At 67.8% G+C, this 55457-nt stretch carries 53 protein-coding genes and 1 other RNA gene (1 of these 54 only partly in view); 23 read left to right on the top strand and 31 right to left on the bottom strand.

Annotated features, from left to right (window positions below):
- Positions 1 to 164: 164 nt before the first annotated feature.
- The 9 genes from glnA to ABL844_RS09330 all read right to left on the bottom strand — a co-directional run bounded on the left by glnA (position 165) and on the right by ABL844_RS09330 (position 10590).
- On the bottom strand, positions 165 to 1580 hold the full coding sequence (glnA, locus tag ABL844_RS09370) for a type I glutamate--ammonia ligase (protein WP_126024534.1): 1416 nt from the start codon (positions 1578 to 1580) through the stop codon (positions 165 to 167).
- Positions 1581 to 1726: 146 nt separating this feature from the next.
- Positions 1727 to 2527: a competence/damage-inducible protein A gene (locus ABL844_RS09365; RefSeq protein WP_418131072.1), complete on the bottom strand. Its 801-nt coding sequence runs from the start codon at positions 2525 to 2527 to the stop codon at positions 1727 to 1729.
- On the bottom strand, positions 2524 to 3411 hold the full coding sequence (locus tag ABL844_RS09360) for an EI24 domain-containing protein (protein ID WP_126024532.1): 888 nt from the start codon (positions 3409 to 3411) through the stop codon (positions 2524 to 2526). The genes ABL844_RS09365 and ABL844_RS09360 overlap by 4 nt, the downstream gene beginning before the upstream one ends.
- A 50-nt stretch (positions 3412 to 3461) precedes the next feature.
- Positions 3462 to 4436, bottom strand: a complete 975-nt coding sequence (locus tag ABL844_RS09355; RefSeq protein ID WP_418119671.1) for a sterol desaturase family protein — start codon at positions 4434 to 4436, stop codon at positions 3462 to 3464.
- A gap of 27 nt (positions 4437 to 4463) precedes the next feature.
- Complete coding sequence (locus ABL844_RS09350) at positions 4464 to 5285, bottom strand: polysaccharide deacetylase family protein (protein WP_418125136.1); 822 nt, start codon at positions 5283 to 5285, stop codon at positions 4464 to 4466.
- On the bottom strand, positions 5269 to 6273 hold the full coding sequence (locus ABL844_RS09345) for a YncE family protein (RefSeq protein WP_126024529.1): 1005 nt from the start codon (positions 6271 to 6273) through the stop codon (positions 5269 to 5271). Before ABL844_RS09345 ends, ABL844_RS09350 begins: the two co-directional genes overlap by 17 nt.
- Before the next feature lie 112 nt (positions 6274 to 6385).
- Complete coding sequence (locus ABL844_RS09340; protein ID WP_126024528.1) at positions 6386 to 7135, bottom strand: pseudouridine synthase; 750 nt, start codon at positions 7133 to 7135, stop codon at positions 6386 to 6388.
- 60 nt (positions 7136 to 7195) lie between these two features.
- Entirely contained in the window at positions 7196 to 8932 is a 1737-nt protein-coding gene (ggt, locus tag ABL844_RS09335; protein WP_126024527.1) for a gamma-glutamyltransferase, read from the bottom strand.
- A gap of 62 nt (positions 8933 to 8994) precedes the next feature.
- Positions 8995 to 10590: a methyltransferase regulatory domain-containing protein gene (locus ABL844_RS09330; protein WP_418131071.1), complete on the bottom strand. Its 1596-nt coding sequence runs from the start codon at positions 10588 to 10590 to the stop codon at positions 8995 to 8997.
- 374 nt (positions 10591 to 10964) lie between these two features.
- Here ABL844_RS09330 and ABL844_RS09325 point away from each other — a divergent pair, with 374 nt between their 5' ends.
- The 3 genes from ABL844_RS09325 to ABL844_RS09315 all read left to right on the top strand — a co-directional run bounded on the left by ABL844_RS09325 (position 10965) and on the right by ABL844_RS09315 (position 11747).
- Positions 10965 to 11240, top strand: coding sequence for a hypothetical protein (locus tag ABL844_RS09325; RefSeq protein ID WP_184635858.1), 276 nt, complete (start codon positions 10965 to 10967; stop codon positions 11238 to 11240).
- Positions 11241 to 11321: 81 nt separating this feature from the next.
- On the top strand, positions 11322 to 11456 hold the full coding sequence (locus ABL844_RS09320) for a hypothetical protein (RefSeq protein WP_256228313.1): 135 nt from the start codon (positions 11322 to 11324) through the stop codon (positions 11454 to 11456).
- Between the two features lie 39 nt (positions 11457 to 11495).
- Complete coding sequence (locus ABL844_RS09315) at positions 11496 to 11747, top strand: hypothetical protein (protein ID WP_126024524.1); 252 nt, start codon at positions 11496 to 11498, stop codon at positions 11745 to 11747.
- 90 nt (positions 11748 to 11837) lie between these two features.
- Here the strand turns inward: ABL844_RS09315 and ABL844_RS09310 are convergent, their stop codons facing one another.
- Complete coding sequence (locus ABL844_RS09310; protein ID WP_418131070.1) at positions 11838 to 14231, bottom strand: DNA polymerase II; 2394 nt, start codon at positions 14229 to 14231, stop codon at positions 11838 to 11840.
- Positions 14232 to 14525: 294 nt separating this feature from the next.
- Between ABL844_RS09310 and ABL844_RS09305 the strand changes: the two genes are divergently transcribed.
- From ABL844_RS09305 to ABL844_RS09295, 3 genes are all read left to right on the top strand, one after another.
- Positions 14526 to 15047 (top strand): hypothetical protein, encoded by a 522-nt coding sequence (locus tag ABL844_RS09305; protein ID WP_418131069.1) that lies wholly within the window; start codon positions 14526 to 14528, stop codon positions 15045 to 15047.
- 102 nt (positions 15048 to 15149) lie between these two features.
- On the top strand, positions 15150 to 16193 hold the full coding sequence (locus tag ABL844_RS09300) for a response regulator transcription factor (protein WP_418131068.1): 1044 nt from the start codon (positions 15150 to 15152) through the stop codon (positions 16191 to 16193).
- A 110-nt stretch (positions 16194 to 16303) separates the two neighbouring features.
- Entirely contained in the window at positions 16304 to 17560 is a 1257-nt protein-coding gene (locus tag ABL844_RS09295; protein WP_418131067.1) for a serine hydrolase domain-containing protein, read from the top strand.
- A 39-nt stretch (positions 17561 to 17599) separates the two neighbouring features.
- Here the strand turns inward: ABL844_RS09295 and ABL844_RS09290 are convergent, their stop codons facing one another.
- From ABL844_RS09290 to ABL844_RS09270, 5 genes are read right to left on the bottom strand one after another with little or no spacing between them, the layout of a single operon-like run.
- Complete coding sequence (locus ABL844_RS09290; protein ID WP_418131066.1) at positions 17600 to 18415, bottom strand: SDR family NAD(P)-dependent oxidoreductase; 816 nt, start codon at positions 18413 to 18415, stop codon at positions 17600 to 17602.
- Between the two features lie 57 nt (positions 18416 to 18472).
- Entirely contained in the window at positions 18473 to 19294 is an 822-nt protein-coding gene (locus ABL844_RS09285; protein WP_418131065.1) for an enoyl-CoA hydratase/isomerase family protein, read from the bottom strand.
- Between the two features lie 27 nt (positions 19295 to 19321).
- Positions 19322 to 20476, bottom strand: coding sequence for a thiolase family protein (locus tag ABL844_RS09280; RefSeq protein WP_418131064.1), 1155 nt, complete (start codon positions 20474 to 20476; stop codon positions 19322 to 19324).
- A complete protein-coding gene (locus ABL844_RS09275) occupies positions 20473 to 20901 on the bottom strand; it encodes a Zn-ribbon domain-containing OB-fold protein (protein WP_418131063.1) in 429 nt (142 codons plus the stop codon). Before ABL844_RS09275 ends, ABL844_RS09280 begins: the two co-directional genes overlap by 4 nt.
- 58 nt (positions 20902 to 20959) lie before the next feature.
- The gene (locus ABL844_RS09270) at positions 20960 to 21946 is read right to left on the bottom strand and encodes a Bug family tripartite tricarboxylate transporter substrate binding protein (protein ID WP_184635847.1); all 987 of its coding nucleotides are present in this window, start codon (positions 21944 to 21946) and stop codon (positions 20960 to 20962) included.
- Positions 21947 to 22137: 191 nt separating this feature from the next.
- Between ABL844_RS09270 and ABL844_RS09265 the strand changes: the two genes are divergently transcribed.
- The 6 genes from ABL844_RS09265 to ABL844_RS09240 all read left to right on the top strand — a co-directional run bounded on the left by ABL844_RS09265 (position 22138) and on the right by ABL844_RS09240 (position 29393).
- Positions 22138 to 22998 (top strand): IclR family transcriptional regulator, encoded by an 861-nt coding sequence (locus ABL844_RS09265; RefSeq protein WP_126024515.1) that lies wholly within the window; start codon positions 22138 to 22140, stop codon positions 22996 to 22998.
- A 65-nt stretch (positions 22999 to 23063) separates the two neighbouring features.
- Positions 23064 to 24182 carry an acyl-CoA dehydrogenase family protein gene (locus ABL844_RS09260; RefSeq protein WP_418131893.1) on the top strand — a complete coding sequence of 373 codons (1119 nt, stop codon included), beginning with the start codon at positions 23064 to 23066 and terminating at the stop codon, positions 24180 to 24182.
- Between the two features lie 21 nt (positions 24183 to 24203).
- Positions 24204 to 26327, top strand: a complete 2124-nt coding sequence (locus tag ABL844_RS09255; RefSeq protein ID WP_418131062.1) for an acetate--CoA ligase family protein — start codon at positions 24204 to 24206, stop codon at positions 26325 to 26327.
- Positions 26324 to 27430: a CaiB/BaiF CoA transferase family protein gene (locus ABL844_RS09250; protein ID WP_418131061.1), complete on the top strand. Its 1107-nt coding sequence runs from the start codon at positions 26324 to 26326 to the stop codon at positions 27428 to 27430. Before ABL844_RS09255 ends, ABL844_RS09250 begins: the two co-directional genes overlap by 4 nt.
- Positions 27427 to 28431, top strand: coding sequence for an NAD(P)H-dependent flavin oxidoreductase (locus ABL844_RS09245; protein WP_418131060.1), 1005 nt, complete (start codon positions 27427 to 27429; stop codon positions 28429 to 28431). Before ABL844_RS09250 ends, ABL844_RS09245 begins: the two co-directional genes overlap by 4 nt.
- Positions 28428 to 29393 carry an NAD(P)H-dependent flavin oxidoreductase gene (locus ABL844_RS09240; protein ID WP_418131059.1) on the top strand — a complete coding sequence of 322 codons (966 nt, stop codon included), beginning with the start codon at positions 28428 to 28430 and terminating at the stop codon, positions 29391 to 29393. The genes ABL844_RS09245 and ABL844_RS09240 overlap by 4 nt, the downstream gene beginning before the upstream one ends.
- Here the strand turns inward: ABL844_RS09240 and ABL844_RS09235 are convergent.
- Positions 29348 to 30370, bottom strand: coding sequence for a LacI family DNA-binding transcriptional regulator (locus ABL844_RS09235; protein ID WP_418131058.1), 1023 nt, complete (start codon positions 30368 to 30370; stop codon positions 29348 to 29350). The two genes, ABL844_RS09240 and ABL844_RS09235, sit on opposite strands and share 46 nt — an antisense overlap.
- A 145-nt stretch (positions 30371 to 30515) precedes the next feature.
- Between ABL844_RS09235 and ABL844_RS09230 the strand changes: the two genes are divergently transcribed.
- The 7 genes from ABL844_RS09230 to ABL844_RS09200 all read left to right on the top strand — a co-directional run bounded on the left by ABL844_RS09230 (position 30516) and on the right by ABL844_RS09200 (position 36174).
- Positions 30516 to 31379, top strand: a complete 864-nt coding sequence (locus ABL844_RS09230) for an SDR family NAD(P)-dependent oxidoreductase (RefSeq protein ID WP_418131057.1) — start codon at positions 30516 to 30518, stop codon at positions 31377 to 31379.
- An 8-nt stretch (positions 31380 to 31387) separates the two neighbouring features.
- Positions 31388 to 32380: a Bug family tripartite tricarboxylate transporter substrate binding protein gene (locus ABL844_RS09225; RefSeq protein WP_418131056.1), complete on the top strand. Its 993-nt coding sequence runs from the start codon at positions 31388 to 31390 to the stop codon at positions 32378 to 32380.
- A gap of 8 nt (positions 32381 to 32388) precedes the next feature.
- Positions 32389 to 32961, top strand: coding sequence for a carboxymuconolactone decarboxylase family protein (locus ABL844_RS09220; RefSeq protein ID WP_418131055.1), 573 nt, complete (start codon positions 32389 to 32391; stop codon positions 32959 to 32961).
- Between the two features lie 14 nt (positions 32962 to 32975).
- The gene (locus ABL844_RS09215; protein WP_418131054.1) at positions 32976 to 33950 is read left to right on the top strand and encodes a Bug family tripartite tricarboxylate transporter substrate binding protein; all 975 of its coding nucleotides are present in this window, start codon (positions 32976 to 32978) and stop codon (positions 33948 to 33950) included.
- Positions 33947 to 34804, top strand: coding sequence for an SDR family NAD(P)-dependent oxidoreductase (locus ABL844_RS09210; protein WP_418131053.1), 858 nt, complete (start codon positions 33947 to 33949; stop codon positions 34802 to 34804). The genes ABL844_RS09215 and ABL844_RS09210 overlap by 4 nt, the downstream gene beginning before the upstream one ends.
- Positions 34805 to 34876: 72 nt before the next feature.
- A complete protein-coding gene (locus ABL844_RS09205; RefSeq protein ID WP_184635827.1) occupies positions 34877 to 35386 on the top strand; it encodes a nuclear transport factor 2 family protein in 510 nt (169 codons plus the stop codon).
- On the top strand, positions 35383 to 36174 hold the full coding sequence (locus ABL844_RS09200) for an SDR family NAD(P)-dependent oxidoreductase (protein WP_418131052.1): 792 nt from the start codon (positions 35383 to 35385) through the stop codon (positions 36172 to 36174). Before ABL844_RS09205 ends, ABL844_RS09200 begins: the two co-directional genes overlap by 4 nt.
- A 148-nt stretch (positions 36175 to 36322) precedes the next feature.
- Here ABL844_RS09200 and ABL844_RS09195 read toward each other — a convergent pair whose 3' ends face one another.
- The 5 genes from ABL844_RS09195 to ABL844_RS09175 all read right to left on the bottom strand — a co-directional run bounded on the left by ABL844_RS09195 (position 36323) and on the right by ABL844_RS09175 (position 40228).
- Entirely contained in the window at positions 36323 to 36853 is a 531-nt protein-coding gene (locus tag ABL844_RS09195; protein ID WP_418131051.1) for a hypothetical protein, read from the bottom strand.
- 136 nt (positions 36854 to 36989) lie between these two features.
- Positions 36990 to 37889: an amidohydrolase family protein gene (locus tag ABL844_RS09190; protein ID WP_418131050.1), complete on the bottom strand. Its 900-nt coding sequence runs from the start codon at positions 37887 to 37889 to the stop codon at positions 36990 to 36992.
- An 8-nt stretch (positions 37890 to 37897) separates the two neighbouring features.
- Complete coding sequence (locus tag ABL844_RS09185) at positions 37898 to 38437, bottom strand: carboxymuconolactone decarboxylase family protein (protein ID WP_184635819.1); 540 nt, start codon at positions 38435 to 38437, stop codon at positions 37898 to 37900.
- Positions 38437 to 39399 (bottom strand): Bug family tripartite tricarboxylate transporter substrate binding protein, encoded by a 963-nt coding sequence (locus ABL844_RS09180; protein ID WP_126024499.1) that lies wholly within the window; start codon positions 39397 to 39399, stop codon positions 38437 to 38439. The genes ABL844_RS09185 and ABL844_RS09180 overlap by 1 nt, the downstream gene beginning before the upstream one ends.
- 31 nt (positions 39400 to 39430) lie before the next feature.
- On the bottom strand, positions 39431 to 40228 hold the full coding sequence (locus ABL844_RS09175; RefSeq protein ID WP_418131049.1) for an SDR family NAD(P)-dependent oxidoreductase: 798 nt from the start codon (positions 40226 to 40228) through the stop codon (positions 39431 to 39433).
- A 102-nt stretch (positions 40229 to 40330) separates the two neighbouring features.
- On the opposite strand from ABL844_RS09175, the gene ABL844_RS09170 reads away from it, so the two are divergent.
- Positions 40331 to 41251 carry a LysR substrate-binding domain-containing protein gene (locus ABL844_RS09170; protein WP_126024497.1) on the top strand — a complete coding sequence of 307 codons (921 nt, stop codon included), beginning with the start codon at positions 40331 to 40333 and terminating at the stop codon, positions 41249 to 41251.
- Positions 41252 to 41254: 3 nt separating this feature from the next.
- Here ABL844_RS09170 and ABL844_RS09165 read toward each other — a convergent pair whose 3' ends face one another.
- From ABL844_RS09165 to ABL844_RS09140, 6 genes are all read right to left on the bottom strand, one after another.
- Positions 41255 to 42238: a Bug family tripartite tricarboxylate transporter substrate binding protein gene (locus ABL844_RS09165; RefSeq protein ID WP_418131048.1), complete on the bottom strand. Its 984-nt coding sequence runs from the start codon at positions 42236 to 42238 to the stop codon at positions 41255 to 41257.
- A gap of 67 nt (positions 42239 to 42305) precedes the next feature.
- Positions 42306 to 43175, bottom strand: a complete 870-nt coding sequence (locus ABL844_RS09160) for an alpha/beta fold hydrolase (RefSeq protein ID WP_369659036.1) — start codon at positions 43173 to 43175, stop codon at positions 42306 to 42308.
- Between the two features lie 243 nt (positions 43176 to 43418).
- Positions 43419 to 44756 carry an MmgE/PrpD family protein gene (locus ABL844_RS09155; RefSeq protein WP_418131047.1) on the bottom strand — a complete coding sequence of 446 codons (1338 nt, stop codon included), beginning with the start codon at positions 44754 to 44756 and terminating at the stop codon, positions 43419 to 43421.
- A gap of 64 nt (positions 44757 to 44820) precedes the next feature.
- The gene (locus ABL844_RS09150) at positions 44821 to 46929 is read right to left on the bottom strand and encodes an acetate--CoA ligase family protein (RefSeq protein ID WP_418131046.1); all 2109 of its coding nucleotides are present in this window, start codon (positions 46927 to 46929) and stop codon (positions 44821 to 44823) included.
- 4 nt (positions 46930 to 46933) lie between these two features.
- Entirely contained in the window at positions 46934 to 47725 is a 792-nt protein-coding gene (locus ABL844_RS09145) for an enoyl-CoA hydratase/isomerase family protein (RefSeq protein WP_418131045.1), read from the bottom strand.
- 35 nt (positions 47726 to 47760) lie between these two features.
- Positions 47761 to 48720, bottom strand: coding sequence for a tripartite tricarboxylate transporter substrate binding protein (locus ABL844_RS09140; protein ID WP_126024641.1), 960 nt, complete (start codon positions 48718 to 48720; stop codon positions 47761 to 47763).
- A gap of 194 nt (positions 48721 to 48914) precedes the next feature.
- Here ABL844_RS09140 and ABL844_RS09135 point away from each other — a divergent pair, with 194 nt between their 5' ends.
- Entirely contained in the window at positions 48915 to 49715 is an 801-nt protein-coding gene (locus ABL844_RS09135) for an IclR family transcriptional regulator (protein ID WP_418131044.1), read from the top strand.
- 207 nt (positions 49716 to 49922) lie between these two features.
- Here ABL844_RS09135 and ssrA read toward each other — a convergent pair.
- From ssrA to ompA, 4 genes are all read right to left on the bottom strand, one after another.
- Positions 49923 to 50307, bottom strand: a transfer-messenger RNA (tmRNA) gene (gene ssrA, locus ABL844_RS09130).
- Between the two features lie 14 nt (positions 50308 to 50321).
- A complete protein-coding gene (locus tag ABL844_RS09125) occupies positions 50322 to 50990 on the bottom strand; it encodes an HAD family hydrolase (RefSeq protein WP_184635799.1) in 669 nt (222 codons plus the stop codon).
- On the bottom strand, positions 50987 to 51706 hold the full coding sequence (gene ubiG / locus ABL844_RS09120) for a bifunctional 2-polyprenyl-6-hydroxyphenol methylase/3-demethylubiquinol 3-O-methyltransferase UbiG (RefSeq protein ID WP_126022923.1): 720 nt from the start codon (positions 51704 to 51706) through the stop codon (positions 50987 to 50989). The genes ABL844_RS09125 and ubiG overlap by 4 nt, the downstream gene beginning before the upstream one ends.
- Positions 51707 to 51834: 128 nt before the next feature.
- On the bottom strand, positions 51835 to 52485 hold the full coding sequence (ompA, locus tag ABL844_RS09115; RefSeq protein ID WP_126022922.1) for an outer membrane protein OmpA: 651 nt from the start codon (positions 52483 to 52485) through the stop codon (positions 51835 to 51837).
- Between the two features lie 224 nt (positions 52486 to 52709).
- Between ompA and gyrA the strand changes: the two genes are divergently transcribed.
- Together gyrA and ABL844_RS09105 are read left to right on the top strand one after the other, a co-directional pair.
- Entirely contained in the window at positions 52710 to 55355 is a 2646-nt protein-coding gene (gyrA, locus tag ABL844_RS09110; RefSeq protein ID WP_418131043.1) for a DNA gyrase subunit A, read from the top strand.
- Positions 55352 to 55457, top strand: partial view of a DUF2059 domain-containing protein gene (locus tag ABL844_RS09105; protein WP_126022920.1) — the 5' end (the start) only. The gene runs 476 nt beyond the window's last position; the window shows 106 of its 582 coding nt (coding positions 1-106); the start codon lies at positions 55352 to 55354; its stop codon lies off the right edge, out of view. Before gyrA ends, ABL844_RS09105 begins: the two co-directional genes overlap by 4 nt.

The following is a 55457-nucleotide window of genomic DNA, read 5'->3' as shown; positions in this document are numbered from 1 at the left end:
GTGTATCGGTGGAGAGCGGCGACAAAGGCGCATTTTCGTGCAATTCGACGGCAAAAGTGACCAGATGTTCCGCCCAAAAGAAAAAGGACGGCCGAGCCGTCCTTCATGACCCATCAGGCCTGCACCTCCCGTGAGGAAGGCGCATGCAGTCTGGGGGGAACCGATTACAGGGAGTAGTACATGTCGAACTCGACCGGATGGGTCGCCATGCGGAAGCGCGTGACTTCCTGCATCTTCAGGTCGATGTACGCGTCGATGTAGGCATCGGTGAACACGCCGCCCTTGGTCAGGAACGCACGGTCCTTGTCCAGGTTTTCCAGGGCCTGGTCGAGGCTGTGGCAGACGGTCGGGATCAGCGCGTCTTCTTCCGGCGGCAGGTGGTACAGGTCCTTGCTGGCGGCTTCGCCCGGATGGATCTTGTTTTCCACGCCGTCGAGGCCTGCCATCAGCAGGGCCGCGAAACCGAGGTACGGGTTCATCAGCGGATCGGGGAAGCGCGCTTCGACACGGCGGCCCTTCGGGTTGGCCACGAACGGAATGCGGATCGATGCCGAGCGGTTCTTGGCCGAGTAGGCCAGCTTCACCGGAGCCTCGAAGCCGGGGACCAGGCGCTTGTAGCTGTTGGTGCCGGGGTTCGTGATGGCGTTCAGGGCACGGGCGTGCTTGATGATGCCGCCGATGTAGTGCAGGGCGAAGTCCGAGAGGCCTGCATAGCCGTCGCCGGCGAACAGGTTCTTGCCGTCCTTCCAGACCGACTGGTGCACGTGCATGCCGGAGCCGTTGTCGCCGACGACGGGCTTGGGCATGAAGGTGGCGGTCTTGCCGTAGGCGTGGGCCACGTTGTGGATCACGTACTTCTGCAGCTGGACCCAGTCGGCGCGCTGCACCAGCGTGCTGAACTTGGTGCCGATCTCGAGCTGGCCGGCGTTGGCCACTTCATGGTGATGCACTTCGACCGGGATGCCCAGCGATTCGAGCACCAGGCACATTTCCGAGCGCATGTCCTGGAAGCTGTCGACCGGGGGAACCGGGAAGTAGCCGCCCTTGACCGCGGGACGGTGGCCGCTGTTGCCGTGCTCGAACTCCTTGTCGGTGTTCCACGAGGCTTCTTCGGATTCGATCTTCACGAAGCAGCCCGACATGTCGTTCTTCCAGCGCACGCCGTCGAAGACGAAGAATTCGGGTTCCGGACCGAAGTAGGCGGTGTCGCCCAGGCCCGATGCCTTCATGTACGCCTCGGCGCGCTTGGCAAGCGAGCGCGGATCGCGCTCGTAGGCCTTGCCGTCGGCGGGGTCGATCACGTCGCAGGTCAGGATCATCGTCGTCTCTTCGAAGAACGGATCGATGTTGGCGGTGTTCGGGTCGGGCATGAGCTGCATGTCCGAAGCTTCGATCCCCTTCCAGCCGGCGATGGACGAGCCGTCGAACGCGTGGCCCGAGGTGAATTTGTCTTCGTCGAAAGCCGAGACCGGCACGGTCACGTGCTGCTCTTTGCCGCGGGTATCGGTGAAGCGGAAGTCGACGAACTTGACCTCGTTTTCCTTGACGAGCTTGAGTACATCGGCGACGGTCTTTGCCATCAGTTTCTCCTGAGTTGGATGGTGGTTAGGAATACAGGGACGTGGGATGCAGTTTCTGTGCCATTGTCGCCTCGCCGGATGAGGCTTCGATGGCCGCCATGGAACCCAAATGAAGGCGGAAATTCACTATTTTGGTGCATTGATTTTTATCGCACCAATTCGGGGCCGAGCTTGGCGTCAAAAGTGTGCAGGCCTTCGATGAGCTGGGCATAGGCGGCGTCGAGCCGGCCCGCGTCGCCCTTGACGCCCAGTTCGATGTGGCGGCCGTAGGTCGGGTGGTCGACGCTGGGCAGGCTGAACACCTTGACGCCGGCATGGGTGGCCTCGATGGCTTCCATGAGGGGGGTCAGCGTGGCCTCCATGGCACCGAAAACGATCACGGACTTCTCGGCGACCGCGTTGCTGGCGAACAGGCTGGCGTAGCGCCCGTCGAGCACCGATTCGATCATCGGCCAGGCCATGACGGGAAAACCCGGCACGAAATGCACGTCGCCCACGCTGAAGCCCGGGATCTTGTTGTACGGGTTGTAGATGAGCGTCGCGCCCTGAGGGAACACGCCCATGTTGAGCCGGTGCACGTTGTCGGCCCGGTCGGGCTCGTAGGGAACGCCCTGCTCGCGCGCGGTGTCCTGCATGCGCTCGCGGATCAGCAGCTCGGCCTCCGGATGCAGCGCCAGCGGCACGCCCAGCGCCCTGGCCGCGCACTGGCGGGTGTGGTCGTCGGGCGTGGCGCCGATGCCGCCGGTCGAGAAGACAACGTCGCCCGAGGCGAAGGCGCGCTGCAGCGCCGCCGTGATGCGGGCGGGCTCGTCGCCCACGTATTCGGCCCAGTCCAGCTGCAGGCCGCGGGCGGCGAGCAGCTCGATGACCTTGGACATGTGCTTGTCGGCACGCTTGCCGGAGAGGATCTCGTCGCCGACGACGATGAGACCGAATGCGCGAGTCATGGAGAACCCCATTGGGAAAGAGCGGCCTTGCTGGCTTCATCGGCCTCGATGGCGGGCGTGCCGCCGGCCGCGGATGCTTCCGCCGCCGCGCGCCGGGCGCGCAGCTGCGCGAGCGCGTCGAGGCAGTAGTGGGCGAACCAGAGCGCCGAGAAGGCGAAAACCAGTGTGTAGATCCAGATGGCGATCGGCACAAGCACGAAGAAGGCGGCGGCGAACAGCAGGCCCGACGCCCAGACGATGCTGGGCGCGGCGCCCAGGTAGCCGCACAGCACGCCGATGCACAAGAGCGGCACCCGGTGCGCTCGGATGAGCGCGGCGCGCTCCTCGGGGCTGGCATGCTCGGCCAGCGCGTCGAAGCTCATCACGCGGTAGGTGAGCCAGCCCCAGATCAGCGGCGGCAATATCAGCACCAGCGGAGGAATGAGCCACAGCGGCATCGACACCACCAGCGCGATCACCGCCAGCACGGTGGCGGCCAGCGAGCGCGCCACGCTGCCGAGGAAGGAAGCGCCCTTCTTCTGCTCCAGCCCCGGAAAACGCCGTTCGCCGACCAGCTTCGTCAACGCGGGAGCCATGAAACCGGCCACGATCAGCAGGCAGACCACCACGATCACCGGCGTGGCGGCGAACACCACGACCAGCGATGCCAGCACGGAAGTGACATCGCCGGAGAAGAGACGGCCGAGCCACGACCAGAAGCTCGACAGCAGCGGCCAGGCGTCGAGCGCGCCGCGCGTCCAGACCACGGCCGCGTCCCAGTAGAAGTAGCCCAGCGCCGCGGCCAGCACGATCATGAGCCCCAGCGGCAGCAGCGACAGCACGATCACGCGCGGCAGCATGCAATAGGCGACCGCGCGCCAGAAGGAGTCGAGGAGCAGGCGCATGAGGCAGCGAGGATAACGCCTCGGGCGCGCGGTTCAGGGCCCGGAGCCCCTCAACCGCGACCGACCATTCGCTTCAGTCCCAGCCATTGCTGGGCCCAGAAGCCGCGGCCGTAGTCGCGCACGCGGCCGTCGGCACGGGGCTCCACCTGGTCGCGGATGCCGGTCGGGTCGTAGCGGTTATCGAAGTTGGCGGTGCGAAAGAGCATGTCCCACCAAGGCAGCAGCACGCCGAAGTTGTGGCCGCCGAGGGTGGTGGGGCCGTTCGATTCGTGGCCCAGCCCGATGCTGTGGTGCAGCCGGTGGAAGCGCGGGCTGATCCACAGCCGCTCGCCGATGGCGCCGAAGCTCAGCCGCAGGTTGGCGTGCTGCAGGCTCTCGCTGAGCTGGGTGAAGGCGACGAAGGCGATGAACTGCCCCGGCGCCACGCCGATGAGCTGCGCGACGATGACGATCAGCGCGTCGTGGATGATGTCGTCGAGCAGGTGATTGCGGTCGTCGCTCCACATCGTCATCTGGCGCTGCGAGTGATGCAGCGAATGCAGCCCCCACCACCAGTTGAACTGGTGCTGGCCCCGGTGGATCCAGTAGCCCACGAAATCGAGCACCACGAGGTAGATGGCGAAGGCAACCCAGGGAATGTCGGTGACGCCCGGCCACACCTCGTCGAGGTGGAAAGTGCCCCACCCCGCCGTGCGCAGCACGCCCATGGCGTCGTCGAAGAAAGGCTGCAGCGTGAAGAACATCGCCAGCCGGAACAGCCCCAGCCGGTGGATCAGCGTGTAGAGCACGTCGATGCGGATCGCGTGGCGGTCGACCACCGGCTCCGCCGAACGCCAGCGCTGCAGCGGCCCGATGATGGCCAGCAGCACCAGGATCTGGATCACGCCCACCAGCAGCCAGCCGGTGGCGTCGAAGGCGTCCTCCGTCCAGCCGCCCAGTCCCACGGCGTAGACCAGCGGTTGCACGGCGGTTTCGAAGAACCAGCCCTGCATGGCGGAAAAGGCGTCTGTCAGCCAGTCGATCACGGTCAGGAAAACTCGTCGTTCAGTCGTTCAGGGATGGGAGGCGATCCAGGCCTTGAAGTCCGGATGCTGGCGCAACGTGCGGAAGCAGAAACCCTTGGCCTTCAGGCCGACGATCAGCGGCTCGAGGTTGGCCGGAGCCCACGGGTCCTTGCGCGACCAGATGCCCAGGTGCGCCAGCAGGATGTCGCCGGGGCGGATGGTGTCCAGCGCCTGCGTGAGCAGCTTCGCGTTGCTGAATTTCTCGCTCGGCAGCTCGTCGCCGAGAAAGCCGGCGGGCGCCCAGCCCACGTACTTGTAGCCGCAGCCTTCGGCCGCAGCCAGCAGCGCGGGCGAGGTCTTGCCACCCGGCGCGCGGTACAGCGGCAGCGGCTTCTTGCCGGTGACCGCCGCCAGCCGGTCGGAAGCCTTTTTTATGTTGGCGCAGTACTCGGCCGCGCTCCAGGTCGATTCCTTGCCGTTCTGCGGGCCGGCCGAGGGCTTGATGCGGAAGGACGGCGGCGAACCCTTCACGTCGGCGCGCCAATAGGCGTGGTCGTATGTGTGGGAGCCGAATTCGTTGCCCTCGGCCGCCCTCGCCTTCCACCACGGCGCCCAGTGGTCGTCGAGGCTGTCGCCGTCGGTCTGGGTGCGCTCGGCGGCGGCGAAGAAGGTGACGCGAACGTCCTGCCGCTTGAGCACGTCGGCCACCAGCGGCGCGATGCCCATGTGGCCGGTGTCGAAGGTCAGGTAGACGGGCTTTTCGCAGGCGGGGGGCTCCTGCGCCGCCCAGGCGCCGGGAGACGGCACCGCCGCCAGCGCGACCATGGAAGCCGCGACGGCCAGGCCGGCGCGCCTAGATGCGCCTGGCATGGTCCAGCGTCCACACGCCGTGAGGCGAACGGCCGACGTTGACCTGGCGCACGACCTTGTTGCTGGCCAGGTCGACCACGCTGAGCTTCTTGGCCCAGCGCGACGTCACGTAGAGCGTCTTGCCGTCGGCCGACACGTCCATGCAGTCGGGACCGCCGGGCACCGGGTAGGTGGCGACCACCTTCAGCGTCGCCAGGTCGATGCGGCTGATGCTGTTGGCCACGCGGTTGCTCACGAACACGCTCTTGCCGTCGCCGGCCGAGCGGAAGGCGTGGGCGCCCTTGCCGGTGGGGATCTTGCCGACCAGTTTCGGCTCGGCGCCGGCCACGTCGAACACCTGCACGCCGTCGCTGCCGGTGAGGCCCACGAGCAGCGTCTTGTCGTTGTGCACGCCGAAGATGTCGGCCGGCATGGCGCCGGTGGCGGTGCGCCACTTGATGGTCTGGGTGGGCAGGTCGACGGCGATCATCTCGTCGCTGTCCTGCATCGTCACGTAGGCGATGGTGCTGGTGTTGTCGATCCAGATGTGGCTGGGCGTCTTGCCGCTGGCGATGCGCTTGGCCAGCTTCAGGTCCTTGCCGTCCCAGCGGTACACGTCGACGTGGTTCAGCCGGTTGCCGGCCGTGACGAACCACTTCATGTCGCGCGAGAACTGCAGCTGGTACGGATCGATGATGCCGTAGACCACGCGCTGCACTTCCGCCGTGCGGGGGTTCAGGAAGGTCAGCGAGTCGCCCGCCGAATTGGCCACGATGACCGACTTCTCGTCTGGCGTCATGTAGATGTGGTGCGGCTCCTTGCCGGTGGGAATGCGCTGCTTTTCCGTCCAGTCGACGGGATTGATCACGCTCACGTTCGCGTCCAGCGAGTTGAGCACGAAGATCGGAGGGGGTTCTGGCGCTGCGGCGGCGGTATGGGCCGCGAAGGCCGTCATGCAGGCAAGCAGGAAAGCCGCGAGGCGGCCATTCGGTCGGGCTGGGAGTCGCAAGGGAATGTTCCGGGAGAGAGTTCGGAATGTTAACGGCCGGCCCTTAAGACTGGCTGACCGGGACCGTGCCCTTTTCCCCTGTTTCTCAGCGTTTTCCTCGCGTTTTTCCCTTCTATTTCAACGCCTTGGCGGGTTTGGCCGGCGCACGCAGGCCCGCCACCTCGTCGGCGGTCAGCCAACGCCACTGCCCGGGCGCGAGTTCGGCAGGCAGCGCCAGCTCGCCGATGCGCGAGCGGTGCAGCCCCTCCACCCGGTTGCCGACCGCGGCCAGCATGCGCTTGACCTGGTGGTACTTGCCCTCGGTGAGGGTGAGCCGCAGGTGCAGCGGGCCGTCGGATTCGCAGGCGGCGGCGCGTACCGGCTTCGGATCGTCGTCGAGCACCACGCCGGCCAGCAGTTTCGCAATCTGCGCCTCGTCCACCGGATGCTTGGCCGTCACCTCGTAGACCTTGGGCACGTGGTGCTTGGGCGAGCCCATCTTGTGGATGAACTGGCCGTCGTCGGTCAGAAGCAACAGGCCGGTGGTGTCCTGGTCGAGCCGGCCGATGGCCTGCACACCCTGCACCGCGCCCTTGTTGGGCCGCAGCCGCAGCGGTGACGGCAGCAGCGTGTAGATGCTCGGATAGGTCGAGGGCTTCTGCGAGCACTCGGTGCCGGCGGGCTTGTGCAGCATCAGGTAGGCCTTCTCGTGGTACTCCCACGGGGTGCCCTGGACGATGTAGTGGAGTCCTTCGGGTTCCAGGTCGGCGAACGGGTCGTCCACCACTTCGCCGCCGATGCTCACGTGGCCTTGCTGGACCAGCCCCGCGCACACGCGGCGCGTGCCGAAGCCCTGGGTGTAGAGGATGTCTTGCAGATGCATGGGAAAAGAAAAAAGCGGCCGCGCCGCCAGGGCACGACCGCCTTCGAGTTTGCCGCAGGATCAGTACCCTGCCGCCAGGCCCGTGTTGCGGCGGGGGTCGTTGGCGCCGTAGAAGCGGTTGTTGCCCACCGGCTTGCCGCCCAGCGAAGGCGCGCCGACGATGATCGCCGCCAGGTGGTTGGCCGGCTGCGGCACGCCCAGGTTGTGGCCCATGTCGGTCAGGATCTTGCGCGTGTCGGGGCTCAGCGCGTAGGTCTCGACATTGGTGACGTCGGGCAGCCACTGCTGGTGGAAGCGCGGCGCGTCCACGGCCTCCTGCACGTTCATGCCGTAGTCGATGGCGTTGATCATGGTCAGCATCACCGCAGTGATGATGCGGCTGCCGCCCGGCGTGCCGACCACCATCACCGGCTTGCCGTCCTTGGACACGATGGTCGGGCTCATGGAGCTCAGCGGGCGCTTGCCCGGCTCGATCTTGTTGGCCTCGCCCTGCACCAGGCCGTAGAGGTTGGGCACGCCCACCTTCGAGGTGAAGTCGTCCATCTCGTCGTTCAGCAGCACGCCGGTCTTGGCGGCCGTGACCTTGGCGCCGAACCAGTCGTTCAGCGTGTAGGTCACCGAGACTGCGTTGCCCCACTTGTCGGCGATCGAGTAGTGGGTGGTGTTGCTGCCTTCGTGCGGCGCGACGCCGGGCTTGATGTCCTTGGAGACGCCGGCCTTCTTCGGATCGATGACGGCACGGATCTTCTCGGCGTAGCCCTTGTCGAGCAGGCGCTCGAGCGGGTTCTTCACGAAGTCGGGGTCGCCCAGGTAGCTGTTGCGGTCCACGTAGGCGTGGCGCATGGCTTCGATCTGGTAGTGCACGGCCTGTGCCGAGTGGTAGCCCAGGTCCTTGAGCGGATAGCCCTCGAGGATGTTGAGCATCTCGCAGATGATCACGCCGCCCGAACTCGGGGGGGGCGCCGACACCACGCGGTAGCCGCGGTAATCGCACTCCACGGGAGCCATTTCGCGCGTCTTGTACTGGTCGAGGTCGGCCTGCGTGATCAGGCCCTTGCCGGCCTGGCTGGAGGCCACGATGGCATTGCCGACCCAGCCCTTGTAGAAGCCGTCGGTGCCCTTGGCGCTGATCTCGCGCAGGGTCCTGGCCAGGTCCTTCTGCACCAGCTTGTCGCCCACCTTGTAGGGCTCGCCCTTGTTCAGGAAGATGGCGGCCGTGGCCGGGTCTTCCTTGAAGTCGGCCGTGGCGGTGGCGAGCAGGTCGATGTCGCCCTGCTGCAGCGCGAAGCCCTTGTCTGCCAGCTGGATCGACGGGGCGAGCAGGTCGCCGCGCTTCATGGTGCCGTACTTCTCGCGCGCGTATTCCATACCCGAGACGCTGCCCGGCACGCCCACGGCAAGGTGGCCCTTGGTGCTCAGGCCCTTGATGACGTTGCCGTCCTTGTCGAGGTACATGTTGGCCGTGGCGGCCAGAGGTGCCTTCTCGCGGAAGTCGAGGAAGGTCTTGCGGCCGTCGGCCAGTTGCACGGTCATGAAACCGCCGCCGCCGAGGTTGCCGGCCGCGGGGTAGACCACCGCCAGCGCATAGCCCACGGCCACCGCCGCATCGACCGCGTTGCCGCCGCGCTTGAGCACGTCGACGCCGACCTTGGTGGCCAGGTGCTGGGCACTCACGACCATGCCGTTCTCGGCCGCGACGGGCGCCACAGAAGCGGCGTTCGACGCGCCGGCCGCGGCCAGCGCGAGCACCGCCGCGACGGCGCCCCTCAGCCTGGGAGTCCAGTGGATTTGTTGCATGTTGAAGTCTCCTCTAGAGCGTGTTGAAGAATCTGATGTGTGTGTCTTGCCGATCGATAAGGTCAGGCCGTCAGCAGCGCCTTGCGGCGCAATGCGTCGAGCGCGATCGCGACCTGCTGGCGCGCGAACTCCCGGACGGCCGCCGGGTCGGTCAGCGGCTTGTCGTCCTTGACGAAGCGCAGCCGGTCGCTGCGCACCTCGGCTTCGAGATGCTCTGCCAGCGCCTCGTGCGAATGGGTGCCGTCGAGCAGCGGCAGCAGGCTGCGTTCGAGCAGCGACACCGTCACGTGCTCGTGCCACTGGTTGCAGGTGCTGGCCGTGACGCTGGCGCCCGCCACCAGGGCCACCGAGCCCCGCACCGCGGAAAGCGCCTGGGGCAGGCTGGAAATCGCATCGGCCGTGAGCACCGGCGAGCGCCTGAAGCGCAAGGCGCCGAGGATCAGCAGCTCCTCGACCATGGCCATCACGGCCGGCTCGACCGCCGCTACGGGCTGCCCCACCAGCCCGGCCACTGCCCCGATGAGGGCCCCGGCGGACATCGAGGCCGGATAGCGCGTGTCGAGCAGATGCGCCACCGCCTTGTGCACCGGCAGCCGCATCGTGACCTTGAGGCCGCGCTGCGCATTGCAGGGCTGCTCGCGCGCGTCGAGCGAGAGCGCGGTGCCGTCCTCGGTCTTGAACATGCCGGCGAGTTCGAGCTGGCGGATGCGCCCGGGCTGCAGCTTGTAGCGGATGTCCCTGGCATGCGACTGCCCCACCAGCAGCGTCTGCCGGAACGTGCGGTTGACCAGGAAGTCGAGGTACTGCTCCATGAGCACCTGGCTGCCGCCGCATTCGCGCAGCAGCGGATCGCGCACCTTCTCGCCGTAGTTCTGCACGAACATCGTCGACGGCTCGGCATCGCAAAGATAGGCAAGGCCACAGGCCTCCGCGCGCGCGACGAACTCCTTGAAATAGCACGGCGCGTTGCAGGGCTCGAGGAACTCGTGCAGCAGGTAGGAGCTGTTGGCGTTGCGCACGATGGGCATCGCCTCTTCGAGCGTCTTCTTGAGCACGCTGTCGGCGCGGGCCGACTGCTCGAGGAAGTCGAGCATGCCGCGGGCATAGGAGAGCTTTTCGTCGGGAGAGTCGCGGGGGCCGCCGCGCAGGATCATCGCGTCGCGCACGATCTCGCGGGCCTTCCAGCCGGGGTACACGTTGTAGCTGACGTAGGCAACGCCGTCCGGTGCGAGGTTCTCGGCGCAGATGCGCAGGATCGCCTCCTGCACCGGGCCCGGCACCCAGCTGTAGACGCCGTGGCAGACGATGTAGTCGAACTGGCCGAACGAGGCATCGATGTCCGCGAGATTGAAAGCCCTGAGCTCGATGTTCGAGAGCCCCGCACGCGCGATGGCCGCCATGCCCTGCGCCACCTGCACGGTCGACAGGTCGACGCCGACCGCGCGCGCCTTGGGATGGCGTGCCGCGAAGGGAATCAGGTTGCCGCCGGCGGCGCAGCCGAGTTCGAGCACGCGGGCCGTTGCGGGAGGGGGAACGTCGAGACCGAAGAGAAAGGCCAGCGCTTCCAGGTGCTCCATCGCCGATTGCGGGAACGGATGCGAGTCATAGGGCACCGTGTCGTAGTAGCTGGTCAACTCGGAGGTCAGGGAATCCGGCACGGGCGTCCTTTTCGGGATCTGGGCAGGCGGGCGAGAGCGGGAGATTGCAGTGACTGCAATGTGACAGTGCCTGCCGACTATAGCCTTGCGCCCAGGCAAAAAGAAGCGCGGCTTCACGGGGCCGCACACGGGTGCCGCCTGCAAAAAAAGCCCAGCACGAGGCTGGGCTTGAAATGCCTATCTGCTTGGCAATGCATCAAGGCCCCCGCTCAGGTTGACCGGCGGGGGACGGTTTACCCGTCAAGGAGAAATCAGAAAACCGGATGGACATGCCGGACAGTCGTCGAGCCGCCAGGCCCGTTTGTGAACAGCTTGTTTTCCATGGGCATAGTTTACTGTATATTTGTACAGCCTTTTCAGCAAGGATGCACGCCATGCCCCCAACCGAAGAAACGCCCGCCCCACCCAACCATGCGCTCAAGGATGCGCTGGCCTGGATCTCGAAGTTCGCGCATGCGTGGAAGGCCATCGAGCCCTCCCCGAAGAGCCTGAGCATCGACGGCTTCATCATCTGGGGGCCCGTGCTCTACGAGAAGCACAAGGGCGAAGATCCGGTCCAGCTGGCGCGGCAGCTGTTCGGCCGCTCCGGCGAATACTTCAAGTATCTCTACCCCGAGCGCGAGCGCAGCTCCAACGATCCGCGGTCTTAGAATGCCCCGATGAATTGGCGCACACTGCTTCCGCTTGCTCTCCTGGTCCTGGCCGGCTGCTCGACCCCACCCAACGAAGTGATGCAAGTCCGCGAAGGCGTGCTGCGTGCCATGACCTATGTCCAGGCCTCCGACTACTGCGACGCGCGCGACAAGACGCCGCGCTGGCTTGGCAGGGCACCCGCGGAGCAGGGCGTGCTGTTCCAGTGCTATTGAGCTGAATCCGGGTGGCCGCGGCGCCGCGACAATCCCCGGATGACCACCCTCTACCTGCAGATGACCGAAAAGCTCTCCGAGCACTGGAGAGCCAACAACAACGCCTATCCCCAGAAGTTCGTGCTGAGCCCGGCACTGCGCGCCGAATACGTCCATTGCCTGGAGCTCATGACCATTCCGGGCGAGCGGGACATGAGCGCGACGAAACACATGGGCGTGCGCATCGAGATCGACGAAGCTTCGCCCGGCGTCATGGTGGCCGCCGATGGAGCCGAGGTCGCACTGCGGTAGCGGCAGGCTGCAGACGTCCGCAAGCACGTCTGCTTTCGGGGCTCGCTGCTGAAAACCTGAGAAGACCCGGCGACTGCCCCCTCTGAGGGGCTAGAAAAGATGCTGCTGCGAGCTCGTCAGCGCCGCGAAGCTCTCTCCCATGGGCTGCAGGATGGCATCCGCGATCGGCTGCAGCTGCCGGCTCAGGTAGTGGTCGTAGTCGATCCGGGAGTGGAGGGCCTCCATCGGTTCCGGACCGTTGCGCGTCATGACGTACCGGATCCAGCCGCCGTTCTGGTATTGCCTGGGCCGATGAAGCCGGTCGTTGTGTTCGTCGGCCAGGCGCGCGGCGCGCACCTGCGGCGGCACGTTGACGAGGTAGGCATCCAGGCGATGGCGCAGGCGCTTCCTGTAGACGAGCAGCTCGTCCTGGCCGCCCGACAGCGTCGAGCGCACGTACTCCCTCACGAACTCCTCGTAGGGCTCGCCGCGGAAGATGCGCGAGAGCAGCCCCTCCTGGAACTGCCGCGCCAGCGGGGTCCAGTCGCTGCGAGCCATCTCCAGGCCGCGGTAGATCATTTCCTCCTTGCCCGCGGCGTCCTTGCCCAGGCCGGCATAGCGCTTCTTGCTGCCCACGTCGGAGCCGCGGATGGTGGGCATGAAGAACTTGCTGTAGTGGGTGTCGAACTCGATCTCGAGGAAGTTCTCGAGTCCGTGCGTCTCGCGCAGGGTGCGCGTCCACCAGCCGTTGATGTCCTTCACGAGGCCCGCCGCGACGGCATGCGCCTCCTCGTTGGTGTGGGTGCGCCCGAGCCAGATGAAGATGGAGTCGGTGTCGCCGTAGATGGCCCCGTAGCCCCGGCGTTCCACGAACTCGCGCGTGAGCTTCATCATCTCGTGGCCCCGAAGAGTGATGGCTGACACCAGCTTGGGATTGAAGAAGCGGCACTCCGACGCGCCCAGCACGCCGGCGAACGAGTTCATCAGCAGCTTCAGCGCCTGCGACAGCGGTTCGTTCCCGGCCCGCTTGGCCTCGTCGCGCGCGCGCCAGAGCGTGGTCACGATCTCCGGCAGGCAGTGCTTCGTGCGCGAGAAGGTCGTTCCCTGGGGGCCCTGCACGACCGCGGCCGGGTCGGCGGCGCCGGCACCGGTGCCTTCCACCAGGCCCACGGGATCGACGAGGAAGGTGCGGATGATCGAGGGATAGAGGCTCTTGTAGTCCAGCACCACGACGGAGTCGTAGAAGCCCGGCTTCGAGTCCATCACGTAGCCCCCGGGAAAGGCCTTGCTCGGGATCTCGCCCACGTTCGGCGCCACGTAGCCCAGGCGATGCATGCGAGGCAGGTAGTGGTGGCTGAACGCCGCGATGGAGCCGCCGAAGTGGTCGATCTGCAGGCCGGTGGTCTGCGCTCGTTCCAGCACGAACTGCAGCAGTTTCGCCTTCTCGAAGATGCGCAGGACGAGCTCGCAATCACGGATGTTGTAGTGCGCGAGCGCCGGCTTGTCCTCCTGGTAGCGCCGCTCGATCTCGGCCATCTTGTCGTACTCGTCGCCGATGGCCTTGCCTTCGCCGAGCAGCGCCTGCGAGACGCTCTCCAGGCTGAAGGAAGGAAAGCTCCACATCGCGGCCCGCAGTGCCTCGATGCCATCGACGATCACCCGCCCGGCCACTGAAGCGAACAGATAGCCCTGCTTGCCCGGATGGGTGCGCCAGTCGATGGCGCCTCGCTCCCGTCCCGGAAGCAGTTGCGTCCCGCAGTCGTTGGCCGTCTTCTGCAGCACCCGCAGGTCGAACTGGATGACGCTCCAGCCGACGATGACGTCCGGATCGTTCCTCTCGAACCACTCGTTGAGCTTCTCGATCATGGCCTTGCGGGTCGGGCAATAGACGAGAGAGAAGCCCGCAGGCTCATCCCGCCCGGATGGCTGCTCGCCAAGCATGAAGACCACGCGCTGCGGAAGGCCGTCCAGTGCAATGGAATAGAGCGCTTCGTGCTGGCTGGTTTCGATGTCCAGCGACACCACCTTCAGCGCCGGGCGGAACTCTGGCGCGGGCCTGAGCTTGCCGTCGACGATGGTGGCGCGGCCTGCCCGCACTCCTTCCACGAGCACGCCGGCGGTAATGAAGCGCTCCATGAGATGGCGGTCGTGCGGACGCACGTCCGCTTCGAGCACAGGAACGCCTTGCGGCTGCAGCGCACGCGCCAACCGGCCCAGTTGCCGGAAGTGCCTTGCATAGACACCGACGACGGGTTCCTGCCCGAAGGTCTTCAGGTCGAGCTCGCGAATCTCCATCCCTGGCATGGCGGCAAGCTGCGCCTCCACTGCCGCGCGGTGCCGGGCGGCGACGAACGCGACGCAGGCCTGGGAGGTCAGGAGCACCTTCACCGGTCCTGCATCCGTGGCCAGCCAGTACTCGATCTCGGTGCCGGCGGGTGCGTCACGCCAGTGGCGGGTGAGGATGAATCCCTTGAGTTCGGTGGACGCCGCGGGAGGCTGAGACATGGGGGTGCGAAGAAAGAAGGGCGGACTCGGTCACGCCCGATTCTTGCGCAGTCATCGCAACGTTCCGCGGAACCTTTGGCCGGGGGCTGCGCGCCTGCCTCGACCTCTGGAAAAGACTGGATCCGCCGATGTCGGCCGGGCCGCGGCCATCTTGTCATGGCTTTGCGCCCGACCCCGAAGCTCCCGCATGGCTCGATCACCTATCATGCCGCGCCGTCTCTTGGGCATCGGCCCATCGCAACGTACGAAGCAGAGGTCTCTCGAGTGAAAGAAATATCAGAACGGCTGGTCGCAATGATCGGCCAGCCTTTCGACAGCAAGAAGGTTCGCGAGGTACTGGGCTCCTTGGGCGTCAAGAGGGTTTCCGGTCCGGGTGCCTTCTCCTCGAGCGAGGAGATCATCTGGATACCCAGGGCGTCCGTGCGCATCGACATCTACCAGGCGCAAAAACTGAACGGACTGACGGGATCGAACCACCCCGAGGACGAAGCATGGATCGTCGGCTCCGTGGAGCTTCTCGCGCCCGGATCGGACGACAGGATCAAGGCGCCGTTTTCCGGCCCTCTTCCTATGGGCCTCACCATCGGCTCGACGCCGCAGGATTGCATCGACGCGCACGGCCCACCCGACCTGGACGAGGAGCATGAGCGGCCCGGGTTCTCCGGCAGGGTGCTGGCCTGGCGCAAAGAACACCTGAACCTGGCGATCACGTTCGCCGGCCAGGAGCGCGAGCGCACGATGATCAGCCACACCGTCTGCCTGATCGGCTGCGTCGGCGCCTGGCGCCATACCCATCCGGAGGTGTTCGCGCCCTGACCAGCCGAGGCCGCCGGCTGGCCGCGCGCTCGACGTATCCAGCAAGAAGCCCCGCAGTCTTGGCAGATACACTTTTTCCGACCAACACCCGGTTTCGCCCGCATGACCGCGCAAGCCCCATCCACCATGCGCACGCTGGAGAGCGTACCGGCGGAGTCCGGCCTGGCCACCCTGAGGGATTTCGGGATGTGCCTTCTGGCCCTGGTCACCCTCGCTCGTTCCGGCAATGCGCAGGACATGCACCGCGAGGCCCTTCTGGTGCTGAAAAGCCTGGTTCCCTTCGACTCGGCATGGTGGGGAGAAGTCTCGCCCGGCTCTGACGGCAGCCCGCCCAGGAACTGGCTGCACGGCAGCATCGGGCTGAGCGCCAGCTTCGCGCAGGAGTGGAACGCGCTCGCCGACGCGGACGAGTTCGCAAGTGCATCCATTGCACACTGCGGCGTGGTGCTGCGCGGCGGCTCGGGCGACGGCAGGCATGCGCCGGGGAGCACGGTCGACGCGTTCTGCAAACGGCACGGCCTCCATCACGCCATGGCGATCACGCTGGAGTTGCCGGCGAGCGGGCTGCTGTTCTTCGTATCGATCTACCGCCGCGGTGCCGACTCGGCTTTCCGCGATGAAGAGGCCGTCATCTTCGGCGAGTTCACGCGTCACCTCGTGCAGCACTGGCGCGATGTGCTCGACGGCCTGCAAGGCGCCGTGCCGGGCCGCGCGTGGAGCGCGTATGCGTTCGCCGATGGCGCAGGCCGCCTGCTCTCCCTGGGCGCAAGGCTGGGCCAGGTCCTCCATCGGGCCCATCCGGACTGGCAGGGAACGATGCTGCCTCCCAACATCGCGGACCTGGCCCGCCAGGCGCCGTGCTCCGTCGCGATGGGCCGCTCGGATCGCGTGTCGATCGCGCCCTGCGGTCGCCTGCTCGCGCTGGTGCTCGAAGACCGAAGCCCCGGCGATCCACTCGCCCCGCGCGAACGCCGGGCCGCCACCCTGTACGCCGAGGGCCGCTCCTACAAGGAGATTGCCGAGCGGCTCGATCTGAGCCCCGCGACAGTGCGCACCTACCTGCGCAACGTGTACGCCGTCCTGGGCGTGCGCAACAAGATCGAGCTTCTGTCCGCCCTGGGCCCTGGCACGCGCGAGGCCCCGTAGTTTCCCGCCCCTCCTCATTTGCAGAGGCCTGACCGCGAAGGCCGCTCGCTACGCTGCCGGCTCCAAAGCTCAGCCTGCGAGAGCGGGCACTACACCCAAGGAATTCCCCAATGAGACTCGGCTTCCAAACCATGGCCGCCAGCCTGCGAGCGCGCGGACTCGCAACCGCATGCGGCCTGGCACTGCTTGCCTGCGCCGCCCATTCGCAACCGATGCCGCCCCCGCCTGCGGGCGCGCCGGCTTCTTCTGTTCCCGTCGCGCTCCAGGAAGTGCGCTGGCAGATGCTGAACCCGGGCATCAACGCGCTGACCTTCCGCTCGATGGACCGGATCTTCGACACCCGGGAAGTCACCCACCGGCGCGCGACATGGGCCATTCCGCGCAACGACGCGCCGCTGAACTTCCGCTACGAGTTCGCAGGCGCCACCCGCACCCCGGAGGACTTCCTCGACCGCACCTACACCAACGCCCTTGTGGTCATCAAGGACGGCGCCATCGTCTACGAGAACTACCGCAACCTTTGCGACGACAGCACGCGGTTCATGGGCTGGTCCATGACGAAATCCATCGTCTCCACCCTGGTCGGCATCGCGCTGGAGGAGAAACGCATCGCCTCGATCGAGGATCCGATCGTCAAGTACCTCCCCGAGCTCGCGCGCGGCGCCTACAGGGACGTGTCGATCCGGCAGGTGCTGGAGATGCGGTCCGGGGTGGACTACGAGGAGCGGTACGACTTCCAGAATCCCGGCATCGCGGCGAGCAACCACATGTCGTCGCTCGTGCGAAACACCTCGCGCTTCGCGGATGTCGCCACGACCATCGGGCGTGCGCATCCGCCGGGCAGCCACTTCGCCTACAAGACGATCGACACGGCCGTGCTCGGCTGGCTGGTCGAACGCGTCAGCGGCACCACCTTTGCGGGCTACATGAGCGAGAAACTGTGGGAGCCGCTGGGCGCGGAGAGCAACGGCTTCTTCATCATGGACGGCGGCCCGGGCGTGGGCCGCGAGTTCACCGGGGCGGGATTCAATGCAACCGCGAGGGACTGGGCGCGCCTGGGACTGCTTTTCCTGAACAACGGCCGGGCGAACGGAAGGCAGATCATTCCCGAGAAGTGGGTCAAGGCGGCGACGGCCTCGGTGCCCGGCAGCGACTCGCCGAACGGCGGATACGGCTACCAGTGGTGGACCTTTCCGAGCACCGGCGCGTACTACGCCCTTGGGCTGCAAGGCCAGTACACGTACGTCGACCCGGCCACCCGCACGGTGGTCGTGAAGCTCAGCTACATGCCGCCGGGCCGCGATGAGCCCTATGCCGAAACGCGCGCCTTCCTGCAGGCGGTCTCGGCCTGGAAGCCATCCAGATAGAGGACCGCATAGGGATGAGCGCTGTTTGCGGCAACCACTTCAAATCATCGCGAAACCGCCCGATGCCCCGATCGTCTGGCCAGTGACGAACAACGCGCGATCGGATGCCAGGAACGCGACCAGGCCGGAGACGTCGTCCGGCCTGGACAGCCGTCCGACGCCCTTTGAGATCGGATAGAGGTTCACCATCTTTGCGAGCAGTTCGTTGTTCTGCACTGTTGCGTCGGGATGCAGCGGACCGTCCTTGATGCCTTCGTGCGAGACCGCGCCAAGGGCGATCGAATTGACCGTGACCGCGTGGCGGCCGTGCTCGCGCGCCAAAGCCTTGGCGAAGCCCGCGATGGCGGCCTTCGCGCCGGAGTACACGGCCATGTTGGCCTCGCCGATCCGGCCGGCCTCCGAGATGATGTTCACGATGCGCCCACGCTTGGCCGCAACCATGCCGGGCAGCACCGCGTGGCAGCAGTGGAAGGTGCCATACACGTTGAGGTTGACGATCTTGGCCCAGTCGGCCACCGGCATGTCGACGAAGGCCGGCGTGCGACCGCCCTTCTCGCGGCGCTCGGGAATGATGCCGGCGTTGTTCACGAGGATCTGCACCGGCGCGTCGAAGTGCCGCGCGGCGGCATCGACCATGGCCTGCACCTGCTCGGCCTGCGTGATGTCGGCGGGCGCTGCCAGCGCCTTGCCGCCCTGCCCCTCGATCTCGCGCGCCACGGCCTGTGCCCGCTCGGGGAACAGGTCGTTGACCACGACGCGCGCGCCTTCGCGGGCGAGTTCGATGCAGATCTGCCGGCCGACGCCCTGGCCGCCGCCGGTCACCAGCGCGACCTGTGAGTCCAAACCGAGTTTCATATGTGTGTTTCCTTGATTGCTTGCTTGCTTTGAATGGATGGGGAATGCGGACGGGGCTCAGCGCCCCTGGAACACGGGCTTGCGCTTCTCGACGAAGGCGCGCATGCCTTCCTTGCGGTCCTCGCTGTCCACCAGCATGGCCGCGGCATAGCGCTCGTACTCGAGGCCGCTGTCCAGGTCGGTCTGCATGCCGCGGTTGACGGCCCGCTTGACGAAGCGCACCGCCAGCGGCGGCATCTCGCCGATCTGCTGCGCGAGGGCGATGGCGGCCGGCAGCAGTTCGGCGCCGGGCAGCACCTGCGTGACCAGGCCGTAGTCGAGGGCCTTGGCCGCATCGATCTGCGCGGCCGTGAACATCAGCGCCTTGGCGCGCGCCTCGCCGATCAGCCGCGGCAGCCGCTGCGTGCCGCCCGCCGCGGGAAGCACGCCGAGCTTCACTTCGGGAAGGCCCAGCCGTGCATGGTCGGCCGCCAGCCGCAGGTCGCAGCACAGCGCCAGTTCGAGGCCGCCGCCGAGCGCGACACCGTTGATCGCCGCGAGAGTGGGCTTCTCGAATTCCTCGATGCCGCGGAACAGGTCGTGCGTCGCCTTCTGGGCGACGAAGAAGTCGGTGGCGCAGATCTGGTGGTCGGCGCGTTCCTTGATGTCGGCGCCGGCGCAGAAGGCGCGCTCGCCGGCGCCCGTGAGCACCACCGCGCGCACGCGCTGGTCGGCGCGGGCCAGGTCGAAGAAGGCGTGGGCGAGGTCGGGCTTCATCGTGCCGCCCAGCGTGTTCATGCGGTCGGGCCGGTTGAGCGTGACGATGGCAACGTGCCCTTCGACACGATAAGTAAGCGTCGAGAGTTCGACGAGGTCGGGGCGGTTGTTTTCTTCAGGCATGGTGTTTCCTTGCGAGTTCTTGCGCTGTCATGCCGTGGCGCGGGAGAGCACGTGCGCGATGGCCACCGACCCGAGCCCGATCATGTGGGCCATGCCCCAGCTCGCACCCGCGTGCTGCCGGTCGCCGGCCTCGCCGCGAAGCTGCCGCGTGATCTCCGCGATCTGGCCGATGCCGGTGGGGCCCAGCGGGTGCCCCATGCCGATGAGGCCGCCCGATGCGTTGATCGCGCAGCGCCCGCCGATGCGCGAGTCGCCGCGCAGCAGGTATGCGGCGCCCTCGCCCTGCTCGCACACGCCGATTGCTTCGCTGTAGAGCAACTCCTCCACCGAGAAGGCGTCGTGCAGTTCCAGCAGGTCCAGCCGGCTTGCGGGAATCGCCGCCTGTTCGAGCGCCGCGCGGGCGCTGGCACGCACGAGGTCGACCGCCGCGGCGCCGTAGGAGGTCTCGGGTGTTTCGCTGCACGCGGTCGAGGCGCGCACGCGCACGCAGCGGGCAGCGTCCAGGCCCAGACGGCGCAGCGCGCGGCCCGAGACGACGATGACGGCCGCGGCGCCTTCGCCGCGCGGGCAGCATTGCTGCACGGTCAGGTCGCCCGCCACGGCCGGCGAAGCAAGCACCTGTTCTAGGGTGCGCGGCTTGCGGAACTGCGCGAAAGGGTTGCGCGACGCGTTGCCATGGTTCTTCACCGCCACCTGCGCCATGGAGGCCGCGTCCGCACCGCGTTCGCGCAGGTAGGTGCGGGCCATCATCGCGAACTTCACGGCAGGCACGTTGGCCGTCTCGCTCAGTCGGGCGAGGCCTTCCTTGTCGGCCGCGCGCCGGGCGTCGCCGTGCTTGTCCACGCCCACCGCCAGCACCACGTCGCTGACGCCGCGCGCCACCTCCATGCACGCCTGCCGGAAAGCGAACGAGCCCGATGCCGATGCGTTCTCGACCTGCGTGACCGCGAGCCCGCTGGAGCCGAGGTGCCGCAGCATCACGCGCCCGGCCGCCATGCCGATGGAGGTGGTGCCCACGTAGGCGCTGTTCACCTGCGGCCAGGCCAGGCCCGCGTCCGCCAGCGCGGCGCGCACCGCAGTCAGGCCCAGGTGCGTGTAGGGCGTCTCGCTCGGGAACTGGTACGCGTGCATGCCGATGCCGGCCACGTACACGCCTTCGTTGTCGTCGATCCAGTTGCTCATCGCGCCGCTCCTTCAGCCGGAACGAAGCGGCAGGCGAAAGTCTCGCCGCCCGGCTGCGCCACCGCGACGGCACGCAACGCCATGCCGACATGCAGGGCCGACTCGTCGGAGCCGGCGATCACGCCCTCCTCGACGAGCCCGTCCTCGATGAGGATGTCGGCGGCGATGCGCGGCACCTCCATGCCGGGCAGCAGTGGCACGTGCAAAGTGATGTACTCCAGCAGCTTGCCGCCGCCGGGACGCGCCACTTTCTCGGCGCCCTGCAGCGGATCGCCGCAGTGACTGCAGCCGGGCACGTTGGCGGGAAAGACGAGCTTTCGGCACGCCGGACATTGCGCATAGAGGAACTCCAGCGACTCGCCGTCGGGCGCGAGCTGGTAGAGCGTCGGATGCTGTGGCTGCAGGCCACGCAGGTCAGTGGTCATAGAAACGGATTTCCCGGTTGTCGAAAAAAAGAGGAGTTGGGGGGGTGCGGCGCGCGTGCTACTCCAGCCTGGCGCCGGAGTTCTGCACCACCTCGCGCCAGCGCGTCATCTCGGACTTGACGAAGGCGTCGAGCTTCTCGCCGCGCATGCCGCGCATCGGCACGCTGCCGAACTTCTCGGTGGCGGCCAGGACTTCCGGATTCACGATGACTTCCGCCATGGCGTCGGCAAGGCGCTTGACGATGGGCGCGGGCGTCTTCGACGAGACGAACATGGCGCCCCATGCGCTCGACTCGGCGCCGGGGTAGCCCAGTTCGGCGACGGTCGGCAGGTCGGGCGCGCTGCCCAGGCGCGACTTGCCGGTCACGGCCAGCGCCTTGAGCTTGCCCGACTGCACGAAGGGCAGCACCACGGCCGCGTAGTCGAAGGCCAGGTCGAGGTTGCCGGCGATCAGGTCGGTCAACGCGGGGCTGCTGCCCTTGTAGGGCACGTGCGTCATCTTGATGCCCGCGGTCGTCTGGAAGAGCTCCGCCGTCAGGTGCGTGGCCGTGCCCGCGCCCGCCGAGCCGAAGTTGAGCTTGCCGGGGTTCTGTTTGGCGTACGCCACCAGCTCGGGCACCGTCTTGAACGGCTTGTTCGGGTTGATGACCAGGATCAGCGGCGATTCCGACATGCCGTGCACGGGCGTGAAGTCCTTGACCGGGTCGTAGCGCACGTTCTTGTAGAGCGCGAGGTTCGCCGCGTGCGTGCCCTGCGTGCCGTAGATCAGCGTGTAGCCGTCCGCCGGTTGGCGCACCGCGTATTCCACGCCGATGGAGCCGCCGGCACCGGGGCGGTTGTCGACGACCACCTGCTGGCCGAGCTTCTCGCCCAGCTTCAGCGCAAGCAGGCGGGAAGTGTTGTCGGTGATGCCGCCGGGTGGAAACGGCACGACGAAGGTCAGCGGCTTCGAAGGCCAGCCGTCGGCTTCGCCAGCCGCATGCACTGCAGTGGCGAGGAGGAGCGCGCTGCTGGCAGCGACGAGAGCTTTGAGGAAGGTTTTCAAGGGTTGTCTCCGGGTTTTGTGACGCTATTCGATTGCGTTTTTTCTACGAATAGACGTAGACTACTTCAACCCATCGTTGTTTGACAACCGTGTTTTCTGCCTCTTCCAGCAAATCATTCAACTGAAATCGCCGGTAAATGCATGACTCCCGTAGCTATGATCGATAACTTCTACGACCTATCGGAGGATTCATGCCAACCATCGTCCCTGCAGCCGCCCGCACGATGACCCTGCTCGAAGTCTTTGCGCGCGAAAAACGCGAGCTGTCCAACTCGGACCTGGCCCGCCTCATGGACCTGCCCGAGAGCAGCTGCTCCGACCTGCTGCACACGCTGCACGAACTGGGCTACCTGCTGCGCACCGCGCGCAGCCGGCGCTTCTATCCAACCGCGCGCCTGCTCACCGTTGCCAAGGAAATCTCCGCGAGCGACCCGCTGTACGCCGTGGGTGCCGAGGCCTGCGAGCTGCTGCGCGACCGCACCGGCGAGACCGGCCTGTGCGGCCGGCTGGAGAACGGCGTCGTGAAAGTCATCGCGCTGAGCGAAGGCCGCCACGCGCTGCGCTACATGCAGCACGTGGGCGACAAGCTCGCGCTGCACGTCTCCGCCCTCGGCAAGGCGATCCTCGCGGTCGGCACGCCGGAAGAGGCGGCGCGCCAGCTGCGCCTGAAGCCGCTGCGCGTGCTGGCCTCGGGCACGCTCACCGACCTGTCCGAACTCGAAGCGCAGGTGGAACGTGCGCGCGAACAGGGCTGGATCTGGGTCGAGAACGAAGGCAGCGAAGGGCTGACCGCAGTGGCGGTCGCCGGCCAGATCGGCGGCGAGACGCTGGCCCTGTCGGTGGCCGGGCTCACCCATCGCATGCGAGACCAGCGCGAGCGCTGCCTCGAGGCGCTGCAGGAGGTCAAGGCCATCGTCTTCCGCAAGCAGGCCGCCGAAGGCGCGACGCGCGAGCAGCCGGCGACGGCAGCGGCCTCTTCTTCAACGGCTTCTTCGCCGGCCTCTTCATCTTCCCGCCGCGGCGCCAAGGCCTCGCCTCCCGCAGAGCCTTGAGCGCGGCCCACCTTCATCACCATCAAACAGGAGACAACGTGTACACCCAGACTGCAGAACAAGCCATGCTGCGCGACAGCATCCGCCGCTTCATGAAGAGCGAGGTCGCCCCCATCGTCGCGCGCCACGACCAGGAGAAGACCTTTCCCTTCGAGCTGCTCAAGCCCCTGTCGGAGTTCGGCTACCTGGGCGGAAGGCTGTCGGAAGAAGAAGGTGGCATGGGCCTGGACCAGCTCACCTGGGCGATGCTGATGGAGGAAGCGGGCTATGCCTGGCTTTCGCTGCGCACCATGCTCAACATCACCAACGCGGCCATCAACAAGCTCGCGGCCGAGGCCACGCCCGCGCAGAAGGAGCGCTTCCTCAAGCCGCTGCTGAACAACGAGCGCCGCTGCTTCAGCGCCATCAGCGAGCCGGGCACGGGCTCCAACATCGCGCAGGTACAGACCCGCGCCGACCTGCAGGGCGACCACTACGTGCTCAACGGCCGCAAGCTGTGGATCACCAACGGCGCCTTCGGCGACTTCGGCATCGTGGTGGCCCGCACCTTCAGCCCCGACTGCCAGGGCCAGCTCTCCACTTTCCTCGTCGAGCGCGACGTGTCGCCTTACGAGATGCGACGCGTCGACACGATGGTGCTGCGCAGCACCGGCACGGCCGAGCTGGGCTTCGACAACGTCAAGGTGCCGCGCGAGAACCTGCTGGGCGAGGAAGGCGGCGCGCTCAAGAAGATGCTGATCGGCCTGGACAGCGCGCGCGTGAACATCGCCATGGGTGCCGTGGGCGCCGCGCAGTCGGCGCTCGACCTCTCCATTGACTACGCGCGCACGCGCACGCAGTTCGGCAAGCTCATCGGCAGCTTCCAGCTGGTGCAGAAGCTGATCGTCGACATGACGATCCGCGTGGAGGCCGCGCGCGCGCTCGGCCTGCGCGCCGCCGCAGCGCTCGACTCGGGCCACGACGCACGCACCGCCGCGTCCATCGCCAAGCTGTATGCCACCGAAGCCGCCCACGAGGTGGCCAGCATGGCGCTGCAGGTACACGGCGGCCTGGGCTACGCCACCGACTACCCGATCGAGCGGATCTTCCGCGACACCCGCGGCGGGACCATTCCGGAAGGCACGACCGAAGTGCAGACGCTGATCGTCGGGCGCGAGATCCTCGGCATCTCGGCCATCGCCTGAACGCCGCGGGAGTCGCACAGCATGACCCATCCGGCCTTCAGCACCGACCTGTCTCGCCTCATCAATCCGCGCGCCATCGCCCTCGTCGGCGCCTCCGAGCGTCCGCAGAGCATCGGCGGGCGCACCCTGAGCAACCTGCTCGACCATTCGCAGATCGACGGCGAGCTCTACCTGGTCAATCCCACCAAGAGCGAGCTGCGCGGCCATCGCTGCTGGCCCAGCATCGCCTCGCTGCCGCAGACGCCCGACGTCGCCGTGATCGCCGTGCCCGCTTCGGGCGTCATCGCGGTGATGGAGGAATGCGCGGCCCGGCGCGTGCCCTTCGCGATCATCCTCACCTCGGGCTTCGGCGAGGCCGGTGCCGAGGGCCAACGCGCCCAGGCCCGGCTCAAGGAGATCGCCGATCAGGCCGGCATGCGCATCTACGGGCCGAACTGCCCGGGCCTGACCAACGTCAACGCCCGCCTGGGCATGACCTTCTCGCCATCGTTCCCGCACGACCTGGTCAAGGGCCCGATCGGCCTGGCCACGCAGGGGGGCGGGCTGGGGCGCAACGTGATGCAGGCGATGGAGCGCGGCATCGGAATCGGCCTGTGGGCCTCCACCGGCAACGAGGTGGACCTGCAGGTGGCCGACTTCATCCACTACATGGCGACCGCGCCGGACATCAAGGTGATCGTGACCTTGCTCGAAGGCATCAAGGACGGCCCGCGCTTCCTGGCCGCGCTCCAGTGCGCGGCGGACAACGGCAAGCCGGTGATCGCGCTGAAGGTCGGCAAGTCGGAGTACGGCCAGCGCGCCGCGCAGTCGCACACAGCTTCGCTGACAGGCTCGGCCGAGGTCAACAGCGCGGTGTTCCGCCAGTACGGCGTGATCGAGGTCGACGACATCGACGAACTGGTCGACACGGCCTGGCTCTTCGCGCGCGCCATGCCCGGCGAGCGCGAAGCGATCGGCGTGTACTGCTCCTCGGGCGGCACCACCGCGCTGACCGCCGATGCGGTGGGCACCGCCGGCCTCACGCTGGCCGAGTTCGCGCCCGAGACCACGGAGCTGCTTCGCAGCAAGCTGCCCGACTACGCGGCCATCAACAACCCGGTCGACACCACGGCCGCCGTGCTCAGCGACGCCGACCTCGTCGAGAGCACGCTCGGCGCGGTGGCGGCGGACCCCAACACGGGCTGCGTGGTCACGCCGATCGCGCTGGACTACGGCGAGACCACCATCCGCATGGCGCAGACCATCATCGCCGCGCAGCAGCGTGTGCAAAGCCCCATCGTGCCGATCTGGATGAGCGACCGGTTGGGCGAGGGCTACCGCATGCTGGTGGAAGCCGGCTTCGCGCCGCCGCGCTCGGTCGGCAAGGCGATCGCCGCGATCCGGCGCTGGACCGAATGGGGCCGCTGGCACCGCAGCGCGGCGGGCCGCCCGGCGCGCCGCCTTCCGGCTGCAGTGCCAGCGGCGCTGGACGAGGTGCGCAACCTCTCGGAACTGCAGGCCAAGGCCCTGCTGGAGAAGGCCGGCATCCCGCTGCTGCCCGTGGCCGTGGCGCGCACGCGTGAAGAAGCGCGCCGTATCGCCGACGGCATGGGCTATCCGGTGGTCGCGAAGATCGCGAGCCCCAACATCCTGCACAAGTCCGACATCGGCGGCGTGCGCGTCGGCATCGCCGACGGCGCGCAGCTGGCGCTGGCATGGGACGACATCATGGCCTCGGCCAGGCATCACAAGCCCGATGCGGCCATCGACGGCCTGCTGATCGAGAAGATGGCGCCGGGCGGCGGCGTGGAGCTGATGGCGGGCGTCACGCGCGATCCGGTGTTCGGGCATGTGATGACATTCGGCCTGGGCGGGGTCTACGTGGAGATCCTGCGCGACGTCACGCGCCGGCTGCTCCCGCTGAGCCCCGAGGATGCCGCTTCGATGGTGCGCGAGATGCGCTGCTTCCCCGTGCTCGACGGCGCGCGCGGCCGCCCCGTGGCCGACGTGCCCGCGCTGGAGCGGCTGCTGCTGGGTGTGTCCGAGTTCGTGACGGCGAACGCCGAGCGCATCGAGGAGATGGACCTCAACCCGATCTGGGTCGGTGCCCGGGGCGAAGGCGCCCTGCCGCTGGACGCGGTGATCGTCGAGCGAGGGGCAGCGTGAGCGCCGGCGGCCCGCTCGCGGGCGTCACCGTGCTCGACTTCAGCGAACTTCTGCCCGGCCCCTTCTTCACGCAGAACCTCGCGGAGATGGGCGCGCGCGTCATCAAGATCGAGCGCCCGCCCGGCGGCGACAACGCGCGGCGCATGGGGCCGGGCGGCTTCGAGGCGGTCAACCGGGGCAAGCTCAGCCTGCTCGCGGACCTGAAGGACGAGGCGCAGCGCGCCCGCGTGCACGAGCTCGTGGCGCAGGCCGACGTGCTGGTGGAGTCGTACCGCCCCGGCGTGATGGCGCGCCTGGGCCTGGACTACGCGAGCCTTCGCGAGCGCTTCCCGCGCCTGGTGTACGTCTCCCTCAGCGGCTATGGACAGCAGGGGCCCTGGGCGCAGCTGCCGGGCCACGACATCAACTACCTCGCCGCGTCGGGCGCGCTCGCGGTCTCGGGCGAACCCGGCGGCCCGCCCACGCAGAACTTCGGCCTGCCGGTGGCGGACCTGTGCGGCTCGATGTATGCGCTGTCGTCCACGCTGGCGGCGCTGCTGCAGCGCGAACACACGGGCCAGGGCCAGCACCTGGACGTGGCCCTGGCCGACTGCGTGCTGCACTGGATGAACCCACGCCTGGGCGCCTACCGCGCCGACGGCGCGGACAGCCTCGAGCGCCAGCGCGCGTCCACGCAGCTGAAGCCCGCGTACGGCAGCTTCCGCTGCCGCGACGGGCAGCACCTGAGCGTCGCCGCGCTCGAAGACCATTTCTGGGCGCGGCTTTGCCAGGTGCTCGACATGGGCGACTTCACAGGCGATGCCTACCGCTCGCTGGGCGCGCGCAAGAAGCAGGCACAGGCCATCAACGACCGCATCGCGCAGCAGCTCGCCACGCGCGATTCGGCCGAAGCCTTCGAGACGATGGCCCGCAACGACCTGCCCGTCGCGCCCGTGGTGTCGCCCGCAGATCTCGCTGCGCTGCCTCAGTTCGCGCAGCGCGGCCTGCTCAACGGCGCCGAGGCGCTGTCGCTGGTGCGCTCTCCGGTGCCGCTCGCGGGCGTCGATCCATCCGCGCTGGGCGACGCGCCAGTCCTCGACAACGCACGGCAGCTGCTGCAGTGAGCCAGCCACCGCTGCCCACGCGACTGACGCGGCTCTTCGGCCTGGCCTATCCGATCCTCGGCGGCGGGCTGATGTGGCTCTCGGACGCGCGCTATGTGGGCGCGCTGACCAACGCAGGCTGCATGGGCTTCATCACACCGCGCTCTTTCGATGATGAAGCCGCGCTGCGCGAGCAGCTGCGGCGCTGCAGCCAGATCACCGGGGGCCGCCCTTTCGGCGTCAACCTCACGCTGTCGGCGCGCCCGCAGGCCAACGCCGGTGTGCGGGCTTCGCTGGAGACCGCGCTCGAACATGGCGTGCGGCACTTCGAGACCGCGGGCTACGCGCCCGATGCGCTGATCCGGGCAATCCACGAAGCCGGCGGCATCGTGATCCACAAGGCATCGAGCGTGCGGCATGCCCTCGCCGCCCAGGCGGCCGGCGCCGATGCGGTCGCACTGGTCGGCATGGAGGAAGGCGGGCACCCCGGCGCCAACGAGCTGCCCACCATGCTGATGGGCGCGCTGGCCACAGCGCGCGGGCAGTTCCACGTCCCACTGGTATTGGGCGGCGGCATCGGCCACGGCAGCCAGCTCGCCGCCGCGCTCGCGCTGGGCGCCGACGGCGTGCTGATGGGAAGCCGCTTCCTCGTGAGCGACGAGGTTTCTGCCCATGCAGCCTACAAGAACCACCTGCTGGGCTGCGACGAGCACAGCACCGTACGCCTGCTGCACACGCTGGGCAACACCTGGCGCGTGCTGCGCAACGACACCGCCGCGCAGGTCGACGCCATCGAGCGCGCCGGCGCGGCCGACCACGCAGCCTTCGGCGCCCTGCTCGACAGCCGCGTGGCGCGCGACCGCTGCTACGGCGATGGCGACTGGCGCGGGGGCATGCTCTCGCTCGGGCCGGCCATCGGCTTCGCCGCGCGCACCGAGCCGCTGGCCGCGATCGTCGAGGAACTCATCCGGCAAACGCGCGCCGCGCTGGCGCACCTGAACGCATCGACCGCACTGCAATGACCAAAGCACTTCCCTTCCTCGATCGACTGGCTCTGCCGCTGATCGCCGCGCCCATGCTTCGTGTCTCCGGCATCGAACTGGTCTCCGCCGCTTGCACCGCAGGCGTGATCGGCGCCTTTCCGACGGCCAACTGCCAGACGCTCGACGAATTCGATGCCTGGCTCACCCGCCTGGACGAAGAAGCCGCCGCCGCACCTGGACGCACGGCGCCCTACTGCCCCAACCTCATCATGCGGCGCGACCCCGCGCGTGTGATGGCCGAGGTAGAGCTCATCGCACGGCACCGCGCGCAGCTCGTGATCACCAGCGTGGGCTCGCCCGCTGCGGTGGTGCCGCGCCTGCACGAAGGCGGCTGCCGTGTGTTCGCCGACGTGGCCTCGCTGCACCATGCGGTGCGCGCCATCGAGTCGGGCGTCGACGGCCTCGTGCTGCTCACCGCGGGCGCCGGCGGCCACACCGGCTGGGCGAACCCCTTCGCCTTCGTGCGCGCGGTGCGCGGGGTGTTCGACGGCCCCATCGTGCTGGCCGGCGGGCTGTCGGACGGTGTGGCCCTGCGCGCCGCCAGGAAGCTCGGCTGCGACCTCGGCATCATGGGCACCCGCTTCATCGCCACGCAGGAGAGCCTGGCGAGCGACGAATACCGGCAGATGCTGGTCGACAGCTCGATCGACGACGTGCTACTCACGCGCGGCTTCACCGGCCTGCCCGCCAGTTTCCTGGCGCCCTCGGCACGGCGGCTGGGCATCGACATCTCGACGCTCGACGAAAGCATCTCGGTGGAAGAAGCGAGAAGACGCTACGGCGGCGGCGCCAATGCGGCGCCCAGCCAGCGCTGGACGGACATCTGGAGCGCGGGCCACTCGGTGTCGGGCGTGCGCGCCGTGCCGACGGTCGCCGAGCTGGTGGATGCGCTCGTTCAGGAATACCGCGGCGGCGCGGCCACCGAATCGCGCTCCACGTAGCGCAGCCCGACGCGCGCCTTGCGCTGCGGCAGGCCGTTGTCGGCGATCCGCGTGAGCAGCAGGTCGACAAGGCAGCGCGCGGTCTCGGCCTGGTCGATGTCGAGCACGCTCACCGCGGGGTCGTGCTCGGCGGCGAAGGGCGTGTCGCCGATGGCGACCACCGAGATGTCGCGCGGCACCTGGAGCCCGCGCGCGGCGACGGCGCGCAGCGCGCTGTTGAGCATGTGCGTGCCCTGCACGATCAGCGCGGTCGGCCGGTCGGGTCGCGCAAGCAGCTCCGTGACTTCCGCCTTGACCGAGGCCGTGACGCTGCGTGCCTGCACCAGCAGGTCGGGCGCGGGCAGGCCCGCGGCCTGGAACGCGGTGCGAAAGCCCTGCACGCGGCGGCGCACCGGCCGCGTGTCGCCCTGCCAGAGCACGAGGGCGATGTCGCGGTGCCCCAGGCCCAGCAGGTGCTCGACCACGCGCCGCACGCCGCCCGCGTGGTCGATGAGCACGGCGTCGTGGGCGCCGCTGACCTCGCGGTCGAACACGACGGCCGGCATCGGCAGCACCCGCAGCGCCTCCACCAGCGCCGCGTTGCGCTCGTTGCCGGGCGCGAGGATCACGCCGTCCATGCCACGCTGCGTGAACGTTCCCAACGCCTTCGTCTCGCGATCGACGTCGTTGGCGCCGTTGGCCAGCAGCAGCAGGTAGTCGTGGCGCAGGAACTCGTCTTCCAGCGCGCGGAACACCTGCGCATACAGCGGGTTCGAGATGTCGGGCAGCAGGCACCCGATGGTGCGGCTGAGCCGCGAGCGCAGCACGCGCGCCGCGTGGTTGGGCCGGTAGCCCAGCGCCGCCGCCGCCTGGTTGACCTTCTCCTGCGTGGCCGCCGAGGCGCCGGCGCCGTTCATCGCGCGCGATGCGCTGCCCAGCGAGACGCCCGCCAGGCGCGCCACGTCGCGCAGATCGATCTTCTGTTTTCCTGCATTCATTCGGATGGAGATTCCCTTGCGAGCAAGGAGACGGGGACTGGGACAGGGTGAATCTTAGGTGACAGCGGGCGAGGGTTTCCACCATTTCGGAAACGTTTCCAAAATCGAACCATGAACGCATTGAAAGACGAAGAAGGAGACGTTCATGCCCTCGCAAGCCATCCAGCCCGAGCAGCAGCTTTTCGCCGAAGCGCTCGGCAACCTCCGACCCTCCGCGCAACGCCTCGCGCAGCGGCGCATCCTGGTGGTGGGCGCGGGCCAGCGCGACATCGACGACCCCGATCCGCCCGTGGGCAACGGCCGCGCGATCTCGCTGCTGTTCGCGCACGAGGGCGCGACGCTGACCTGCGTCGACATCAACCCCGCCTCGCTGCAGCAGACCTGCGAGCTGGTGCGCGTATCGGGCGCGACGGTCCACGCCGAGGTGGCCGACGTCTCGCAGCCCGAGGCCGCCGCATCGACGGTGGAGCGCGCGGTGCAGAAGATGGGCGGCCTCGACGGCCTCGTGATGGTGGTGGGCGTGGCCAGCGGGCTCTCGCTGGACAACCAGACCGCCGAGGCCTGGGACCGAGAGCACGCCACCAACGTGCGCTCGTGCATGCTGTTCGGGCAGCAGGCGCTACGGCACATGGCGCCCGGCGGCTCCATCGTGCTGCTGTCGTCGATCGCGGCGCTGCGCAACTCCAGCTTCAACCCGGCCTACGAGACGACCAAGGCGGCGCAGGTGTCGCTCGCCCGCTCCATCGCGATGGCGGGTCAGGCCAGGGGCGTGCGCTGCAACAGCATCCTGCCCGGCCTGATGGACACGCCCATCGGCCGCGCGGCGACGCGCCGCAGGTCCGACCGCCTCGCGATGCCGCTGCCCTTCGGCCGCCAGGGAACCGGCTGGGAAGTGGCCTATGCGGCCCTGTTCCTGATGTCGCACGAAGCCTCCTACGTGAACGGCCACGCGCTGGTCGTCGATGGCGGCCTGACCGGCGGCATCGCCGCGCCGCGCGCCTCGGCCTGAGCAAGACCATGCAGCCGCTTCAGAGACGCCGATTCCTCCAGGCAGCCGCCTGCACGGTCGCGGCGCCGCACCTGGGCGCCGCGATGGCGGCGCGCGACGATGCCTACCCCAGCCGCCCCATACGCCTGATCGTGGGCTTTCCGGCGGGCGGCTCGGCCGACCAGTCCTCGCGACGCCTGGCCGAGCAACTGGGCCGCCAGCTGGGCCAGCCGGTGATCGTCGACAACCGTCCGGGGGCCTCCGGAAACATCGCGGCCGCGGCGGCGGCGCGCAGTGCGCCCGACGGCTACACGCTCTTCTACGGCAGCAACGCGACCCACGCGATGAACGTCAGCCTCTATCCGAAGCTGGACTACGACCCGGTGAAGGACTTCGCGCCCATCGCGCTCGAAGGCAAGGTCTACAACGTGCTGTGCGTCAACCCGGTTTTCGAGGCGCGCGACCTCAAGAGCTTTCTGGCCATGGCCAGGGCCAAGCCCGAGCGCATCGCCGTCGCCACGCCCGGCAACGCCACCAGCGGCCATCTTTCGCTGGTGCTGCTCAACCGCGCGGCCAAGGTGCAGCTCGCACACATCCCGTACAAGGGCAGCGCTCCGGCGCTCACCGACGTGCTCGGTGGGCAGGTGCCCGCGATCTTCGACAACGTGGCGGGCAACCTCGCCTACATACGCAGCGAGAAGATCCGCCCGCTGGCCGTCACCTCGCGCGCCCGGCTGCCGCTGCTGCCACAGGTGCCGACCTTCGAGGAACTGGGGCTGCCGGACTGCGAGATCGCGGCCTGGGGCGGACTGTGGGCGCCCAGCGGCACGCCGCCGCCCGTCATCGACAGGCTCAACCAGGAAGTGAACCGCGCGCTGCAGACCGCGGCGGTGGCCGATCGCATGCGCGAACTGACGATCGAGCCACAGGGCGGCACGCCACAGGCGCTGGCCGACTTCGCGCGCAGCGAAACCCTCCGGTGGCGCGAAGTGATCCGCGCCGCCGCCATCCGACTCGACTGAAAAAGACCATGGCTCGCATCCCCTACTTCGACCTCGCCCAGGCGCCCGCTGAACTCCACGCACTGCTGGGCGGGCGCCCTCCTCTCAACATCTACCGCATGGTGGCTCACGGCGGCGCCACCGCGCAGGGCTTCCTGGCCCTGGGCTCCAGCATCCTGCGGCACGCCTCGCTGCCGGTGTCGCTGCGCGAGCTGGTGATCCTGCGCGTGGGCGCGCTGTGCGGCTCCAGCTACGAGGTGACACAGCACCGCCGCGTGGCCGCGCAGGCCGGCGTGCCAGCCACCCAGGTCGAGGCGGTGCTCGACCATCCGCAGGGCAGCGTCGACAGGGCCCCGTTCAGCGAACTCGAATGCCGCGTGCTCGACTTCACCGATGCCGTGGTGCGCCAGGTCAAGGCGCCGCGCGAGATGTTCGATGCGCTGGCCGCCGAGCTGCCGCACCAGCAGCTGATGGAAGTCGTGATGACCATCGGCTACTACATGCTGGTGTGCCGCGTGCTCGAGAACTTCGAGGTCGACCTGGAAGGCAGCGACGTGCTCGCGGGCCACGCCCCGTGGGCCGAGATCTTCAGGCAGAACTGATCCGGGAGACACACATGAGCCTCACCCGACGCCAATTCGCGCTCGCCACCGGCCTGCTCCCGCTTGCGCCGGTGCTGCGCGCCCAGGAGACCTACCCCAACCGGCCCATCACGCTGGTGGTGCCCTTTTCGGCAGGCAGCGTCGTCGACCTGCAGGCCCGCGTGATCGCGCGCGTGCTCGCCGCGCGACTGGGCCAGCCCATCGTGATCGACAACAAGGTGGGCGTGAGCGGCTCGATCGGTGCGGAATTCGTCTCGCGCGCGCCGCCTGACGGCTACACGCTGCTGCTGGGCACGCAGGGCACCCAGGGCACCAACAGCGCGCTGTACAAGACGATCCGCTACGACCCGGTGAAGGACTTCGTGGCCATCCACGGACTCTCGGGCAACCCGAACGTGCTGGTGGTGAACCCCAGGCTCGGCGTCGGTTCGGTGAGTGAACTGGTCGAGCTCGCGAAGAAGAATCCGGGCAAGCTCAACTTCGGCTCGGGCGGCAACGGCACCGGCGGGCACCTGTGCCTGGAGCTGCTGCAGACGCGCACCGGCGCGCGCTTCACGCACGTGCCTTACAAGGCGACTTCGGCGGCACTGGTCGACCTCGTCTCGGGCAACGTCGATGCGATGTTCGACTTCCTCCAGACCGCCGCCCCGCACATCCGCAGCGGCAAGCTGCGCGCACTGGCAGTCACGCGCGGACAGCGCATGCCGATGCTGCCGGAGGTGCCGACCATGGCGGAGGCCGGCTACCCAGGTGTCGAGTCGCTGACCTGGGGCGGGTTCTTCGCGCCCGCGAAGACGCCGGAGCATATCGTCAAGCGCCTGTCGGTGGAGACCTCGGAAGCCCTGCGCTCGCAGGAGGTGAAGAACACGCTCGAATCGGCGGGCGGCTTCATCATCGACATGCCGCATGCGGAGTTCCAGGTCTATGTGGCCAAGGAAGCCGCCAAGTGGACGGAGGTCCTTCGCACGGCGGGAGTGACGCTGGAATGACTGCTGCCTCCACACCGCGCACGCTCGCTGCACCCGCCGTGGCCGCCGTCACCGGCGCGGGCAGCGGCATCGGCCGCGCGCTGGCCCTGGCCTGCGCGGGCGAGGGCATGGCCGTGGCGCTCGCCGACGTGGAGGTAGAGGCGCTCGCAGCCACCGAGGCGCTGGTTCGATCGATGGGCGTGCCCACGCTGGCGCAGCGCTGCGACGTGAGTCGCGCTGCCGACGTCGAGGCTTTCGCACAAGCCTGCGACGACCGCTTCGGCGGCGTCGACTGGCTCTTCAACAACGCGGGCGTCGCGGTGCTCGGGCCCGCCTGGGCCGCGACCGATGCGGACTGGCAGTGGGTGCTGGGCGTGAACGTACTGGGCGTCGCCAACGGCGTGCGCAGCTTCGTTCCGCGCATGCGCGCACGCGGCCGCCCGGCCCATGTGATCAACACGGCGTCGGCCGCCGGGCTCGCGACGCTGGCGGGCTCCGCCGTGTACAGCGCGAGCAAGCACGCAGTGGTCGCCTTCTCGGAATGCCTCGCGCGCGACCTGGAGCAGGCCGGCTCGCCGATCGGCGTGACCGTGGTCTGCCCTTCGCTGCTGCCCACCGGCATTTACGTGTCGCAGCGCAACCGGCCCGACAACCTCGCCGATACCGTCGCGCCCGCCGCAGCCTATGACGAGAGGGTGCGCCAAGGCATGGCGGCATCCCCCATCGACGCGACGGACGTGGCCTCGGCCACGCTGGCGGCCGTGCGCGCGGGGCGCTTCTACGTCATCCCGCACGCCTACACGGGCGCGTCCGTCGAGAAGCGCATGCGCGCGATCCTTTCCGACTTCGGCAGGGAGCACCCCGACGCGGGGTGAGACGGCGCTTTCTTCCTTCCACACGACGGCCCTGCGCTGCCAGGGCCGAGCACTTTCTACAGGAGACTTCGAATGAACACGGAATCCGGCAACACGCTCGCGCAGGTCGCACAGCAACTTCAGGCCCTTCAGCGCCGCGTCGACCAGCTGGAGAGCGTGGAGGCGATCCGCGCCCTTCGTGCGCGCTACCACACGCTGGTCAACGAGGACCAGGGCCCGCGCCTGTACGAACTGTTCGCGCCGGACGCCAGCATCATCTACAACGGCCGACCCGAGGTGTTCGGACGCGAGGCCATCCGCACCTTCTTCGAGAACTTCCCCGTGCAATACGCGCGGCAGTTCATCCACCAGCACGAGGTGAGCGTCGACGGCGACACGGGCACCGGCCAGTCGTACCTGGACGGCCGACCGGTGCACGGCGGCAAGAGCTTCTACGTGGTGGGCCGCTTCGACGACGCCTACGTGCGCATCGACGGCCGGTGGTACTTCAAGAAGGTGGTGCTCACGGTCCACTACATGATCGAGGCGGCGGAGCACTGGGAGACCCTGCTGCCAATGACGAAGAAGGCGGAGGCCGCATGAGCATCGCTTCGCTTTTCGACCTCACCGGGCGCAGCGTGCTGGTCACCGGCGCCGCCAGCGGCCTCGGCCTGGCATACGCCGAGACCATGCTGGAGGCCGGCGCACGCACGCTCATGACCGACATGGACGCCCAGGCGCTCGACACCGAGGTGCAGCGCCTGAAATCGCGCTATCCGCTCGTTGAAGGCGCGACGCTGGACGTGGCCGACGCCACGGCCGTTGACGCGCTGGTGGACGGCATGGCTGCGCGCCACGGCGCCATCGACTGCGTGTTCGCGAACGCGGGCATCAGCGCGGGACGCGGCTTCGTCGTGGAGGCGGGCCAGCTGGAGAACATCGATCTCGCGCACTGGGACAAGGTCCTGCGCATCAACCTCGACGGCGTGCTGCACACCGTGCGCGCCGCGGCGCGGCACATGAAGCCGCGCCGGGAGGGACGCATCGTCGTGACCACGTCGATCGCGGGCCTGCGCTCCGAGTCGCTCTCGGGCTACGCCTACGTCACCTCGAAGGCGGCGGCGAACAACCTGGTGAAGCAGGCCGCCATGGAGCTGGCACCGCACAACGTGCTGGTGAACGCCATCGCGCCCGGCCCCTTCGCCACCAACATCAACGGCGGACGCCTGCGCCTTCCCGAATCCGCCGAGCGCATGCGAACCCACATTCCCCTCGGCCGCGTGGCCCAGGCCGACGAGATCAAGGGACTGGCCCTGCTGCTGGCCTCGCCTGCTTCCAGCTACATGACCGGGGCGATCATTCCCGTCGATGGCGGCGCCTCGGCGCGGTAGCGAGGGTGCAGGACTGCTGCTTCGACGCAGGGCTGCCTCGCGCGACGCATCGCGCCGCATCGCGCCGTATCGCGCCAAGGGGGGGCGCGCGAACTGGCCGCCGTCCGTGCCAACCGTAGCAGTTCCTGCCGGCGGGCCGGACGATCAGCTAAGGCAGAGCGGCGTCGGGCAGGGCGAACATGGTTCGCACGGGCTTCATGAAATGGGGCCGCACGCGAGCGCTCCAGCTCGTCTCGCGGACCGCCAGCCATTCGGCGGAGGCCGTGGTCCGGTCCGAGACGAGGTCGTAGCACGCCAGCGACTCCTGCTCGTCGTCGTTGTTCCAGAAGCGCTGGGCGCGTATGCAGCCCGGCACCGCTGCCAGCGCGGGCAGGTGCTCCTGGTCGTACCAGCGCTGCAGCTCGATGCCCCAGCCGGGTTCGGGTTTCATCTCGACGACGTAGTGAGAGCGCGCCGGCGAGTCCGCGCTGGCGCCGGCGATGTCGTGCATCAGCGTCAGGCGGGAGGCCGCCACCCGTGTGCCGGGCCAGACCTTGCCCGCCTCCCTGGCGAGCTCGATCAGGCAGTGCCTCGACAGCGCCGTGCGGTGGGGCAATCCCAGGTAGACGTACGAGAGTTGCAGCGCCTGCGAATGAACATGCCGGACGATGCGGCCACCGATTCCCTTCCAGCAAGGCAAGGTCGCCACTCCCTCGCCGAACCCAGCCGGAGCCGAGAGCGGGCCATGGCATCGCAGGAGCACGACGTCGGTTGGAATCCGGCCAGTTGTTGACATGTGCACCTCGGATGGAACCGTGTGGCGTCGAAGCCGCGGCTCAGGTTGGAAACCGGTACAGGGCCTGGGGGTTGTGCACGAGCAACTGCTCCAGATGCCTCGCATCCGGCGCGATACGGCCCAGTGCATCCACGAGCACGCCGTCGTCGGGAATGTGGGTGTGGTTGGGATGCGGCCAGTCGGTGCCCCACACGCAGCGCTCGGGAAAGCGCTCCACCAGGATGCGGGCCAGCGCCTCGCCATGGGCATAGCGCTCGGCCGGTGCTGCATGCGCGTCGACGCGATCGATGCCGCTGACCTTCACGTGGAAACGCGGGTTCTCCAGCAGTTTCAGCAGCGCCTGGAAGTCGGAAGCATCCGGCCCGCGCGTGGCATCCACGCGCCCCATGTGGTCGATCACCACCTGAACCTGGCTGCGCTGCAGCGGCGCGGAGAGTTCGTGGACCAGCTCGCTCTCGAAGTGCACCTGCAAATGCATGCCGACCGCCGCCAGGCGCGGCGTCAGCGCGAGCACCGCCTCGACGCCCGCGGTGGTCGCAATGTGCCGCATGAAGTTGAAGCGCACGCCGCGCATGCCCGCTTGCGCCAGGCGCTGGAGTTCGGCATCGGGCACGTCGGCCTCGACCAGGGCGATGCCGAGATAGCGGCCCTGCCCCGCCGCGATGGCGTCCTCGACCACGCGGTTGTCGGTGCCGTGCGTGATCGACTGCACGATCACGCAGCGCTCGATGCCCAGGGCGCGATGCAACGCGAACAGCGTCTCCTTGGGCGCTTCCAGCGGCGTGGCCGGGCGGCCTGGCGCATAAGGAAAGCGCGCGGTCGGCCCGAAGACGTGCACATGGCTGTCGCAGGCACCGGGTGGCAGGCGCAGGCTCGGTTGCGAGGGGTGCTCCAGATAGGTCCTCGCGGGAACGCCGGCCTCGGTGGTTGCATCTGTCATGGCGGTGTCTAGTGCGAAATGTTCAGCGCCACGAGAAATCGCGACACCATGTTGTAGGCCGCCACGGTGGCGACCACTTCGACCACGGCCGAAGGCTCGAAGCGCGCGTTCAGGCGGTCCATCAGCTCGGTGGGCACCTTGACATCGCGCGTCATCCGATCGGTCAGCGCCAGCAGCAGAAGCTCATCCTGCGTGAAGACCCCTTCAAAGGCGCCTGCGGGATCGGGCGCGCGCAGCGCATCGATCTTCTCCTGCGCGAATCCGGCCTTCAACGCATGCGGCACATGCGCCTCGAACTCGAAGGCCGCCTCGTTGAGCACGGCGACGCGCAGGATGATCATCTCGCGCAGGTCGGCCGGCACCGATGTGCGGTTGCGCACGGCCGTCAGCATCGACTCCCAGCCACTGGCGATGCTCGGGCTGTTGAGCAGCACCTGGTAGAGCAGCGAGATCCGGCCGCGCTCCGAGAGGATGCGGGCCTCGATGCCGGCGAGCTCGGGAACCGTGCCCGGCACCACCAGCGGAACGCGGATGTGGCTCGTGCTCATCATTCGGCCTTGATGTTGCGTGACTTGATCAATGCGGCCCACTTGGCCGTGTCGGCCTTCAGCAGCGCTGCAAGCTCCTGCGGCGTGGATGTCTTCGGCTCGGCGCCACCACGCAGCAGCCGGGCGCTGACATCGGGGTTGGCGATCGCGCTGCGCACGGCCTTGTTCAGCTCCTGCACCACCGCCGGAGACGTCTTCGCCGAGACGAACAGCGCATACCAGTTGTTCGTGTCCACGGCCTTGATGCCCTGCTCGTCGAAGGTCTTGACCTGCGGCAGCGACGGATGGCGCTTGCCCGCCGCGATGCCGATCGCCTTGAGCCGGCCGCCCTGCACGTGCGGCATGATCGCCGCGACGTCGGCGAACACGCCCTTGACCTGACCGCCCATCAGGTCCGTGAAAGCCGGTGCCATGCCTTTGTACGGCACATGCAGGAAGCGTGCGCCGGTGGCTTCCTCGAGCTGAATCAGGGCCAGATGGGGAATGCTGCCGGACCCCGAAGAGGCCATCGGCGTGGACTCCTTGCTGGCCTTGGCCGTCTTCACGAACTCCGCGGCATCCGCTGCAGGGTCCTTCGCGCCGACCACGAGCACTTCCACGTTGTTCGCCACGAGCGAGACCGGCGCGAAGTCGCGCTGGGTGTCATAGGGCGACTTCTCGACCAGCGACGGGTTGATGGCGGCCGCGCCCACGCTGGTGATCCAGATCGTGCTGCCGTCCGCTTCGGAGCGCAGGGTTTCCAATGCACCGAGCGCGCCGTTGGCGCCGGGCTTGTTGTCGACGATGACCGGGCGCTTGAGCTCGCGCCCGAGCTGCTCGGCCAGCGTGCGCGCCACGAAGTCGACCGGGCCGCCCGGGCTGAACGAGGTGACGATGCGGACCGGCTTCCCGCCGGCCTGCGCGAATGCGGCAGATGCCAGCGAAAGCATCGCGGCCGCGGCCAGGACTTGTCTTCTCTTCATTGCTTGTCTCCTTGCTTGCCTTGCGGGCCGCTCAGTCGCAGCGCGCCGTCATGCCGCCGTCCACGACCAGTTCGGTGCCGGTCACGAAGCGGGCTTCGTCGCTCGCGAGGTAGAGCGCCGCGCTCGCCGTGTCGCGGCCGTCGCCCATGAAGCCCAGCGGGATGCGCTTGACGCGCGACGCCAGCAGCGCTTCGATGTCGCCACCGGTGCGCTGCCTGGCCAGGCGTGCCTCGACCATCGGGGTGTGCAGCTGTCCCGGCACCACCGTGTTGACGCGCACCCCGTCGGCCGCATGCTGGACCGCCACCACGCGCGACAGATGGATCACGCCGGCCTTGCTGGCCGCATAGGCCACCTGCGCGCTGCCGGTCCAGCGCAGGCCCGAGGTCGAGGCCACGTTGACGATGGCGCCGCGCTTGCGCTCGATCATGTGCGGCAGCACGTGCTTGCAGGTGAGGAACACGCTCTTGAGGTTGACGTCGACCTGCGTGTCCCAGGCCTCTTCGCTGAGCTGCACCGGGCCGCCCGCGGCCGAGCCGCCGACGTTGTTGATCAGGATGTCGGGCGCGCCATAGGTCTCGATGCAGGCCTCGACCATCGCTTGCACGCTCGCGGAGCTGGTCACGTCGCAGATGCAGGTGGTGATGGATGCCGCGGCGCTGCCAGCGAGCGACAGGGTCTCGGCCAGGCGCTCGGCGTCGCGGTCGACCGCGAGCACCCTGGCGCCCTCCTCCGCGAGCCGCACGGCCATCGCGCGACCGTTGCCCCAGCCTGCGCCCACGCAGCCCGCGCCGGTCACGATCGCGACCTTCGATTCGAATCTCTTCATCGTTGCTCCTCGAGCCCGGCTTCCCCGGGAAAACCTTGAGTCTGGGCCGAACACAAGCAAAGTTAAATCGAATGAGGCCTATATCAGATATGTCTTTGCGCTATGGATCTCAAACAGCTCGAGTACTTCGTCGTCGTGGTCGAGAAAGGCAGCTTCAGCCGCGCCGCGGCCGCCCTGAACCTGGCGCAGCCGAGCATCAGCCGACAGGTCGCATTGCTTGAACAGGAGCTCGGCCAGCGCCTGCTGGAACGCACCGGCCGCGGCGTCACGCCGACGCAGGCGGGCCATGCGCTGCAAGCCCATGCCCGCGTCATGCTCAACGCAGCCGCGCAGGCCCTGTTCGAGATCAAGGAGATGAGCGACGAACCCGCCGGCAAGGTGGTGGTAGGGCTGCCGAACCGGGTAGCCAGCGGCCTGTGCGTGCCGCTCGTGCGGGAGTTCCGCGAACGGCTGCCCAATGCGATGCTGTCGGTGGTGGAAGGGCTGAGCCTCTCGCTGCGCGAGGGCTTGCTGGCCGGGCGCATCGACGTCGGCGTGCTCTTCGACCCTCCGCCAACGCCGTTGCTGAGCTACGAGCCGCTGATGCGCGAGCGGCTGCTGCTCGTCACGCCAGAAGGCTATCGGCTGCCCGAGCGCGTCTCGCTGGCATCCCTTGCCGATTTCCCGCTGATCCTGCCCGCCGTGCCGAACCCCATCCGAAGCCTGGTCGACGCGGTGATGCTGCCGCGCAAGATCAACCTGAACATCGTGGCCGAAGTGGGTGCCGTGCATACGGCGCTGACGGTGGTCGAGGAGGGAATGGCCTGCTCCATCCTGCCCGAGGGCGCGCTCAATCTCAGCGCGCGCCGCGCGAAGGTGCGGGCAGCCCCCATCGGGCCTCCGGCCATGTGGAACAGCCTGGTGCTGGCAATGCCGACCGCGCGGCCCGCCAGCCGCCTCATCCAGGAGACCGCGAGGCTGCTGCGGGCGCTGGACTTTCGCGCGTATCGGCCGGCGGCGCCGATGCCAGCCGGCGAAGAGTGAATCTCAGAAGTCGATACGGATGCCCGCATCCTTCACTGCCTTGCCGATCTTGGCGAGGTCGTCCGCGATCAGCTGCCTGAACTGCGCCGGGCTGGATTTCACGGGTACGAAGGACAGCTCGGCGAACTTGGCCTTCAGTGAAGGCGCATCGACTGCCTTGGCGATCTCGCTGTTGAGCCGGTTCGCGATGTCCGCGGGAAGGTCCGCGGGGCCCCAGATGCCGTACCACGACAGCAGCTCGAAGCCGGGCATGCCCGCCTCGGACAGCGTCGGCACATCCGGCATGGACGGAACACGCACCTTGCTGGTCACCGCGAGCGGACGCAGGCGCCCTCCCTGCACGAAGGGCGCGACGCCGGGCATCGGCGAGATCGCAGCCGAGACGTGGCCGCCGATCACGTCGGTCAGCTGCGGCACGGCGCCCTTGTAGGCAACGATCTCCATCTGCAGGCCCAGTGCGCGGTTGACCATCTCCTCGCTCAGGTGGCTGGTGGTGCCGAGCCCGGAGGTCGCCCAGGTGTACTTGTTCGGATTGGCCTTGGCCAGCCGCACGAACTCGCCGATGGTCTTGGCCGGCACGTCGTTGTTGACGGCGACGATCAGCGGCACGTAGCCGATCTGCCCCACTGGGGTGAAGTCGCGCTGCGCGTCGTAGGTCTTCTTCGCGACGACCAGCGGCAGGTAGGCCTGGCTCGATGCGTTGAACAGCAGCGTGTAGCCGTCGGGCTTGGCTTTCTTCACATGCATCGCCCCCACGAAGCCCGAGGCGCCCGGCGCGTTGTCGATCACGATGGGTTGTCCGAGCTGTCGCTGCAGCTGGTCCGCCACGAGGCGCCCGACGGTGTCGATCGAGCCGCCCGGCGTGTAGGGAATGACCATTCTTATCGGCTTGTTCGGATAGCCCTGCGCATGAGCGAAGGCGCCCACGAGCAGCGCCGCGCCGGCGAGCGCCAGCTTCAGGCCGGAAAGGCTGGATTTCTTGACCATGTTGTCTCCTGGTGTATTGATGTGATTCGAGTGACGCCGCCATGGCTGAGCCGGCTGCCTCGTTGCGCTATGCGCCAGCGCGCGAGCCGTAGACGCGCTGCGCAAACGCTGCGATCGCGTCGGCCATCGCGCGAGGCTGTTCCGGCGCCATCGCGTGGCCCGCGCCACGAACCACCTGCACCGTGACCCGGTCGCCCAGGTAGGGCTTCATCACGCCGGGAATCACCACCGCGTCGTGCTCGGCCTGCAGATCGAGGATGGGCACGTGCTGGCCCGCGGAGAAGTAGTCGTCGACCGGCGTCACGCGCCGAGCGTGGCTTTGCGCCTCGTGCGCCTCGGCACTCCAGCCGTCCAGCCAGACGCGCGGGTCATGGCCCGGGGCGAAGAAGGCACGCCGCAAGCAGTCGATGCGCTGCGCTTCGGACAGGCTCGGGTCGCCCGCGCCGTCGATCGCATCGCGCAGGCGGCCGTACGGCTTCTCCTGCGACCCGGGCGGCAGCTTTCCCGCCGATGCGGCTGCCATCACCACGCCGCGCACGAGGTCCGGGCGGTCCGCGGCCAGCGTGCGTGCTGGCTGGCTGCCCCATGCGTGACCCACCACCACGAGCGGGCCGGTGCACTCGTGGTCCAGCACTGCCGCCACGTCGGCAGCGAAGTCGTGCATGTCCAGCGACTGCATCGGCCCCTGGCTGCGGCCGATGCCGCGCGGCTCCGGACGCAGCACTCGAAAGCCCTCGCGAGCCAGCATGGCCGCGACCTCGTCGTAGTCGCGCCCGGACCGCGCGAGCGAAGGAAGGATGCAGATCGCGGGCCCCTCGCCTTCGTCGGCGTACTCGATGCGGATCTGCGCACCGTCGCGCGCCGAGGGATAGGTGATCAGCTTGCGCGATACGGGGGCATGCGTCGCGGCCTGTGCGGTTGAATCTTTCGTCTCCATGCCTGAAGTCTTTCAGGGGCCGACATCAAGGGTAAGCACATGGCTCCTATAGCAGATATGTTTTTCTGCTATCTAGCCGTGCAATGGCGAAGAAAGTCTGCGGGCCACCGCGTCGCCCCCGCCGTCTGGGTCTCGTGCGTGGAAATCGAGCGCGCAGGCGCGACGGTTCTCCGCGCTGCATGCCTGCAGGCGCGGACCGTCGATACCGAACGCGCGAAGGCGGTGTCGTACGCTGGCAGCCCCTCAGGCCGTCAGCCCCTGCAGCCCATCGGCCTTGTCGAGCGACCAGATGTTGCGCAGCAGGGCCTGCGCACGCTCGGCGCCGATCACCGGCGCAGCGAGCTCCAGGAATTTGTCGTCGAGCTCCGCGTCCGACAGCGGCAGCTCGGGGTCGCCCTTGCGGTCAGGCTGCAGCCAGGCGTGGCGCTGGCCATCGTTCGTCTCGATCTCGACGCGGGCCGAGCGCCGGCCCGGGAAGGCCGCATCTATCTCCGGATCGACCACGGCCGTGATGCGCGCCATCATCGCGCGCGCGTCGGCATCGGCCAGCCGCTCGGGCGTGTAGGCCGCAAGGCGGACGCTGCCGTGCACCAGCGCGGTCGCCACCACGAAGCGCATGCTGAAGCGGGCCTCGTTCTCGGTGCGCGGATCCTCGTAGCAGGCGATGTCCAGCGCCGGGCCGTAGGTGGCCACGTGGACGCGGCGGATGTCCGCGGCCCGCAGACCGTGCCGGCGCGCCAGCTCCAGGGCCCCGTCGATGGCCGCGAAGGTGTGGCCGCAACCGATGTGGTTCTTGAAGGTCAGCCGCTTGATGTGGAAGTCGCGCCCGAGCGTGTCGCCCACCGCCGACCAGTCGGGGCCGTCGCTCATGGCGCGGCCGAAGCCTGCCTCGCCGTCGAGCACGTCGAGCGAACCGGTCACGCCCTGCGCGGCCAGCTGCGCGGCGAGCACGCCGCCCTCGGCGGCCCGGCCCGCATGCAGCGGCTTGGACATCGAATCCATTCGGAAGGCCTGCTGCAGCCCCGCCGCGAAGGTTGCGGCCGTGGCGAGCGCATGGGCGAAGGGCGCGCCGTGCAGCCCGAGGAGGCCGGCGGCGGATGCAGCCGCGCCGAAGGTGCCCATGGTGCCGGTGTTATGCCAGTGGCGATAGTGGGCCCGCCCCATCGTCACGCCGATGCGCGTGGAGACCTCGTAGCCGAGCACCACGCCACGCAGGAAGTCCAGCCCGCTGGCGCCGCGCTCCTGAGCGATTGCGAGCGCCGCCGCCACGGTGGCCGCGCCCGGGTGGTACATGGCGTCGCGGAAGCTGTCGTCCACCTCGGCCGCATGGGCCGCGGTGCCGTTGAGCAGCGCGGCTGCGCGGGCAGGTGCGAGGCCTCCATCGGGCAGGCGTGCACGGCCGCGGCCTAGGTCGTCGGCCAGCAGTGCGCGCAACTGCGGCATCGGTGCGACATCGAGCCCCGGGAACAGCGCGGCATGCCAGTCGATCACCGCGCGCTTGGCGTGGTGAAGCACCTCGTCGTCGAGCCGGGCCTGGCGGAATTCGGTGGCGTAACGGGCGAATGTCTCGGTGGCGTGCATGGGTGTCCGATCGGTTCGAGAAAAGAAAAAAGTTAAGCAGCGGCGAACGCTGCCGGCGCGCCGCTCAGGCCAGCACCACCACCCCATCGGCGGCACGCACGCCCTGCCCCTGCGGCAGCACGAAGACGGGGTTGATCTCGGCCTCGACCAGGCGCTCGCCGAGCTGCGCCGCCATGACCGAGAAGGCGACGATCGCGTCGACCAGCGCTTCGACGTCGGCCTTCGGCCGGCCGCGGAAACCGTCGAGCAGCGGCCAGGTCTTGAGGTCGCGCGCCATCGACAGCGCCTCGGCGCGGCTCAGCGGCTTCAGGCCCTGCACGTCTTGTGCGTCCTGCGCGAGCAGCCGCATGGTGGTGTCCTTGAAGAGCTCGGCCGTCACGCCGCCCATGCCCAGCAGGACGGCCGTGCCCAGTGCGTCGCGGTGCATCCCCAGGATCAGCTCCGTGCCGCCCGCCACCATCTCCTGCACCAGGAAGCGCTGCACATCCGTGCCGGTGCGGCTCTTCACCTCGCTCGCCATGCGGCCGATGCGCTCGCCGATGGTGTCGGCACCCAGCCCGACCGCGACGCCGCCCACGTCGCTCTTGTGCGTGATCTGCGACGACAGGATCTTGAGTACCACTCGCCCGCCAAGCTCGCGCGCGGCGGCTTCGGCCTCGGCGGGCGACGCGACCACGCGTTCCGCGGCGCAGGGCACGCCGAAACGCGAGAACAGCTGCTTGGCCTGCGCCTCGTCGAGCGAGCCGGATGGCAGGTCGCCGGCCTCGACCAGCGGCGGTGCCGCCTCGTCTTGCGCAGGCGCCACGAAGCGCTGCACGCGCAGCATGCCGGCGAGCGCAGCCGTGCAGCTCTCGGCCGCGGTGAAGGCCGGCACGCCGCGCCGCGTGAGCAGCGCGCCCACTTCAGGCGCATGCGGGCTCACATAGGCCATCACCGGCTTGTCGGAGTTGGGCAGGCATTCCTGGATGGCACCGGCCAGCAGCTCGGGCATTGCGAGGCTGGAGGAGCCGACGATGATCACCAGCGCGTCGTAGCTCGGGCTCGCCAGCAGCGCATTGATGGCACCGCGCAGCAGGTCGGGGCGCAGGCCCGCGAGCGTCACGTCGATGGGGTTTCGGTCGAGCACGGCCTCGCTGCCGGTCTGCAGCGCGCGCAGCGCATCGGCGGTGGCCGCGTCGGGCGCGGGCGTGTCGAAGCCTGCCACGCCCAGGTCGTCGGACACCAGCGTGCCGGCGCCGCCGGTGGAGGTGAGGATCGCGACGCGCGCGCCGCGCAGCTTGCGGCCGGTGCACAGCGCTGCCGGAATGTCGAGCAGGTCGGAGAAGCTCTGCGCGCGGATCACGCCAACCTGCCTGAACAGCGCGTCGTACATGCTGTCGGCGCCGGCCATCGCGCCGGTGTGCGACACGGCGGCCTTCGCGCCGGCCTCGGAGCGGCCGATCTTGAAGGCCACCACCGGCTTGCCCATGCGCGCGGCCTTCAGGCAGGCGGCACGGAAGCTGGCGGGGTTGCGCACGGTCTCGACGTACAGCGCGATCACCTTGGTGGCCGGGTCTTCGGCGAGATGATCGATGAAGTCGGCCAGCTCCAGGTCGACCTCGTTGCTGGTGGAGATCAGCTTCGACAGGCCGATGCCGCGTGCCGCGGCGCGCGACAGCAGCGAGCCCAGGATGCCCCCGCTCTGCGAGACCACGCCGATGCCGCCGGCCTGGAACTCGTCCATCTCCAGCGCACCGGACGGCGACAGCACGATGTTGTCGGTGAGGTTGACGAGCCCGATGGTGTTCGGCCCCAGGATGCGCATCGCACCGGCAGCCTCCACCAGCTGCTGCTGGCGACGCGCGCCCTCCTCGCCGGTCTCGGTGTAGCCGCTGGCCAGCACGATGGCGGCGGCGCAGCCGCGCTGCGAGAGCTCCTTCACGGCCAGGTGGGCGCGCTCGGCGCCCAGCAGCACGACTGCGACGTCGGGCACCTCGGGCAGCGAAGCGATGTCGGGGTAGCACGGCAGCTCGCCGATGCGCTCGACCTTCGGGTTCACCGGCATGATGCGCCCCGCGAAGCCGTGTTTCTGCAGGTAGGCCACCGGCCGGCCCGTGGTCTTCTTCGGATCGGCCGAGGCGCCGATGACGGCGACGCTGCGCGGGGAGAGCAGTTTGGCGATGGCTTCGTTCATGGCCTCACTCCTTCGAAGCCGTCTTGGCCAGGAAGGCCTCCACCGACGCGCGGTGCTCGCTGCTGGTGTAGCAGATGCCCTGGGCCTGGCTGCCCTGCGAGAACACGTCGTGCGAGGAGAGCTCGAAGCTCTGGTTCAGGATGGTCTTCGTCAGCGCCAGCGCGGTGGAAGACGCGGACGACAGCTCGCGCGCCCATGCCTGCGCGTCGGCCAGGAGCGTTTCGGCACTCGCCTTGCGATCGACGATGCCCAGGTCAAGGGCTTCGTCCACCTTGACCTGGCGGCCGGTGAAGATCAGCTCCTTGGCCTTGGGCAGGCCCACGCGGCGCGGCAGGAAGTACATGCCGCCGCCATCGGGAATGATGCCGCGCAACACATAGCTCCAGGTGAAGCTGGCCCACTCGCTGGCGATAACGAAGTCGCACGCCATCGCGGTGTCGGCACCCAGCCCCGAGGCCGCGCCGTTGACGGCCGCGATCACCGGCTTGGGCATGGTGTGCAGCAGGGCCTGCACGTGGTGCACGCGCTGCTGGCGGTGCCAGCCGTTGAAGCCGACCTCCCCCGCCGGCGCGTTCATGCGCTTTTGCATGCCGCTGATGTCGCCGCCCGCGCAGAAGCCCTTGCCCGCCCCGGTCAGCACCATCGCCCGGACGCCCTTGTCGGCGGTCACGCGCTCCAGCACGTCGATGAACTCGGTGCGCATGTCGTCGCTCATGGCGTTGCGCTTGTCCGGGCGGTTGAATGTCACGGTCGCGATGGCGTCCGTCACCTGATAGTCGATGAGGGTGTAGGTCATGTTCTTCTTCCTGGGGGCTGGCCGGTGGCTGCCGTTCAATCGGCCTTGATGCCGTTTTCCTTGATCACGCGCGCCCAGCGTTCTTCCTCGGCCCGCACGTAGGTGTCGAGCTCCGCCGGCGGGCCGGCATTGATGACGAGGCCTTCGTGCTCGATCTTTCGCACGAAGTCGGGCGCGCGCGCCGCCTTGCGGGCCGCGGCGTTGAGCCGGTCGATGACTGCCGCCGGCGTGCCGGCGGGCACGTACAGGCCGTACCAGCTCTCCACCACATAGCCCGGCACGCTGGCGGCGATGGCCGGCACGCCCTTGAACGCGGGTGAAGGCTGCGCCGTGGTCACGCCGAGCGCGCGCAGCTTGCCGCTGTCGACGAAGGTGGACACCGCCGCGGCGGTGGCGAACATCATGTCGACCTGGCCGCCGAGCAGGTCGGTGAGCGCCGGACCGGCGCCGCGGTAGGGAATATGCGAGAGCTTGACCTTCGCGAGGTTGGCGAACATCTCGCCGGCCAGGTGGGCGGAGGTGCCCGCGCCCTGCGACGCGAAGGTCAGCTTGGCCGGATTGGCCTTGGCCGCGGCGACCAGGTCGGCCACCGACTTGTAGGGGCTGTCGGGCCGCACCACCAGCACGTTGGGGCCGCGCCCGATGAGGATGACCGGCGCGAAAGCCTTGTTGCTGCCGTACGGAAGCTTGGGCTGCAGGGCCGGATTGACGGCATGGGCGAACGAGGCGACCACCACGCTGTAGCCGTCGGGCGCGCTCTTGGCCACGTTGTCGGTGCCGATCAGCGTTCCGGCGCCAGGCTTGTTGTCGACGATCACGGGCTGGCCGAGATCCTTGGACATTTCGACGCCCAAAGTGCGGGCGATGATGTCGGTACCCCCGCCGGGAGCGAACGGCACCACGAAGCGGATGGGCTTGTCGGGGTAGGCGGCGAATGCCGTACCGAAGGCGAAGAAAGCAGTGAAGCCGAGGAAGAGAAGGAAAAGCGCGCGCATCCTGCGCAAGCCATGAGCAGTCATGATCTGATGTCTCCAGAACCAAGTAGTGAATCCCTGGTGATCGCGGACGTTCTTGGCTACGCCGCAAGTGGGTGCACGGACTTTAGGAGGAAGCACTCCGGTTCGGGGGATGCAATTCCACTGCTTGGAATTTCCCTGCGATGATCCAGGCTCTTCTCTCATCCAGTGCCATGACTGATCAAGCCCGCTTCTTCCTCGATCACAAGCCAGGACGGTCACCCGCGAACCGCTCGCTGGAGCGGGGCGTGGAGATTCTTCGCGCGTTCCGCCCCGGCTCGGAGCTGCTGGGCAACGGCGAACTGGCCGAGCGCACGGGCCTGTCCAAGGCCACGGTGAGCAGGCTCACGCAAACCCTGGTCGGCAGCGGGATGCTGCAGCTCGACAAGGCCGAGCGTGCGTATCGGCTGGCGCCCGCGGTCCTGAGCCTCTCCCATGCGATGCGCACCGCATCGCGCGTGCTGCAGGCAGCGGCTCCGCGCATGCTCGAATTGGCCCGGCAGCGCCATATCAACGTGGGGCTGGCGGCACCCGACCGGGACGAGATGGTCTACCTGGAGTCGATTCGCTACGCCAGGCGCGCCGCGCTTCGCCACGTGGTTTCCGGCCAGCGCGTGCCGATGGAGCTCACCTCGCTGGGACGCGCATACCTGGCCGCACTCACGCCGCAGCACCGGACCCAGCTCATGCGGCTTCTTTCAAAACGACGCGTCAAGTGGAAAGGCATCGAGTCCGAGATCAGGAAAGCGTGCACCGACGTCCGCACGCGAGGCTTCTGCGCCGCGGCCTGGCAGCCCGAGGTGGTTGCGCTGGCTACACCGCTGGAGGTGGAAGGCAGCATCTACGTGTTGAATATCAGCCTTTCGACACAGGAGTCGATCGAGGCAATCGCACAGGACCTCGGACCGCCGCTGCTCGCCCTGGCGCAGGCTGTACGCCACGAACTCGCGGTGCGAGAGCCCAGGTCTGAGTGAACTGACCATTCGTGGACCGAACTATCCCGGATCGATTCGGAACAATCGGGAAAGCAGATAGAAACATGGGTGCGCAACGGCTGTTTGCGCTGGTCGGAATGACCAATACCCTGAGGACTCCGCCGGGTGCCACTGGGGTGCCAGCAGGCGATTTCCCAATGAAAAAGGGCGTTCACCGATTTCAGTGAACGCCCTCGGACGTTATGTTGGTGGAGCTGGGGGGATTTGAACCCCCGTCCGCAAGCCTTCATCGCGCAGTTCTACATGTTTAGTGATCTGTTTTGAATCTCGCTTCCGGAGTCGCGCAGTCACACGCTAAACCGGACGCCAGCACCCTATTTTCTCGCCCCGACCCAAGGTACCCGGATCGGAGCCAGCCCATGTAGTTATCCTTGCAGCCGGGAGGTCAGGATTGCTCCAGACCCCCTTGCCCAGCCCATCGGCCAACTGTTGCAAGGCTCACTGGCAATTAAGCAGCGAGTGCGAAACGTTCGTCGTTTGCAGTTAGTTTGTTTGAATCTGTTTTACGAGCGCATTCAGCTCGACATGCCCCGCTGCGACTCCGAACCCACGTCGAAACCAGTGCAGCCCCAAGGAAAGGGTATTTTAGGCGCTATCGAGCAACTTCAAGAGCTCGAGGGGTGAAGTTATCGAAGCATCGGCTTCCCAGAGCGTCGAATCGGCCTGGGTGCCCATATAGCCGTATGTCGCAGCGACCGTGCGCATGCCCGCTGCACGGCCCGCGATGATGTCGCGCTCGTCGTCGCCCACGTAGATGCACGATTCGGAAGGCACCCCGAGCCGACGCGCCGCCTCATGCAGGGGCTCGGGATGCGGCTTGGCGAACGGCGTGGTGTCGCCGCTCACCACGGCGCCCGCGCTCCCGAAGAGCGGAATGGCCCGCGTCAGCGGATCGGTGAAACGCATCGACTTGTTGGTGACGACACCCCACAGGAGCCCGCGCTCGCGCAGTGCCTCGATCAGCGCCTGGATGCCGTCGAACACCTGGGTATTGAGCAGCATGCGGCGCTCATAGGCCACGAAGAACTCTTCGCGCAACCCGGGGAACTCCGGCGACTCCGGCGTGATGCCGAACGCCACACCAAGCATGCCGCGCGCGCCCGCCCCGGCCATGGGACGGTAGCGCTCCAGCGGGAGAGAGTCGAGGCCGCGATCGGTGCGCATCTTGTCGGCAGCGGCCCCCAGGTCGGGGGCGCTGTCGATCAACGTGCCGTCGAGGTCGAACAGCACGGCCTTTGTCTCGACGCCCATCATCCTTGCGGTCCCGGCTTCTGCGTGGCGAACATGTAGTTGACGCTCGTGTCGTCGCTGAGCCAGTAGCGCCGGGTCAGGGGGTTGTGCTCCAGCCCGCGGGTGTGCCGCAGATCGAGGCCGGCCGCACGGCAGTAGCCGGCCAGTTCGCTGGGCCGGATCAGTTTTGCATATTCATGGGTGCCACGCGGCAGCATGCCGAGCACGTACTCCGCGCCCACGATCGCCAGCATGAAGGCCTTCAGGTTGCGGTTGATCGTCGAGAAGAACACCCATCCGCCGGGTTTCACAAGAGAGGCGCAGGCCTGGATCACCGAGGCCGGCTGCGGCACATGCTCGAGCATTTCCATGCAGGTGACGACGTCGAAACTCCCGGGCTGTTCCGCAGCCAGTGCTTCGGCGCTGATCTCGCGGTACTTCACGCCCTTGGTGCCGGCCTCGAGGGCGTGCAGCTGCGCCACCTTGAGCGCCCTGCCTGCGAGGTCGATTCCCAGGACCTCGGCCCCCTTGCGGGCCATCGAATCGGCCAGAATGCCGCCGCCGCAACCAATATCCAGCACGCGACGTTGCGAAATTGGAGCAATACCGTCAATCCATTCCAAGCGCAATGGATTGATTTCATGCAGCGGGCGAAATTCGCTTTCCAAATCCCACCAGCGGTGAGCGAGCTCTGAAAACTTGGCCAGTTCGGCCGGATCCGCATTCAGGTTTTCTGTCATGAAGCGATTATGAAACGAGCGATGCCCGTTAAACATCGGTCAGCCTTTACCGAAGATCAATCGCGAATTCGGCGGCCATAAAAAAACCCCGCCGAAGCGGGGTTTCATTGTCGATGGGAATCGATCGATTAGTTGGCGCGGGTGCCGACCACTTCGATTTCCACGCGACGGTTCTTGGCGCGGCCTTCCTTGGTGCGGTTGTCAGCCACAGGCTGCTTCTTGCCCTTGCCTTCGGTGTAGACGCGGTTGCGTTCGATGCCCTTCGAGACCAGGAAGGCCTTGACGGCTTCGGCGCGGCGCACCGACAGACGCTGGTTGTAGGCGTCGGTACCGATCGAGTCGGTGTGGCCGACAGCGATGATGACTTCCAGGTTGACGCCACGGATCTTCTCGACCAGGTCGGTCAGCTTGGCGCGGCCTTCGGGCTTCAGAACCGACTTGTCGAAGTCGAAGAAGGCGTCAGCAGCGAAGGTCACCTTCGAAGCGGCGACTTGTGCAGCGGGCGGGGGGGTCGGGGCGCCGGGGGTGGGAGCCACGGCAGCGGGAGCCGCAGGAACCAGAGCACCGTCGCAACCGGCGGCAGCCGTAGCAGGCGTCCAGTTGGCATCGCGCCAGCACAGTTCATTCGTGCCGTTCTTCCAAACCAGTTCGCCGGTGCCGTTTTGCCAGTTGTCGATCGTAGGACCGCCGTCCGCAGCGGTGACACGGGTCTGCGCGCCGGCGGCAGTGGCGAGCGCAGCGACTGCAAACATCATCGCCACTTTATTCAGTTTCTTCATGGTTCTCCTCTTGGGGAAAAAGCCGCAGCCGCGCTGCGAATCAAGGACGCTTTAAGTGACCACCACCCAAAACGTTGAGGCGATTGTGCCATAGGGTCTTTGGCAAACAGCCCGCAGGACGGCCCGGAAACGTAGGACGGAGGCGGAATAGGCGCCTTGTGTTGCGGCGGTGCGACACCCCTCACAGCGTAAAATTTCGCCTTCCTGCCGCCAGCCCCTTGCTCATGACCTCGTTCGCAAAAGAAACCCTGCCCATCAGTCTCGAAGAGGAAATGCGCAGCAGCTATCTCGATTACGCCATGAGCGTGATCGTGGGCCGAGCGCTTCCCGATGCCCGTGACGGCCTCAAGCCGGTGCACCGCCGCGTGCTCTACGCGATGCACGAGCTCAACAACGACTGGAACCGCCCGTACAAGAAGTCCGCCCGTATCGTCGGCGACGTGATCGGTAAGTACCACCCGCACGGCGACCAGTCGGTCTACGACACCATCGTGCGCCTGGCCCAGGACTTCTCGATGCGCCACATGCTGGTCGACGGCCAGGGCAACTTCGGGTCCGTCGATGGAGACAACGCGGCCGCAATGCGGTATACGGAAATCCGGCTGGCCAAAATTGCGCACGAAATGCTGGCCGATATCGACAAGGAAACCGTCGACTTCCAAGACAATTACGACGGCTCCGAAAAAGAGCCCAAGGTGTTGCCGAGCCAGCTGCCGAATTTGCTGGTCAACGGCTCCGGCGGTATTGCGGTCGGCATGGCCACGAATATCCCGCCGCACAACCTGAACGAGGTCGTGGACGCCTGCCTGTACCTGCTGCGCAACCCGCAGGCCAGCATCGACGAGCTGATGGAGATCGTTCCCGCCCCCGACTTCCCGACCGCCGGCATCATCTACGGCATCAACGGCGTGAAGGACGGCTACCGCACCGGCCGCGGCAAGGTCGTGATGCGCGCCAAGTGCCACTTCGAGGACATCGACCGCGGCCAGCGCCAGGCGATCATCGTCGACGAGCTCCCCTACCAGGTCAACAAGAAGACGCTGCAGGAGCGCATGGCCGAGCTGGTGCACGAGAAGAAGATCGAGGGCATCAGCCACATCCAGGACGAGTCCGACAAGTCGGGCATGCGCCTGGTCATCGAGCTCAAGCGCGGCGAAGTGCCCGAGGTGGTGCTCAACAACCTCTACAAGCAGACCCAGCTGCAGGACACCTTCGGCATCAACATGGTTGCGCTGGTCGACGGCCAGCCGAAGCTGTGCAACCTGAAGGACCTGATCGAGGTCTTCCTGCAGCACCGCCGCGAGGTGGTCACTCGCCGCACGGTCTTCAACCTGCGCAAGGCCCGCGAGCGCGGCCATGTGCTCGAAGGCCTGGCGGTGGCGCTGGCGAACATCGACGAGTTCATCCGCATCATCCGCGAGTCGCCAACGCCGCCCGTGGCCAAGGCCGAACTCATGACGCGCAGCTGGGACAGCAAGCTGGTGCGCGAGATGCTCACGCGCACGCGCGCAGACGGCGGCGTGGCCAATGCCGACGACTACCGCCCCGAGGGCCTCGAGCGCGAGTTCGGCATGGGCAACGATGGCCTCTACCGCCTGTCGGAAACGCAGGCCCAGGAAATCCTGCAGATGCGCCTGCAGCGCCTGACCGGCCTCGAGCAGGACAAGATCGTTGCCGAGTACAAGGAAGTCATGGCCGAGATCGACGACCTGCTCGACATCCTGGCCAAGCCCGAGCGCGTCTCGACCATCATCGGCGACGAACTCGGCACCCTCAAGCAGGAGTTCGGCCAGTCGAAGATCGGTGCGCGCCGCAGCCAGGTGGAGCACAGCGCCTACGACCTCTCGACCGAAGACCTGATCACGCCGACAGACATGGTGGTCACGCTCTCTCACAGCGGCTACATCAAGAGCCAGCCGCTGGGCGAGTACCGCGCGCAGAAGCGCGGCGGCCGCGGCAAGCAGGCCACCACCACCAAGGATGACGACTGGATCGACCAGCTCTTCATCGCCAACACGCACGACTACATCCTGTGCTTCTCCAACCGCGGCCGGCTGTACTGGCTCAAGGTGTGGGAAGTGCCGGCGGGTTCGCGCGGCTCGCGCGGGCGCCCGATCGTCAACATGTTCCCGCTGCAGGAAGGCGAGAAGATCAACGTCGCGCTGGCGCTGACCGGCGACAAGCGCAACTTCCCGGCCGACCAGTACGTGTTCATGGCCACCTCGATGGGCACGGTAAAGAAGACCGCGCTCGACGAGTTCAGCAACCCGCGCAAGGGCGGCATCATCGCCGTGAACCTCGACGAGGGCGACTACCTGATCGGGGCCGCGCTCACCGACGGCAAGCATGACGTGATGCTCTTCAGCGACGGCGGCAAGGCCGTGCGCTTCGACGAGGAAGATGTCCGCCCGCTGGGCCGCAATGCCCGTGGCGTGCGCGGCATGTCGCTCGAGGCCGGACAGGGCGTGATCGCGATGCTGGTGGCCGAGGACGAGCAGCAGAGCGTGCTCACAGCCACCGAAAATGGTTACGGAAAGCGAACAAGCATTACCGAATACACCCGCCATGGCCGGGGAACCAAGGGCATGATCGCGATTCAACAGAGTGAGCGCAACGGCAAGGTCGTTGCCGCCACTCTCGTTCATGCGGATGATGAGATCATGCTCATCACCGACAAGGGCGTGCTGGTGCGCACCCGGGTGGCCGAGATTCGTGAAATGGGTCGCGCGACGCAAGGCGTTACGCTGATCGGTCTCGACGAAGGCGCCAAACTCAGCGGGCTACAACGTATCGTCGAAAACGACGCGAACGGCGAAACCGAGCCTGACGCAGACGATACTTCCTCATCTTCAACGGAGAATCCTCAGTGAAAAAAATCAAACTCGCACTTCTGACGGTCGCCCTGGCAAGCAGCTCGATGGCCGCCATGGCCCAGGACAAGGCCACGCTCATCAAGCAGTTCATCGACATCC

Source organism: Variovorax sp. 278MFTsu5.1, from assembly GCF_048305045.1.
GTDB lineage: Bacteria > Pseudomonadota > Gammaproteobacteria > Burkholderiales > Burkholderiaceae_C > Variovorax > Variovorax guangxiensis.
The sequence above is the reverse complement of the archived record's forward strand: the minus strand, read 5'-3'. Positions and strand labels throughout refer to the sequence as shown.

Excerpts from the sequence above, each read along its gene's own strand:
- glnA (WP_126024534.1), bottom strand. The coding sequence starts at position 1,580 with ATGGCAAAGACCGTCGCCGATGTACTCAAGCTCGTCAAGGAAAACGAG.
- ABL844_RS09365 (WP_418131072.1), bottom strand. The coding sequence starts at position 2,527 with ATGACTCGCGCATTCGGTCTCATCGTCGTCGGCGACGAGATCCTCTCC.
- ABL844_RS09360 (WP_126024532.1), bottom strand. The coding sequence starts at position 3,411 with ATGCGCCTGCTCCTCGACTCCTTCTGGCGCGCGGTCGCCTATTGCATG.
- ABL844_RS09350 (WP_418125136.1), bottom strand. The coding sequence starts at position 5,285 with ATGCCAGGCGCATCTAGGCGCGCCGGCCTGGCCGTCGCGGCTTCCATG.
- ABL844_RS09340 (WP_126024528.1), bottom strand. The coding sequence starts at position 7,135 with ATGCATCTGCAAGACATCCTCTACACCCAGGGCTTCGGCACGCGCCGC.
- ggt (WP_126024527.1), bottom strand. The coding sequence starts at position 8,932 with ATGCAACAAATCCACTGGACTCCCAGGCTGAGGGGCGCCGTCGCGGCG.
- ABL844_RS09325 (WP_184635858.1), top strand. The coding sequence starts at position 10,965 with ATGCCCCCAACCGAAGAAACGCCCGCCCCACCCAACCATGCGCTCAAG.
- ABL844_RS09320 (WP_256228313.1), top strand. The coding sequence starts at position 11,322 with ATGCAAGTCCGCGAAGGCGTGCTGCGTGCCATGACCTATGTCCAGGCC.
- ABL844_RS09315 (WP_126024524.1), top strand. The coding sequence starts at position 11,496 with ATGACCACCCTCTACCTGCAGATGACCGAAAAGCTCTCCGAGCACTGG.
- ABL844_RS09310 (WP_418131070.1), bottom strand. The coding sequence starts at position 14,231 with ATGTCTCAGCCTCCCGCGGCGTCCACCGAACTCAAGGGATTCATCCTC.
- ABL844_RS09305 (WP_418131069.1), top strand. The coding sequence starts at position 14,526 with ATGATCGGCCAGCCTTTCGACAGCAAGAAGGTTCGCGAGGTACTGGGC.
- ABL844_RS09300 (WP_418131068.1), top strand. The coding sequence starts at position 15,150 with ATGACCGCGCAAGCCCCATCCACCATGCGCACGCTGGAGAGCGTACCG.
- ABL844_RS09295 (WP_418131067.1), top strand. The coding sequence starts at position 16,304 with ATGAGACTCGGCTTCCAAACCATGGCCGCCAGCCTGCGAGCGCGCGGA.
- ABL844_RS09290 (WP_418131066.1), bottom strand. The coding sequence starts at position 18,415 with ATGAAACTCGGTTTGGACTCACAGGTCGCGCTGGTGACCGGCGGCGGC.
- ABL844_RS09285 (WP_418131065.1), bottom strand. The coding sequence starts at position 19,294 with ATGCCTGAAGAAAACAACCGCCCCGACCTCGTCGAACTCTCGACGCTT.
- ABL844_RS09280 (WP_418131064.1), bottom strand. The coding sequence starts at position 20,476 with ATGAGCAACTGGATCGACGACAACGAAGGCGTGTACGTGGCCGGCATC.
- ABL844_RS09275 (WP_418131063.1), bottom strand. The coding sequence starts at position 20,901 with ATGACCACTGACCTGCGTGGCCTGCAGCCACAGCATCCGACGCTCTAC.
- ABL844_RS09265 (WP_126024515.1), top strand. The coding sequence starts at position 22,138 with ATGCCAACCATCGTCCCTGCAGCCGCCCGCACGATGACCCTGCTCGAA.
- ABL844_RS09260 (WP_418131893.1), top strand. The coding sequence starts at position 23,064 with ATGCTGCGCGACAGCATCCGCCGCTTCATGAAGAGCGAGGTCGCCCCC.
- ABL844_RS09255 (WP_418131062.1), top strand. The coding sequence starts at position 24,204 with ATGACCCATCCGGCCTTCAGCACCGACCTGTCTCGCCTCATCAATCCG.
- ABL844_RS09240 (WP_418131059.1), top strand. The coding sequence starts at position 28,428 with ATGACCAAAGCACTTCCCTTCCTCGATCGACTGGCTCTGCCGCTGATC.
- ABL844_RS09235 (WP_418131058.1), bottom strand. The coding sequence starts at position 30,370 with ATGAATGCAGGAAAACAGAAGATCGATCTGCGCGACGTGGCGCGCCTG.
- ABL844_RS09230 (WP_418131057.1), top strand. The coding sequence starts at position 30,516 with ATGCCCTCGCAAGCCATCCAGCCCGAGCAGCAGCTTTTCGCCGAAGCG.
- ABL844_RS09225 (WP_418131056.1), top strand. The coding sequence starts at position 31,388 with ATGCAGCCGCTTCAGAGACGCCGATTCCTCCAGGCAGCCGCCTGCACG.
- ABL844_RS09220 (WP_418131055.1), top strand. The coding sequence starts at position 32,389 with ATGGCTCGCATCCCCTACTTCGACCTCGCCCAGGCGCCCGCTGAACTC.
- ABL844_RS09215 (WP_418131054.1), top strand. The coding sequence starts at position 32,976 with ATGAGCCTCACCCGACGCCAATTCGCGCTCGCCACCGGCCTGCTCCCG.
- ABL844_RS09210 (WP_418131053.1), top strand. The coding sequence starts at position 33,947 with ATGACTGCTGCCTCCACACCGCGCACGCTCGCTGCACCCGCCGTGGCC.
- ABL844_RS09205 (WP_184635827.1), top strand. The coding sequence starts at position 34,877 with ATGAACACGGAATCCGGCAACACGCTCGCGCAGGTCGCACAGCAACTT.
- ABL844_RS09200 (WP_418131052.1), top strand. The coding sequence starts at position 35,383 with ATGAGCATCGCTTCGCTTTTCGACCTCACCGGGCGCAGCGTGCTGGTC.
- ABL844_RS09190 (WP_418131050.1), bottom strand. The coding sequence starts at position 37,889 with ATGACAGATGCAACCACCGAGGCCGGCGTTCCCGCGAGGACCTATCTG.
- ABL844_RS09185 (WP_184635819.1), bottom strand. The coding sequence starts at position 38,437 with ATGAGCACGAGCCACATCCGCGTTCCGCTGGTGGTGCCGGGCACGGTT.
- ABL844_RS09180 (WP_126024499.1), bottom strand. The coding sequence starts at position 39,399 with ATGAAGAGAAGACAAGTCCTGGCCGCGGCCGCGATGCTTTCGCTGGCA.
- ABL844_RS09175 (WP_418131049.1), bottom strand. The coding sequence starts at position 40,228 with ATGAAGAGATTCGAATCGAAGGTCGCGATCGTGACCGGCGCGGGCTGC.
- ABL844_RS09170 (WP_126024497.1), top strand. The coding sequence starts at position 40,331 with ATGGATCTCAAACAGCTCGAGTACTTCGTCGTCGTGGTCGAGAAAGGC.
- ABL844_RS09165 (WP_418131048.1), bottom strand. The coding sequence starts at position 42,238 with ATGGTCAAGAAATCCAGCCTTTCCGGCCTGAAGCTGGCGCTCGCCGGC.
- ABL844_RS09160 (WP_369659036.1), bottom strand. The coding sequence starts at position 43,175 with ATGGAGACGAAAGATTCAACCGCACAGGCCGCGACGCATGCCCCCGTA.
- ABL844_RS09155 (WP_418131047.1), bottom strand. The coding sequence starts at position 44,756 with ATGCACGCCACCGAGACATTCGCCCGTTACGCCACCGAATTCCGCCAG.
- ABL844_RS09150 (WP_418131046.1), bottom strand. The coding sequence starts at position 46,929 with ATGAACGAAGCCATCGCCAAACTGCTCTCCCCGCGCAGCGTCGCCGTC.
- ABL844_RS09145 (WP_418131045.1), bottom strand. The coding sequence starts at position 47,725 with ATGACCTACACCCTCATCGACTATCAGGTGACGGACGCCATCGCGACC.
- ABL844_RS09140 (WP_126024641.1), bottom strand. The coding sequence starts at position 48,720 with ATGCGCGCGCTTTTCCTTCTCTTCCTCGGCTTCACTGCTTTCTTCGCC.
- ABL844_RS09135 (WP_418131044.1), top strand. The coding sequence starts at position 48,915 with ATGACTGATCAAGCCCGCTTCTTCCTCGATCACAAGCCAGGACGGTCA.
- ABL844_RS09125 (WP_184635799.1), bottom strand. The coding sequence starts at position 50,990 with ATGATGGGCGTCGAGACAAAGGCCGTGCTGTTCGACCTCGACGGCACG.
- ubiG (WP_126022923.1), bottom strand. The coding sequence starts at position 51,706 with ATGACAGAAAACCTGAATGCGGATCCGGCCGAACTGGCCAAGTTTTCA.
- ompA (WP_126022922.1), bottom strand. The coding sequence starts at position 52,485 with ATGAAGAAACTGAATAAAGTGGCGATGATGTTTGCAGTCGCTGCGCTC.
- gyrA (WP_418131043.1), top strand. The coding sequence starts at position 52,710 with ATGACCTCGTTCGCAAAAGAAACCCTGCCCATCAGTCTCGAAGAGGAA.